The organism is Agrobacterium sp. 5Ca50 (genome assembly GCF_055381905.1).
The window spans coordinates 681,962-739,021 of the sequence record NZ_AP026438.1; the positions used below are offsets into that span (position 1 = coordinate 681,962).

Genomic DNA, 57,060 nt, shown 5'->3' on the forward strand with positions numbered 1-57,060 from the left:
CCCGCTGGATGATGACCAGGGCGGGCAGGAGAAACGCGCATGAATACGATCATCCTGCGGACCATTGCGCCGGTGATTACCAGTCTGATGGTGCTGTTTTCTATCTTCGTGCTGCTGCGCGGCCATAATGAGCCGGGCGGCGGTTTTATCGGTGGACTGATCGCCGTTTCCGCGCTGGCCATTTATGGCATTGCCTTTGGCGTCAACGCCGTTCGCCGCGCCATCCGTTTCCATCCGCTGGCCATTGCAGGCGCAGGTTTGCTGCTGGCAACCGTATCCGGTTTGGTATCTGTCATTGCCGGTGTGCCTTTCATGACTGGCCTGTGGATCTATCCCAGCCTGTTCGGTGTCGAGGTTCCGCTTGCTACCGTCATGTCCTTCGATGTCGGCGTCTACCTTGTCGTTGTTGGGGCCATAACCTCCATTGCTCTGGCGCTGGAAGAAAGGGACGTTGACTGATGGAAGCCGCTTTTTCTATTGTGGTCGGTATCTTCTTTTCCGTCGCCATATATCTCATGTTGTCGCGTTACAGCATCCGCATACTGCTGGGCGTTGCGGTGCTGGGCAATGCCGTCAACCTTCTGCTATTTACCTCCGGCCGTTTGACGCGAGAGGTGCCGCCAATCATCGGGGCGGGTATGGATACGTTGCCCGCGGACACGGCCAATCCTTTGCCACAGGCACTGATCCTGACAGCCATCGTGATCTCATTTTCGTTTTTCTGCTTCCTGCTGGTGCTGACCTGGCGTGCCTTTCAGGAACTGAAAACCGATGACACGGACGAAATGCGTAAAGCCGAACCGGTGCATGAACCCTTGCCACCGCTTGGCTACTGACGTTTCAGCATAGAAAGAAAAAATGGCCGCTCCTTCTTCTACAGTGCCAGATTACGCCGCCGCCATGGTCATGCAGCCTGTGGCTGCCTCCGAGTGGCTGATCATTCTGCCGGTCGCCGTCTGCATTGCCTTTGGCGCCATTTTGATGATGGTGCGCCACTCCACATGGCTGCATGCGCGTATTGCACTGACTGGTCTTGCGGTGCTCGTGGTTCTGGATGCAGCCCTGTTGTGGAAGGTCGCAACACAAGGGCCGTTCACCATGGTCATGGGGCGTTGGCTGCCGCCATTTGGCATTGCATTTACCGCTGATTTGACGGGTGCACTGTTGGCCTTTGTCGCGGCGCTGTCGGCGTTTGCCTGCGGCCTTTATTCCCTGTCGGATATGGATGAAAACCGTAAGCGGTACGGTTTCTATCCATTTTTGATGTTGCTGATGGCCGGTGTAAGCGGCGCATTCCTCACCGGTGATATCTTCAACCTCTATGTTTGGTTTGAAGTGCTGCTGATTTCGTCCTTTGGCCTGCTGGTGCTGGGGTCGGAAAGAGAGCAGATCGACGGTGCGTTGAAATATGCGGTTCTCAACCTGATCGGCACAACCTTGTTTCTGATTACCGTCGGTTACCTCTATGCCATTTTCGGCACGCTCAATATGGCTGACATTGTGCTGAAGGCCGGTGATCTACGGGGTACTGCTCCGATGATGACGCTGGCCTGCCTGTTTACCTTGGCCTTTGCAATGAAGGCGGCAGCGTTCCCGGTCAATTTCTGGCTGCCTGCATCCTACCACACGCCCAAGATCGTGGTTGCGGCATTGTTCGGCGGTCTGCTGACCAAGGTCGGTGTCTATTCTCTGCTGCGCGTCATGGTCATGCTGTTTCCGGTCGAGCGAGAAGAGTTGAGCTTCGTGATCGCCGTCGTCGCAGCCCTGACCATGATCCTCGGTGCACTTGGCGCTCTGGCGCAAAACGATATCAGGCGCATGCTGGGCTACGTTGTGGTGTCCGGTATTGGTTACATCATGGCAGGTGTCGCCATCGGCACTACAGCCGGTATCAGCGGCGCAATTTTTTATGCTGTCCAATCCGTGTTGCTGATGACCGCTCTCTACCTTGTGGCAGGTGTTGCCGCACGCATTGGCGGTGGCTGGTCGCTCTCTGAACTTGGCGGCCTCTACAAAACCGCACCTCTGTTCTCCGGCATGGCGCTGGCATTGTTCTTTGCCGGGGCAGGGCTACCGCCCTTCATTGGCTTCTGGCCAAAGGCTATGTTGGTCAAGGCGGCGATTGATATCGGCGCGTGGTGGCTGGCAGCTTCGCTGCTGGTGGCCGGTTTCATCATCACGCTGACCTTTGGTCGTGTCTATCTTCTGGCCTTCTGGCGCCCGCAAGTGAAGCAGGTCGGCACACAGACTGCTGTCACAATCCAGCCAGGTTTTTCGATTGCCGTTACTGCTATCGCTGGCCCGGCGTTGCTTGTGACCGTTGGCGGCGTCTTTCCAGAAACCGTCTTTAATCTCAGTCAGCGGGCATCAGAAGGTCTGGTGGATCCATCGGCCTATATACGATCTGTCTTTCCAGAGGGGAGCGTAAGATGACCCTGCTTATCGTCAATGTTCTCTTTGTTGTCGTCTGGGTTGCCATTACCGGCAGCGCGACGCTTCTCAATATCGGTTTCGGCTTTCTTCTGTCAGCATTTGCGCTTTGGTTGATCCGTGATCAGGTGGGCGGACGCAGTTACTGGATCCGTATTGGCCGTATAGCGTCGTTGATCGGACTGTTCTTCAAGGAGCTGATGCTGTCGGCATGGACTGTCGCCGTGATGGTGGTGAAACCACGCCTCGACCTGCAGCCCGGCATTTTTGCCTTTCCCCTGACTGTGACCAGTGACTTTGAGATAACCTTGCTCGCCAACCTTATTACGCTGACACCGGGCACGCTGTCGGTGGATGTGTCGGAAGACAGGCGTTTCCTTTACGTGCACGCCGTGGATTGCTCGAATATCGAGGCAACGAAGCGGGATATTGCCAATGGCTTTGAGCGCAAGATCATGGAGGCCTTTCGATGAGTGCCGTATCCCTGATCGTATCATGGGCAACTGTTGCTGCCCTCGTCATCCTCTCGCTGTCATTTCTGCTGACCGTCTACCGCGTCATAAAGGGGCCAACACTTCCGGACAGGATTGTTGCCCTTGATATGCTCGTTGGTATTGTGATCGGCTTTATCGCGGTCATCGCCATCAAGACGGGTTTCACGCTCTACATCGATATCGCGATAGCCCTCGGCCTTGTCGGGTTCCTGGCAACCGTTGCTTTTGCCCGCTTCGTGTTGTTACGCGCGCCGAGCAACAACGGCGTGACCGCCAAAGCGGCACGACCGCATGAAAAACCACAACGAAAAAAAGCATCGAAAAGGAAGAAGTAATGGAGTTGATCATCGCGCTCATAACCGCGTTTCTGATGCTCTCCGGTGCGCTGTTTGCGCTGGTGGCAGCCATTGGCGTCAACCGCTTCCCAGACCTCTATACGCGCATGCACGCCGCCTCAAAGGCCGGTACGATCGGCTCTGGTTTGCTGCTATTGGCAGTAGGAATTCATTCTATCGATATTTCAATTTTGGCGCGAACAATAGCCGGTTTCTTTTTCTTTATATTGACGGCACCGATATCTGCGCATTTGCTTGCCAGAGCTGCCCATATCGCAGGTTACAAGCTTTGTGATGTGTCTGTTATTGATGAATTGAAGATAACCGAAAGTTGAAAATCTGAATATTATCCAGATCTCCAGCTATATATTACCAAATCATAAGGTTCTCTAACGTCAAGATAGAATTTTCTTGAGGAATACGTAAATTATAAGAAATCAGTAGCTTAAATTAGTATGAAATTATAATTGGACTTTTTTTGAAACGGTGTTATTCGATTTCCCATTAAGTTTCTGATGCTGGTTTTCCTGCCGCGCAACATGCTTTGTGATCATTGAGACTACGTGATCAGTGCTCTCCTAAATGAGCATATGCTTTGTGCGGCGTCGTTGAATGGCCAGTAACAGACGATGTTTGCTTTGTCTGCTGGAAGCCATTTGGGGGTGGTTTCGTAACATGTTCATAAACATGGAAGGGCAGGATCAAACGTTGCCGTACCGGAACGAACTGATAGGAGATACTTATATGACTGAAACCGCATACGGTAGTGCACATGATCTGCTGGTTGAACTAACCGCTGACATTGTTGCCGCCTATGTCAGCAATCATGTTGTTCCGGTTGCAGAACTGCCAAGCCTCATTTCTGATGTGCATTCCGCCTTGAGTGGTACAACAGCCCCAGCCCCTTCTGTAATTGCTGCCGAGAAACAGAAACCTGCCATCTCGGTCAGAAAGTCGGTTCAGGACGATCAGATCATCTGCCTCGAATGCGGCGGTTCCTTCAAGTCGCTGAAGCGCCACCTGACAACCCATCACAACATGACGCCGGAAGACTACCGCGAAAAGTGGGAACTGCCGGTTGATTATCCGATGGTTGCCCCAGCCTATGCCGAAGCACGTTCGCGCCTCGCCAAGGAAATGGGTCTTGGCCAGCGTCGCAAGGCTTCGCGCTAATCGCTTTCAAGTTTGCAGTGCCTCGGCCAAGTTTGAGGTCGCGACTTTAAACTGGCAATAATGAGTAGTTTTGAAAACCGGCCCTTAGAGGCCGGTTTTCTTTTGCGCGGATTTTTGTATATAAAGAGGAAAAAAATCACATTTATTTCATTGTTAGATACGCAGTCCTCGCGGCAATATCTCGTTTTCGACAGACTGAAATTATGTGAAGATGCTGTTTTATAATGATTAAATAATGGTTCATTGAAGGTTTGTTTGTGGTCACTCCGCAAGGTCGCTAAGGGGATGTACAAAAGTGATATGATAATTTCCCCTTGCATGCAGCGCATGACATGAATTAATTCCTATTCATGAAGGGAGTTCGTTCATGCCAGGGGATACACAAAGGAAAGATATCCAGCCACAACAAGGCCAGAAGAACCCGGCCGCACCGATGGTGATGTGCGGCGGACTGCCATTTCCCACCCGCCGCGTGTGCCGTATCGTCAGGCAGTTGACCAGCGAATTGGTGGTACTTGCGGGGGAGCGTACCCTGGTGCGCAGTGACCGGCGCCGAGCGGCCTGCCACATCAGGCAGATTGCGATGTATGTATGCCATGTTGTGCTTGGCATATCTCTCAGTGACATCGGCATATCCTTTGGCAAGGACAGGACAACAGTCGGTTATGCCTGCAATGTTGTCGAGGACAGGCGCGACGATCCCGGTTTCGACGAGTTCGTTTCTGTCCTTGAGCGTATTACAGCCTCAGTCTTCAGCAAGGCCGACATCTGAAACAGTTCGCCATGTCGCGGTGAACGAAAACAGACGACACAAAAAAGGCGCGACCACAATCGCGCCTTTGAAGGAAGAGCGGGCGAACCATTTCCAGGATGAAACCAGTCCGAAGGACTTGACCGCCAACTGGATTATTATTGCAGGCGCAGCCGTGCCTCTTCCCTGATGCGATTGATCATCGAGCGCAGGCCATTGGCGCGCTGGGAAGACAGGTGCTCCACCAGACCGATTTTGTCGAAGACTTGGATGGCATCCAGCTGCGTGATTTCGGAGGCATGTTTGCCCGAATAGACGGCAAGCACAATAGCCACCAGCCCGCGCACGATATGGGCGTCAGAATCGCCCTCAAACGTCATCACAGGGTTTTTGTCGGCATCTGCATGTGTCACGAGCCAAACCTGGCTGGCACAGCCCTGAACCTTGTTCTGGGCGTTCTTATGCTCGTCGGCCAAGTCAGGCAGTTCCTTGCCCAACTCGATCACGTAACGATAGCGATCCTCCCAATCATCGAGAAAGGCAAAGTCGTCCATCATTTTGTCGAGAGAGGTCATCACACTATCCATTTAATTGCTTGCCGCCATATAGGTGAAAATCTTGCTGATTTGAACCGCCAAGCAAAGAAAAAGCCCTGCCGGATTTTCACCGGGCAGGGCGTGACCAAATTCTCAGTCCAGTTCAGGCAGTCCGGCGGCAGACGATGGCTATCAACTGTCCGCAAGGTGTATGTGCCGAAGGAGTGGTCATCTTCGGCAGGAATTTCAGATGGCGAGGGCAGCGCCGAATTCAGAGGATATTAAAGGGCAGGGCGCTTTTGCGGAACGGGCACGAAACCCTCAGATGTCGCCTTGTCGCCATTCTGAGGGAATTCAACGCTGATGCTTGGCGTACCGGTCGAGGCGGTGGTCAACTCAGCGGTGGCCTTGTCTTCGTTGACACCAATCTGGGTGTCGAGAAATTCATAGGCAACCTTGGCGCCGTCACGGGCACGTCCGGCCAGTGCATGGAATGTCTCTGCACCTTGTTCACAAACTTCAGGTTTCTCCGTGCAGATTGCGCTGACATAACGGTAGGCTTCACTGGCAGCCGAAACTGCACCTGCGACATTCATCGGTGTCGAGGTCTGCGATTCGTTCTGCGCGGCGCCAAAATAGGATAGCGCCACCAGCACCAGCGAAAACCAGAATGTTCCTTTAATAAGAAACCACATTGTTAACTACCCTGTTTGTTGGCTTGCCTTTCAGGCCTGCCTTGTTTTGCAACGGTGTCCCGTTTGCGAATGCCCTGTTTTTCGGGCTTGAGCAGAACCTACACACAACAGACCAACAGCCGTTTGAAATTTCCGGCGGTATTTTCATCAAATTTGATTCAATTTTTATCTTTTTTCCTTTTCCGGCATGCCGTCCTAAGCAATTGGATCTAATTTAAACGATGATGTTAAGCATAATTGCGGCAGCGCGGCCCTAATGCACCGCAAACCTTGGGTTCTCTTCGCCACAATGATTAACAGCATTTGGAAAATTGAGCAAAATCCGTCGCTTACCCGTCATTAACCATGATTGGCAAAGTCGCTGTGAAATGTTCCGAAATGAGATTTCAGGCCCTTTTGCTGCCCCATCTGACCCATGTCTTTATCCTTTCTTTAAGTGCCAAGACCTATTCTCCGGCCTCGAGAAGACCGTTTTAGGGTTTTGGTGTGCAAGTATTGAGTAACATTGCTGATAGAGCGGTTGCAGGCATTGATCATGTCGCAAGCATGTGGCTTGCGCGCATGGAAGAAGATGCCGTGCAGCGGACCGCCAGAGTGCCGGTGCTGCGCCGGTTCATGGCTTTCAGCCTATGTGCACTGTTCGTCGTGCCGACCATTATGAGCCTGTTTGTAAGTCCAGCAATTGCGCTTCCAGCAGGGGCGGCGATCGTGTTGGCAAGCTTCCTTATTGTCATTGCCGTATATCTGGGTGTGCGCCGTCCGTTATCCTCCGCTGCAACTGTGGCCAACCAGCCGGTCAAGCTGGATGCGCTTGCTGCCTATGTTCCTGGCGTGGTTATCTTTTTTGACGAGCTGGGCATGGTGCAAAATGTTGCCGGTCGCGACATCGACGCCTTTCCAAAGAGCGTCAAGGATTGCGCCGGTTATATGTTTGCCGAGCGTATTCATGTGACGGACCGTGTTGCCTTTGCACAGGCGCTGGATTGCCTGCGCCAGGGTGCGGAGCAGTCGTCTGTCGAGCTGCGTTTCGAACAATCGTCGCTTAGCCGTGGTGCCGATCAGTTCCTGCATACCCGCATGGATATGACGGCGGTTCGCGAGCCGAGTGGTGAACTTCTGCGGGTCATTGGCCAGCTGCGTGATACGACCGAAAAGGAAGTTTTGCGCGGTGAAGTGGCACGCAAGGTCGCCGAGGCCGAATCGGCCAATGACGCCAAGTCGCGTTTTCTGGCCGCCGTCAGCCATGAGCTGCGTACGCCGCTCAATGCCGTCCTTGGTTTTTCGGATATCCTTGCCGGTGAATATTTCGGCAAGTTAGAGAATGATCGCCAGCGCGAATATGTTGCGCTGATCCGCCAGTCCGGTGCGCATCTCCTGTCTGTGGTCAACACCATGCTGGACATGAGCAAGCTGGAAGCCGGTCGTTACGAGCTGCTGATGGAGCCGTTCAACATTGGCGAATCGATTTCGACCTGCGAAGCCATGCTTGGCCTGCAGGCCAAGGAAAAGGGCGTCACTCTGACCAGCCGCGTCCAGCGCGATCTCGGCGATGTGGTTGCAGACCAGCGTGCCATTCAGCAGGTTCTCATCAACCTGACTGGCAACGCACTCAAATTCACCGATGCCGGTGGCGTCGTCAGCATGGATGCGGCCCGCGAGGGCAACACGCTGAAAATCTCTGTCAGCGATACCGGCATCGGTATTGCCGCTGACAAGATCGATTTGCTGGGCCAGCCTTTCATGCAGGTTCAGAACGAATATACCCGTCGCTATGAGGGCACGGGGCTTGGTCTTTCGCTGGTCAAGGGACTGGTTGGTCTGCATGGCGGTCGTTTTGCTATTGCCAGCCGTCCGGGTGAAGGAACAATTGTAACGGTTACATTGCCAATTGACGGTTCAGGCGCAATTGGCTGTGCACAGAATGATGAAACCGAGCGCATGGTCGAATTTCCGCCACGTCTTCGGCAGATCGCTTCTGTGGAAGTTATGAAAGAGGGAAGTGTAAATGGCACCGCGAAAGCGAAAATCGCCTGAGAGGAAACCAGCCCGCCGTGAGCCGGGTGTCGTTTCTCTGGCTATTGGCGCTGTGGGGCGCCAGGTGGGGTATCAGATCGGTCAACATCCGCGCCTTGTCGCCGGTGTCGCCGCCTTTACGATTGTCTTCGGTTTCGTGTCCGCCAACGCGCTCTGGTACCAGCCAGGTGTGCATCCGTCGCCGTTTCTCAGAACCCGTGACGAAGTCAATCCCAACGGCATTGCCGGCTATCGCGTTGCACAGCCACTCGATGCCACGGGCGATGTAACGACATTCCGTATTGAGCGCGCACCGGGTGAAGCAGAAGATCAGCAGGACGGCAGCCAGTCGCCGGACGGCGCATCGCAGCAGGCCTCGACACAGGTGTCCGATGGTCAGCCATCCCAGGTGCCTTCGCAACTCGTAGCCGAGATCCAGCAGGAACTGGCCCGCCGCGGTCTCTATGATGGCAAAGCTGACGGCAAGATCGGTCCACGCACCACTGCGGCAATCTTGTTCTTTGAAGAAACCGTTGGCATGACGCAAACCGGTGAGCCGACCACGCGCGTTCTCGCCGCACTGAAAATCGATGGTTCGACCGTATCGGCGATTCCGAGAGATCGCCCGAACGAGAGCGCCGGCAATCAGGGTGTCGCGATTGACCCCGTCGCAGCGGCAATCCGCAAATCGGAAAATGCCAAGCCGTCACCGGTCAATGCGACGGCGCAGAATGCCGCCATCAAGCCTGTCAATAATGAGCTCGTCGCCAAGATCCAGCAGGGGCTGGTCAACATCGCCTATGCCAATGTGACCGTGGACGGCATGCTTGGGCAGCAGACCCGCACGGCGATCCGCCACTTTGAAAAACATTACCGCCTGCCTGAAACAGGCGAGCCAAGCGATGCGGTATTGAAGAAGCTGAAGGATATCGGCGCCCTGTAACAGGGCCGCCTCTCCATTCAAGCAGGAAACCCTAAATGCGGTTGAAATCGGATATCTTTGTCGCCGCGCTCATTCGGCGGGTATTTGCCAGTGGTGATTTCGCGGCCGTTGAAAAACGCGGTGCGGAAGAGGCGGGTGCGATCTTTATCCGCCAGCGATTTCGTGATGGCTCCGAAACGCTCTTTGGCCCGGCGCCACAGGTGTTCTCTGACAGTGAGGAAAGCGACGCAGGGCGCCGCTTCGAGGTACGTCTGCGGCGGCAGGATGCAGCGGCGGTTGCCGCTGTCATCGAGAAGGAGAGTCGCTTTGACAGCGATCTCTGGCTGGTGGAAATTGAAACGGAAAACGCCATTGACCTGTTTACAGTCGTGAACGGCGATATCTGAGAAACATGCTGGCTGGTCGTGTCAGCCAAACCGTTTCTGTTTGTCCGCATCCTTAGGCTGGAACGTATAGCTGTCGGCACGGCGCCAGCTTTCGATACGTTGTTCACAGGCAATCGCGTCAAGCTTGTACAAGATTCCTTCAGCCCGGCTGATGTCACCAGTCTTCTGGCTAAGATGCGGATAGAAGCCCTGTAGTACGAATATCGCGTCTGACGGGTTCATACCCAGCCCCTTGAGGGTTGTTGCCAACTGCACGCCGGATATATCCAGCATGATGCGCTCTGCAAGCCAGTGGCTGGCCGAAAGCGTGTTTGCAAGGGCGGCAGAAAACTGCCGGGCATCCCGCTCACGGGCAAAACGCACCAGCAAGGCTTCCTGAATGTCGCTCAGGCGGCGAAGGCCCAGCACATCGTCGGATGGACGGCTGACCTGCCGAGCCATGGTCTTGATCTGCTGGCGAAGTTCTTCCTCACGCGACGGATTGCTTGGCGGTACATCGATGATTTCGGAAGGCACAGGTGCGGCCTGAACGGCCTGCGCGTCCGCTGCCTTTGCCGTTTCCACGGGCTGCGAGGCGGACTGCGAATGGCCAATGCCGACCAGGGCATCTATGACGGTTGGCGAGAGAGATTCTCTGCGCACAATGGCGCGCGCGTGGGCACGCCCTTGCGTCCGGGCAATGGTGATCAGCGTTTCGTCATTGAGAGATTTCGAAGAAATCAGAAACGGTGCGGAAATCGAAATCGGCTGGCTGGCAATAAAAAATGCCACCGGTGCCGGAATGTCGGGATGTTGAGACAGGGCTGCAATGGCCTGGCGCCGTGCCTCATCGGTCGAAGCGGCAAACAAAGGCATGAAAAGCTCTGCAAACTGGCGTAATTCCGACTTCGATGGATGTGCAAGTGTCTCGAAGCTTGTGACCGTAGCCATCAGCACGACATCTTTCTTCCGCATGGCCGTAGGCCTTTCAAGTTCTCGAAACCGGTCGTCCAAAGCGCACCCAATACAACTTACGCAAACGCAATATTGTGTAGATTTAGAACAAATGCGTTGACGTCCTGTTAACTATGGGGGGCTGCGTGCCAAGTTTTTCAGCGAGCATGAAAGTTGCTGTGGAAAATTGCGGAAAAATCAGGGAGGGCAGGAAATGGCGAACAAAGCGCAGCATCTGAAAATGCGGAACCCGCACCATAGTTTTGCTATGAAATGCGGGCCCTAACCGTCGTCATGACGGCTGAATCCTATAGAGAACACTGAACCTTATTCCGTCAAACGCTGATACACGGATTTCGCCCCCAAATTTTGGGGTGTCAAAAAATGGCGTGAGAAAAAACTATTTCATTACAACGGCATAAATCGCCTAAATCTTAGGTTGTTGAAATTAAGGCCCGTGGTTGTAAGATTAATAAAATCTTGTTGACCTACTACGAGATTTCAGGGGCCGGCCTGTGGATATCCGCACAGTTGCGTCCAAATTAGCATTAACTATCTGTTAACCATAATGTGGCTTGATCGCATACTATGCAGTGGTTCGAATACCGAGTGTAGAAGGCGTTTCAGAATGTCAGTGTGACCACAGATAATGAGCCTGACTTGCCGCCTTCTTCATAATGTTGACTCAAGTGCCCATGAGTGTGCCAAAGGTCAATGAATGATGCAGCGAAGGAGAGGAGCATGGCAGACATTATCAAACTGGACAGTGCGAATGATCGCTCTTTCCATGGTGTGAAAGCGAAAAGCAGCCCAGCCATCAACGGCCCGGCGCAAATCCTGTTTTTCACTGGCGTGCGTTATGAACGCCGCACGACGGAACCGGAAACACCGGCACCCACAACGACCAACGGTCGCCCTGTACAGCCAGGAAAAGCCGTCAAATCCTGATGGACCGCATCAGTCAACATGCAGGTAGCGGGTCAATATCCGCTAGGTGCCATTATTGCCATTGAAATGGCTCGCATTTCGCCTGATCCAGAAATGTCTCGGCTTCCTGAACGAAGCTGCTCTGCGGTGTCATTGTCCGCAAAACCGCATATCCCTCTGTTTGAACAGATGATGTCAGAATGGCCTGTGCCAGTGCTGCAGGCTGCGCCTTGCGAATTGTTGAAAGCTGCACCGGTGTCGCCACCAGAATATCCATCACACCTTCGGCCGATGTGCGGTCATTCATGCTGAACACTTCGTTGGATGCGCTGTCGTAAATGGCTATCGACCAGAACGGCACATTACCGAAGGCGGTCAACCGCAAGGGCATCTCTTCAATGTCAAAGGTGCAGACGGCCACCTTCATGAAAGGGTCGCCACTGCCAAGTGCTGCCTTGTCACGCGTATCCTTCAACAGATGAAACGTGTTGGTGGGCCCTTCGGCCAATGAGCGCGTGTAGGCATCACGATTGCTGAAATGCGGAACAGCCAGCACGATGATGAGGTGCAGCAGGGCCGCACCGATCAGGCCGGTAAAGATTGCCAGTGCGATCCTAAGCATTGCCACACCCCGTCCGGATAATGCTTGGCATGGTCAGATCGATAAGACCGGAACTGCCCGCCACCGGTGTGTCGAGCAGTGTCAACACCAGCTTGAACTCTCCGTTTGCGGGAATGGCCAGCCAGTTGAATGTCTGGGCGGTGGAGGCGACAGCGATATCGATATCACCTTCAGGACCGCGCAAAAGTGTCCGTGAATTCAGCGCCGCTGGCCGTCCGCTGCCGTCGTCCAGGAGATTGCCCTGCATATCGGCAGCGTAAAGCGTCCAGAAGCGGGCAGGTGGTGTCACGCCCTCGATATTGTATCGGCAGCCGCCGACCAGTCTGTTGCCTTGATTGTCGACTGTCGCGGTGAAGGCCAGGCCCTCGGCGGTGCCGTACAGCAACTTGCCAGCGTCTGCGCGGTGAGATTTGGCATAGGGATCGGCATTGACTGTCTGGGCTTCCGGGAAGGCGTCCCACTGGCCGATCCGGATGGAACCGAAACCGGAGGTCGCTTCCAGCGCCGCTAATGTCGAGACAATACCGCCACCAAAAGCGATGACCAGCATGATGGCGACAAGAAAGGGAACCCTTAGCACTTGTATATTTCCTGTTCCGAACCGCGCCATGGTTTACCGCGAGTATAAAGTCAGTCTGCGGAGGCTGTGAGCCTGTCTGGTTTACCTGCCTCAGACCGGCTCCAGCCTTGTGTCGTTTGCTTCTCGGGCAAAACCGGTGCCGGTATGCCCCTGCAAATGTTAGAGCGCCGCCGTGTTTTCAAAACACATCAAGGGCATTCTAACCTATTGAATCTGCATATCGTGCTTGCCGAGCATCGTGCTCGTCCCGCTCCGATGCATTAGAGGGGTATCACTGATTCCCGATTTGGGAAATGCAGAGTTTGTGTCATGCCCCGCTTTGGTTCAATTCTGCTCTTTGGTTGAAGTGGATGGAGTGTCGATACCCGCGACCTTTTGCACCGATAGCGACAGTGCAGGTGCATCCTTGAAGCGCTTGCTCATGTCACGAATGATGCGAGTTGCTTCGGTCGAAAGCGAACGGGGACGCACGAATACCGGCATGTTTTCTGTCGCACTGGCCACATTGGCAGACCCTGCTGCCGGTTCCGGACGCGAGCCCGACGGAAGCGGGTTCTGAATGCCGGGGATCGGGCGGAGCTCCATACCCTGATGGGCATAATCCATCAGGCGCTTGAATGTCATCGCAGGCAAGGCACCGCCGGTCATGTTGTTCATCGGAGAGAAATCGTCATTACCAAACCATACGGCGGTGGTGTAGTTGCCGGTAAAGCCGACATACCAGGCGTCGCGGTAAGACTGCGATGTGCCGGTCTTGCCGCCGCTGACAATGCCGTTGTCCAGTGCGCCACGGCGGGCTGTACCATTGACCGGAATAGTCACCAGCATGCGGTTCATTTTGGAATTGGCTTCTTCGCTCAAGACACGGCGGGCAGGTGGTTCGTCGCGTTCGAAATCGTAGAGCACATTGCCTTCGTAATCGAGCACCTGTTCGATGCCATGGCGACGCGACTGCATGCCGTCTGCCGGGAAAACTGCGTAACCGGTGGCCTGATCAAGAACGGTCACTTCCGACGTGCCAAGCGGAATGGTCTTGTCTTCGCGCAGCGGGGTCATCACACCCATGGCCTTTGCGGTATCGACAATGACCTTGGTGCCGAGCACATCCTTTGCTAGGCGTACCGGTACGGTGTTGTAGGACTTGGCCAGGGCCGTTTCCAGCGTCACCTTGCCGGCGTAAGAGCGGCCATAATTCTGTGGCGACCACCCGCGCCAAGTCACAGGCGCATCGGAAATCAACGTCTCCGGCTTGTAACCCTTTTCCATGGTGGCGGCATAGGTATAGACCTTGAAGGACGAACCGGGCTGGCGAAGCGCATTGGTGGCGCGGTTGAACTGGCTTTCACCATAGTCACGACCGCCGACCATGGCACGCACGGCGCCACCGTTTTCGATCATCACCATTGCACCCTGTTTGACACGGTAGCCTTCGCCATATTCGCGAAGACTGGATTCCATCGACTGCTCGGCGACGCTTTGCAAGCCGGTATCAACCGTGGTGCGTACCACTACAGTGTGATCCTTGAATTTGCCGGAGGCCGAAAGTTTCTGCACCTCGTCGAAGGCCCAGTCGAGGAAGTAGTCGGGGGTCTTGACCTCGGCACGGTCGATTACCGTTGCCGGGTTGCGGCGCGCACCAATAACCTGACCTTCAGTCATCAGGCCGCCTTGAACAAGGTTGGACAGAACCTGGTTGGCACGCGCGCGTGCCGCAGGCAGGTTGGCATGCGGGGCGTATTTCGCCGGTGCCTTGAACAGGCCGGCCAGCATGGCGGATTCCGCCAGTGTGACGTCGCTCAGGTTCTTCCCGAAGTAAAACTGCGAGGCCGCTGCTGCACCAAAGGTGCCGCCGCCCATATAGGCGCGGTCAAGATAAAGGCTGAGGATTTCTTTTTTCGACATGTTGGCTTCAAGCCACAGGGCGAGAAAGGCTTCCTTGACCTTGCGCTCTAGCGACCTCTCATTGGTCAGGAAAAGGTTCTTGGCGAGCTGTTGTGTCAGCGTCGAACCGCCTTGGACGACGCCACCCGCGCGGGCGTTTTCGCTCATGGCACGGGCAAGACCTATAAAGTCGAGACCGAAATGTTCAAAGAAGCGACGGTCTTCCGTTGCCAGAACCGCCTTGATGAAATGGTCGGGCAGTTCATCAATTGGCACTGAGTCTTCATGGATAATTCCACGATGGCCAATTGTATTGCCGTAACGGTCCAAAAAGGTCACGGCGAAGTCGCCACGATATCGCCAGTCTTTTTTGGTTTCTTCAAACGCAGGCATGGCAAGCGTCAGCAACAGCACGGAACCGGCGGCTCCAAGCGTCAGCGCATTGCCTGTGAGGTTGATAAGATGTTTTTTCCAACCCTCGACATGGAATTTCCGCGAAAAGATCGTTACTTCTTCCCAGAGGTCAACGAGGCGGAACCCTGCGGTCCACAAGCTGGAATCGATCCATGAATCGATTCGCAAGAGAATGTGGCGCTTGCGTTTGAGCGGTTTATTTGTGTTCTTGTCTTCCTGCACGTCGCGACCATGTCCTGTTCGGGTCTGAAAGGAATGCTTGACGCATTGAGCTTGCGCGGGTCATTCCTCGGCATCGGCCCCTGTAGATAAGAAATACCGCATATCTCGATGCTTGACGAGGTGGCAAAATCCGGCGATGGCGCGCGATGATGAAATGGAATGATGAATAATGAGTGACCTTCCGTTCTGGAAAACGAAATCGCTGGAGGAAATGACGACACAGGAGTGGGAAAGCCTCTGTGACGGCTGCGGCCTGTGCTGTCTTAACAAGCTGGAAGACTGGGACACCGGCGACGTGGTATTCACCTCCGTGCGATGTCAGTTGCTGGATGGCCATTCCTGCCAGTGCAGCGATTACCCCAATCGTCGCGCAACGGTGCCAGAATGCATCCAGCTGACCCCGGAACTGGTCGATGAAATCGGTTGGCTGCCTCCGACCTGCGGTTACCGGCTGGTGCGTGACGGTGACGACCTCTACTGGTGGCATCCGCTGGTGTCTGGAGACAAGGAAACTGTTCACATTGCCGGTATTTCGGCACGTGACCGCACCGTGAGCGAACTTGACGTCGACGTGGATGATTTCGAGGACCATGTGGTCGACTGGCCGCTTCGGGTGGGAGAAAACGCGCCTGAGCGCCCGTGACACCAAAAACAACGGCAAGGAGATCAGTGAAACCGTCATTGATCTCTACCGTGCCCACGCCGCGGAGTTCGATCAGTCGCGTGGCAAAGACATGCGGGAAGCGCCGTGGTTTGATCGCTTCCTGTCTCTCATGCCTGCTTCATGGCATATTCTTGATATCGGCTGTGGTTCGGGCGAACCTATAGTGCGCTATTGCATCGAGCGCGGTTGCGCTGTGACCGGCATTGATGCGTCCGACGAAATGATTGCGTTGTGCCGCTCGCGCTTTCCAGATCACCGCTGGCATGTAGAAGATATGCGTCAGCTTGATATCGGCCAGCAATTTGATGGCCTGATTGCCTGGCACAGCTTTTTCCACCTGACACCGGATGACCAGCGCTTAATGTTTCCGCGTTTTGCCAGCCACGCAAAATCCGGCGGCGCATTGATGTTTACCTCTGGGCCGACCGCTGGCGAGGTGATTGGTGAGTGGCAGGGCAGGCCGCTTTATCACGCCAGCCTTTCTGCAGAAGAGTATCGCCAGCTACTACATGACAACGGATTTCGAGTGCTGCATCACAGGGTGGAAGATCCGCAATGCGGCGGCGCAACCGTGTGGCTGGCACAGAAAAACTGATACGCACCATCCTCTATCACCACACCCTTCGACAACTGAGCGCGGCAAGCGCATCCATTGAGCGGCTATTTTTATTGAGATTTACGCCAGAGCTGGCAGTGTTTTGCCACGCTTCAATAAAAAACAACACCGTCCCTTGACCTTACCATGATGGGAAGCCCTACATAGGGTTCAGCAAAAGACGATCGCACCGACAAGCGCCGTTTTGATTATGAAATCCATCTGACATCCGGTGGATTTCAAAAAGGGGTGTCCCATGAACGAGACCATTAAACACATCCACACCGCTGAGCCGGTTTCTGTTCCCGTTGAAGGTATGACATGCGCTTCCTGCGTGCGCCGGGTGGAAACAGCCGCCGCGAAGGTGCCGGGCGTTGCAGCCAGCTCCGTCAACTTTGCCACCAAGAAACTGACCGTTGAACCTGGCGACGGTTTTTCGGCCAAGGCACTGGCCGCTGCCGTGAAAAAAATGGGCTATGAGGTAACCCCGAACCATCTTGAGCTGAATTTCGAAGGATTGAACAATCCTCAGGAAGCCGAACGTCTTAAATCAGTGCTGGAAGCGGTTGCGACCGTGGTCAATGTTCACGTCGATGCTGAACAGGGCGCTGCCCATATCGAGACGATTGGCGGGCGTCACGAGCGCGACACTCTGTTGCAAACGGCCAATGCGGCCGGTTTCAAAACAAAGGTATCGGGTACGGCACATCATGCCCATGCGGGCCACGCACATGCTGGCCATACCAGTGATACGTCGGGTGATCACCCCTCCCATGGTGGCCATGACCACATGCACCATGTTGGCAGCGAGGCGACCTTAAAGCGTGACCTGTTGATTGGTGGCGCGCTGACGTTGCCGCTGTTTATTCTCGAAATGACTGGCCATATCTACGAGCCTTTTCATCACTGGCTGATGGGCGTCATTGAAACGCAGACGCTGTATTATATCTATTTTGCGCTGGCGACAGTGGTCATCTTTGGCCCCGGCTGGCGTTTCCTGAAGGCGGGCATTCCGGCATTGTTGCATGGCGCGCCGGAGATGAACTCGCTGGTGTCGTTGGGTGTCCTCGCTGCCTATGCCTATTCGGTGTTTGTGACCTTTGCGCCTGATCTGCTGCCCTACGAGGCGCAGTTCGTTTATTACGAGGCGGCCACCGTTATCGTGGTGCTCATTCTGACGGGGCGTTTGCTGGAGGCACGTGCCAGCGGCAAAACCGGCGATGCCATTCGTAAACTTGCCAGCCTGCAAGCCAAAACGGCACGTGTTGAACGTGAAGGTCAGGAAATCGAGATTTCTCCTGATGACGTGGTGCTGGGTGATGTCATCATCATTCGCCCCGGCGAGCGTATTGCCGTTGACGGTGAGGTCGTTGAGGGCGCGTCCTTCGTCGATGAATCGATGATCTCGGGCGAACCGGTGCCGGTTGAAAAAACAGTCGGCGCAACGGTGATCGGTGGCACGATCAACAAGACAGGCGGTTTCAAGTTCAAGGCGACCAAGGTTGGCGGCGATACCATGCTGGCGCAAATCATCCGCATGGTTGAAGAGGCCCAGGGTTCCAAACTGCCAATCCAGTTGCTGGTCGACCGGGTCACGGCCTTGTTCGTGCCAGTGATCATCGCCATTGCCATCATCACCTTCTTTGTCTGGCTGACCTTTGGTCCGTCACCGGCCTACACCTATGCTCTGGTCAATGCCGTGGCGGTGCTGATCATTGCTTGCCCATGTGCCATGGGTCTGGCAACGCCGACTTCTATCATGGTTGGAACGGGCAGGGCAGCTGAGCTTGGTGTGCTGTTCCGCAAGGGGGATGCCCTGCAAGCCCTGCGTTCTGCCGAAATCGTCGTTGTCGACAAGACCGGTACCGTTACCAAGGGAAGCCCGGAACTGACCGATCTTGTCGTCGCGGAAGGGTTTGCCGATAACGAGGTGCTGGCTTTGGTTGCCGCCGTTGAAGCGCGCTCCGAGCATCCGATTGCCGAGGCCATCGTGAAGGCTGCCAAAGACCGGAATTTGGGTGTCGTAGAAGCTGCCCAGAATTTTGAGAGTGTAACGGGTTACGGCATTGCGGCGACGGTTTCCGGCCGCAAGGTTGAGGTCGGTGCTGATCGCTTCATGAAAAAGCTTGGACTTTCCGTTGACGTCTTTACGGAGGTTGCCAACCGTCTGGGCGACGAGGGCAAGAGCCCGCTTTACGCGGCAGTCGATGGCCAATTGGCTGCGATCATTGCTGTTGCCGATCCGCTGAAGCCGACCAGTGTCACTGCCATCAGGGCGTTGCAGGATATGGGCGTTGAGGTTGTCATGGTGACCGGCGACAATGAGCGCACCGCCAAGGCGATTGCCCGCCAGGTTGGCATCACCCGCGTTGTGGCGGAAGTGTTGCCAGAGGGCAAGGTCAAGGCCATCCATGATCTGCGTCAGGGCGGCAAGACGCTTGCCTTTGTTGGTGATGGCATCAATGACGCTCCAGCCCTTGCCGAAGCCGATATCGGCCTTGCCATTGGTACCGGTACAGACGTTGCAATCGAAAGTGCCGATGTGGTGTTGGTGGGTGGCGACCTGACCGGCGTGGTCAATGCAATTGAAATGAGCCGCGCGACCATTCGCAACATCAAGGAAAACCTGTTCTGGGCCTTTGGGTACAACGTTGCGCTGGTGCCGGTGGCGGCAGGCGTGCTTTACCCGTCCTTTGGCATTCTATTGTCACCAATGCTCGGCGCGGGCGCCATGGCGCTCTCCAGTGTCTTCGTGGTGGCCAATGCGCTGCGACTGAAAACCGTCAGGGTTTCGCACCATGACATGTCTCAACAGGGAACCCATGCCGCATGAATATCGGACAAGCTTCATTAGCCTCCGGCGTCTCTGCCAAGATGATCCGTTATTATGAGCAGATCGGCCTCATCCATCCGGCGGAGCGAACTGGCAACAATTACCGGGTATATGGCGAGCAGGATATTCACAACCTGCGTTTCATCAAGCGGTCGAGAACGCTCGGCTTCTCACTGGAGGAGACCGAAACGCTGCTAAAACTCTGGCAGGACAAGAGCCGCGAAAGCAGTGCGGTGAAGGAAATTGCGCTCTCGCATATCGCCGATCTTGAACACAAGATCGCAGAAATGAAAAGCATGGTGACGACCCTGTCACACCTTGCCCATTGCTGCGGTGGCGACCACAGGCCCGATTGCCCGATCCTCGATGATCTCGCGGGGTTTGACGTGCCGCCATCCAACCCATCTCACCGTCATAAAAACTGAAACAGCATGAAAGGAAATATCATGAGCGATACGGTAACATTCCATGTGCCGGACATGACCTGCGGCCACTGTGAAAAGACCGTGCGTGGCGCGCTGGCAGATGTGCTGCCGGATGCAGTGGTCAGCGTCGATCTTTCGACACACAGCGTGTCTGTCACAGGAAATGCGCAGGCCGCAGAAGAGGCCATCCGCGAGGCTGGTTACAGCCCTGAAAAGGCAGCGTGACAGCCGCCCCTACCCTTCGCGTCGCCATCAATGACCTGTTGAAGACCAGACATTGATGGTGATGACGCCGGCCATGATGAGCGCAATACCGATAATCGCCGGCAGATCCAGCTTCTGGCCCATCAGAACCCAACCGATAATGGAGATCAGCACAATGCCGGTGCCGGACCAGATGGCATAAGCCACGCCGACAGGGATGGTTTTCAGCGTGATCGACAAGAAATAAAACGCGGCACCATAACCGACCACCACAACGAGTGACGGTACCAACTGGCTAAAGCCATGCGACGCCTTCAGGGCAGCCGTGGCGATGACTTCCGAGACAATGGCAATGCCAAGTGCGAGATATGCGTTCATGCACACGCATCAAGCAGAAAAGCGAAATCTCGTCACGTGAATTTTCGATGATTTGAGGTCCATAAACGAGCCAACGCCGGTAATGTCGACCCGATCAGCTGTCATTGCGGTATGCCGAGGAATTTGAAGGCAGGGCTTTCCTTGAATTCGCCGCTGGTTTCGCCAGAATACGTGTGGTCCTGATCCGGTCCCAGATCGAGCTTCAGGACTTTGCCAGTGTTTTCCGCAAAATCCAGCTTCTTCAAATCAACCCAGAAGGTGTTCGGCGTCAGTGCCGACTCAAAGAAATAAAGCTTGCGTTTGTGATCCGTCACCACGCGCCAGCGGGTGGACGAGATATTCGGTTCTTCCGGCGTGTTGATGCCAAACGGCACCGAGGCATTGCGGATCACACTGAACACGCTGGCAAGTGCCCGGTTGGAATCTTCTTCCTTCGGAATGGCGTTCACGTAAAACGAGGCGCGGGCAAAACGGTCCGCCGCACGGTTGGTGCCCGGCAGCATCGTGGTGCCACCAATGCTCTTCCAATAGGCGTTGAGTGCCAGCTGTTGCTCGAATTGAGGAGAATTCGTCATGACCTGGTAATCACGGTTGTGATGAATGACCTGCTTGCCCTTGATATATTCGACAATGGCGCTGTCGCCGCTGGCATCGGATATCGAAAGGTGAAGCGTGGTCAGCCGGTTTTCGCCCGGCACGTTGTCAGTCACAACGGTGAAGGGTTCTTTTTCCAGCGCTTCGACAGCTTCTGCAACGGTGGCAAAGTTATCCAGCACATATTGCGCCCAAGCGGCGATTGTCAGCCCCGGCTTGTTTTTGTCGAGCACCGGGTATTCCGATTCCACCAGCCACAGCAGGTTGGCATTCAGACCCATTTCATTGATGCCATCGGTCGTGGAGACATCGTAGCCCGTGGCGACCACGCTGCCATATTTGGCTTTCCATTTTATGGAGTTGGGGCCGGTTTCACCTGTTCGTTCTATACCCCGCGGCAATACCCAAAGATTGGTCGCAACGTCATTTTTCCAGTCCATGGAACGGGCGGTGATGATGTTGTCGTTTGGACCGAGATAGACAACGCGTGTGCAGGCTTCGGCAGTGGTCTGAAGTGTGAAAACGCTGGCGAAGGCAAGGGCGACCAATGATTTTGAAACGTTAAGGCGTCTGGCTTTCATGGGAGATTTCCTCTGCTTGGAGCCTGGTATCAGGACGTTCAAAAGCGCATGGAAAAACCGACGACAGGCCCATGCTGCGTCACGTTCCAGCGGAACTTGCTGGCACCGGTAAAGTCGTCGTTTTCATAGTCCTGATGCAGCATGCGGTATCCGGCCCGCAGGATCGTCGGTTTGCCAAACATCGTGGTGCGGTAACCGAGATAGGATTGTGCGTTGATGGTGAATTTCGATCCGACATCAAACCCGCCAACATCCACCGAGCTAAACAGGTTCCAGCGATCGGTAAGATCGGCATTGACGCGCAGACCGATGAAGGGATCAAACCAGTCGGCGCTTTTTTGGGCGCTCAGACCCAGAAAATGCACAGTACCTTCCAGCTTGGTCCAGCGAATGCCAGCGGTCGGTTCAATCGAAATGGTGCGTGGGCGGTTGAAAACAGTCTGCCCATCCAGTTCAGCCTCATAGGCCTTGAAAAAGGCACCGGCACTCAAGGAAGTGGTCTTGATACCAAGATCGAGTTCGTTGGCCAGCAACTGTTCGTCCTGGCTGGTACGCACATGTTGCGCGTCGAAATAGACGCCCCAAGAGCCATTGGTGATCTCGACATTACCCATCACGACGAAGTCGAGATGTTTCAGAACATTCGAGAAAGGCACATCGACATCGGTGTCGAAGCCAGCCAATGAGCCGTCACCTTTCAGGCTGGCGGCCCAAGCATACGGGCTGACAATCACGGCCCATTCGCGTTCAGGGGCCATGCGTTCTGCGTTGAAATCAGCGCCGAAAGCTGGAAAAGCAAGGGCTGATAGAGCCGCGACCGACATCAACGAACGAATGGAATGATACAAACTAGCGCCCCCGCCATTTACGCATCTGGCGAGGATAATAATCAGAAGTTACTGTCGCGCAATCTAATTCAATGCAGGGTGGATGAAATTTAGAAGACTACGGTTTAAGTGCCCAAACGGTTGCGTGTTGTACAGAACCAGCAGGCGCGTGTAGCAATGCGGAACTGACAGGGGCAAAGCCGTCGATCCGTTTTGTGCCGACCCAGCGTCCTCTGTCGGCGAACACTTCAATCGAGCCGAAATCGAGGAAAATACGAAAGCGGGACGGTCTCGCATCCCGCGCCAGATAATGCGGGGATGGAGCACCATTTTTATCCTCGTGACGGATCCACAGCCCGGTGTCATCGCACACAACGCCGAGGCGCAAGGTGGGGTGTTCAAGTTCCAGATCGAAGTGACTACCTGCTTCCGATGTTTCGAAAAGCAGTTCGATGGCGCCGCTGAGAAATGTAACGCGTTCACCGGCTGCCAGGCGGGTGCGGTCGAGAATATGGCTGCGCAGGCTTTCTGCCGCACCAATCGGTGGGGTCAACAAGGCATCACCGGCAAGATGCAGTCGCCTTGGCAATGTCATTGCGGTGGGGAAATCGATTTCCGGGCTTGCATCACACCAGTTGGCCAACCAGCCGATACCAACGGCGATATCGCCATCCAGAAAGGCCTGAAACGCATAGTTATCGGTGCCAAAATCCAGTTCCTGACCGAAGGACTTGATGAAGGTTTTTCCGTCGAACCAGCCGACATCGGCCATGGTCAGGTTCTTGCGACCGGTCTGCGCATCCTCGCTGTGCATCAGGCCATAAATCAGCACCCAGCGCGTGGCACGCCCGGTCACCGGCCCATCCAGTGGCAACAGGCATGGACACTCGATGGCCGTTGTCTTGTAGCGGGTCTCGATCAGCAATTTACCGACATAGGTCCAGTCGGAGGCGGCGGTCGGATCCTGTGTTTCATAAAGCAGGATAACGCCGCCCTGATCGCTCTGGCTACCAAGCAGCATTTTCCAGATGCCATCCGGTCCCCTGAACACATATGGGTCTCGAAAGTCGGGCGTCAGACCTTCATTGGCGGGGCGAGTGGCGAGAATAACGTCGGCCTGTCCGGCCATGATCAGATCATGTGAGGTGGCGGTCAGCTGAATCTGCTGTTCAGGCTCGCGCCCCAACTCCTGCTCGGTGAAAAACACACGAATGCCCGGTCCTTCGGCAAGCGGAATGGTGGTGCCGGAAAAGGCCCCGCCACGCTTGTCGGGTTTCGCGGCCAGCTCCTCGGATGGGAACAGGAAGATCGGCAGATGCCGCCAGCGGAGGTAATCGGATGAAACCGCGTGGCCCCAATGCATGGTATTCCAGTGAAGCCCGTGTGAATAATGCTGATAAAACAGGTGCGGTCGCCCTTCAAAACGACCAAAACCGTTGGGGTCGTTCATCCAGCCGAACGGTGGGCGGAAATGATAGCTGCCTGATATGTCAGGTGCAGCGTTGTCGGGCTTGGTGTGAACCACGGTAATGCCGGTTTCCAGTACGTCGGAGGCAGTAAACCAGTAGATAACCGAAACGGCCGTTAGTGCCGTGTCATAGTTCAGTTCCACATGGCCGCCGCCGAAAATCTGGTAGATACGAAATGAATATTCGTCGGTATTGGAACTGGAAACTTCCGCAAATTTCCCATTGGCATTGGAAAACGCAACGGCACCTGCCTCATCTTCTTTTTTGGCCTTCAGCCATATGTGGAATGTCGTGTTGACAGGAAGGTCGAGGTGGATGGTGCGAATGGCGCTCTCTGCTTCGATGGGCAAGGATGTGTCGTTCATTCGGCGTCCTTTCTCGTCTGTGTCTAACCTTTGACAACGAAACTAAGGCGCAAAAGTTCAGCAAGAAAAAGGCCACGTGGTTTCAGCGCGCGCATATTGCCGCAACCACGACGCTATGTTTGCGGCACATAATAGATGTTTCATTAACTTAGAAGTTGAACTTATCGTGGAGATACAAGGGTTTACATTTGTTTAGATAGTCATGGACTATAAAGGTGCCGAAATTTCACTTTTATCCGGTAGAACAAATGTCTGTCATTACTAATAAAACCTCTGAAGTGCATGCCGAGTTACGTGCGCTTAATCAGGTTTTTGCTACGGTTCGGTACTCACCGGATGGCAGGATCAAGGCTGCAAATCACAGGTTTTTGCGCATCACCGGATATGAACTACCTGACCTGATTGGTCAGCAGGAAACCATGTTCCTGTCCAAAAGTTACCAGCGCACAGAACAGAACGCGATCTGGGAAAATCTGCGCGCTGGCAAGTTCGTTGAAAAGCGTTCGCTCTGCATCACAAATGGCGGGCATGAAATCTGGCTACATTCGCGTTATGTGCCCCTGCAGAACGACGGTGGCCATATCACTGAAATCGTGCAGATCGTTGAGGATGTGACTGAGCAGCAGACCCGCGAAGCGGACGAGCGCAGCCAGATCATCGCCATTAACAAAACGCAAGCCGTTGCCCATTTCTCGCTGAACGGCGTTATTCTCAGTGCCAATGAAATCTTCCTCAATGCCATGGGTTATGAGGAACAGGAGATACTTGGCCAGCACCACTCAATTTTCATCCAAGAGGAAGAACGAGAAAGTACAGAATACAAAGCCTTCTGGAAGGAACTGTCCAGCGGCGCACACCGCGTGGGGGAATGCCGCCGGATCAACAAGGATGGCAAGGAAGTCTGGCTGCAGGCGGTTTACAGCCCGGTACTAGACCCTGCTGGACGTCCGACAAAGGTGGTTAAATACGCCACAGACATTACCCAGCAAAAGCTGCGTCAAGCCGATTACAGCTGGCAGATTACCGCCATCCACAAGTCGAACCTTGTCATAACCTTTGATATGTACGGCACCATTCTGGATGCCAACGACCTGTTTCTGGAAGCCACCGGCTATACTGAAAACGAAATTTGCGGACGTCACCACCGCATCTTCGTTGAGCCGTCTTATGCGCATAGCGGCGAATATGCCGCCTTCTGGCAGGACCTTCGCAAGGGGCACCATCGCTCCGGCCAGTACCGCCGTATCGGCAAGGACGGCAAGGAGGTCTGGTTGCAGGCGACCTACAATCCGATTTTCGACACCAATGGCCAGCCGGTTAAGGTGGTGAAATACGCCTCTGTGGTCACTGATGAACGTTTGTTGCAGGCCGATAATCAAGGCCAGATTGCTGCGATTCACAACGCGCAATGTGTGATTTCCTTTGAGCTCGACGGCACGATCATTGATGCCAACGAAAACTTCCTCGATGCCACCGGTTACCGTTATTCCGACGTACGCGGCATGCACCACAGCATGTTTGTCGAAGAAGAGTATGCCAAAACTGAGGACTACCAGTCCTTCTGGAAAAAGCTGTCAGAGGGCAATCATTGTGCGGGCGAATATCGCCGCATATGCAAGGATGGTCGCGAGATCTGGCTGCAGGCAACCTACAACCCTATTCTCGACATGAACGGTAAGCCGTTTAAAATCGTCAAATATGCGACCGATGTCACCGCTGAGAAAATGATGCATGCCGATCATGTCGGTCAGATCAATGCGATCCATAGATCTCAGGGCGTTGTCGTATTCAACCTTGATGGCACGGTTGCCGAGGCCAATGAAAACTTCCTGTCGATGTTTGGTTATGAGGCCAATGAACTGGACGGCAAACATCACGCGACGCTTGTTGAAAAAGAATTTGCTGCCAGCCAGGAATATGTTGAGTTCTGGGATCTGCTGCGCACAGGTGCTTATCATTCGGGCATGTATAAGCGTCTAGGCAAGGACGGTCGTGAAATCTGGATTCAGGCCTCCTATAACCCCGTTCTCGATCTCGACGGAAAGCCGGTCAAGGTCATCAAATACGCCACCGATGTCAGCTCGAATGTTGCTCTGGCCGAAGCCTTCGAAGATGCTCGCCGTCAGGCCAACCATGATGCGGCAACGTCGCTGCCCAACCGCGCCAAGCTTTCGAGCTTCATGAATGCCTGCCTTGGTGGCCCGGAAGCCAGCATGGTGGTGTTCTACATCGACCTCGACCGCTTCAAGCCGGTCAACGATACCTATGGCCACCATGTCGGTGACCGGGTGTTGGGTGAGGTGGCAGACCGTATGCGCCGCGCGCTGAAAGACGACCAGCTTGTTGCCCGTATCGGAGGTGACGAATTCGTTATTGCCGCGCCGGGAATGACGATGGATGAGATCGAGCCATTCTGCAAAAATCTCTACAAGTCTGTCACTCAGCCGATCCGTCACGATGGTGGTGAGGTGAGCATCGGCATGTCAATCGGTATTGCTATCGCGCCAACCGATGCGACGACACCGGATGAGTTGTTGCGGATGGCCGACACGGCGCTGTACCGCTCCAAGGAAAATGGTCGCGGGCATTACAGCTTTTTCGCATCCGACATGAATGAGAAGATCAGCACCCAGCGTCAGCTGGCCGAAGACATGCGCCACAGTCTGACGGCGGGCGACTTCTATCTCGAATACCAGCCACGATTTGATACACGCCAGAGAACGATCCGCAGCGTTGAAGCACTGGTTCGCTGGGCACACCCGGAACATGGCCGCATCAACCCGATGGACTTCATTTCGATTGCCGAACAGAACGGTCTGATCGTTCCGCTGGGTGAATGGATATTGCGCACTGCCTGCAATGCTGCTGCACAATGGGACAGCATCGGCGTTTCCGTCAACGTATCGCCCATTCAGTTCCGAGATGCCGGGCTGGTGGACAAGGTCAAATCCTGCCTGCTGGAAAGCGGTTTGCCTGGCCATCTGCTGGAACTTGAAATCACCGAAGGTGTGCTGCTGGAGGATGCCGAGCGCGCCAATGAAGTGCTGCGGGATTTGAAGGCGCTGGGCATAAAGCTCGCAATGGACGATTTCGGAACCGGATATTCCTCACTGAGCTATCTGCGCAACTTCCCATTTGATGTGATCAAGATCGACCGCAGCTTTATTTCCGACATCGATTCCAGCGATAGTGCACGTTCGATCATTCAGGCCATCCTGGGTCTCGGCAAGGCACTTGGCCTGTCCGTCACGGCTGAAGGTGTTGAAACCAACGAACAGCTTGTCATGCTGACTGCTGATCAGTGTAACGAGGTTCAGGGCTTCCTGATGGCGCGACCTTTGACGAAAAATCAGGTCAGCGAACTGCTCAACGAAATCCCGCAACTGAAAAACAAACCGTCCCTGGACGTTCTTCCAAAGGCGTCCTGATCGATCCGCTGCTGGCCGTCATCCCGGCGATGGAACAAAATTTTCCCTTTGCTGTTCTTCATGCGTGAAATCTCATCATGTGTGGAGAACAGATATGAATTGGCTGTCGATAAGTTTTGCGGCAATCACCCTCACAGCCACTTCACTTCCCGCTTTGTCTCAATCCATAAAAGCTGTCAGCCCACCGGCCCAGAAAAACCAAGCTGTGACCGCCGCTTCGGGTGAGGTCCATTACATCACCGATGTTGCAGGCAAGCGCGTTCGTCTTGTCGGCCCGCGTTTTTACACGGATCCAGCAAATGCCATGCAGTTTCCCGGCAGGGAAAACCCGACGCTGGAACGAAATGATCTGGCTGACGCAGCAGCGCAATAAACGACAGGCGGTATGCGGGGGCACATCATGAAAAAGACACAGGCGAAAGAGCCAGCAAAAGCTGGGCTTTTGAAACGTGATGATCAGGAAAGCGGCAAGGCGACATTCCCTGAATTGTTCTTTGATCTGGTGTTTGTATTTGCACTTATTCAGTTATCGCACACGCTAGCCGAAGATTTCGGCACGACCGCCCTCATTGAGGCGGCAATCCTTATCTTTGCTTTATGGTGGCTGTGGATCAACACCACCTGGCTGACCAACCTGCTGAACACTGAAAAGGAAGTGGTCAGGCTGTTGCTGTTTGCCATGATGTTTGGTGGCATACTGCTGGCCATTGCCATCCCGGAAGCCTTTGCCGAACAGGGCATGGTGTTTGCAGCCATCTACAGCGCCATTCAGATCGGTAGAACATGTTTTGCACTCTATGTGTTCAAAGGCGTTGATGACGAGAATTATCGCATCTTTGCGCGTATTGCGGTGTGGCTGGTGTTTTCAAGCCTGTTCTGGTTTGCCGGGGGACTAGCCGAACTACACCTGCGCATAGTGCTGTGGACGCTTGCCATTGTGGTAGAATATGCAGGACCGCTGGTAAAGTACTACGTACCGGGTCTGCAAACTGGTGGTGAAGAAAAGCTCGGGCTGTCGGGCGAACATCTGGCTGAACGCTGCGCCCTTTTCGTCATCATCTGCCTCGGCGAAACCATTCTGACGACCGGGCGCACCGCATCGGAGCATATGAATTCCAGCCTGACTTTCGTTGTATTCTTCTGCGCCTTTTCCAGCACGGTGCTGATGTGGTGGATCTATTTTGACTATGCGCAGGAGCGGGTGTCTGAAAAGGTGGATGGCGCTGCCGAACCGGAAAAGATCGCTCAAAGCCTGTTTAATTACGGTCATTTGCCAATTGTCGCCGGCATCATCTTAACCGCGGTGGGTGAAGATTTCAGCCTGTCGCATAGCCATGACGAAGCAACGCTGCGCCAGACACTGGCCATCATCGGTGGGCCGGTCCTGTTTCTGGCCGGAGCGATCGGTGTGAAAATAGCCTCGGCCCATATGCGGCCAGTGTCGCATTTTGTCGGTATTTCGATTTTGGTCGGGTTGCTCTTCCTGCCGGGCCTGCCGCTTTATCTGTTGCAGATTGCCAGTGCCGCCGTGCTGTTGATGGTCGCCATATGGGAGTATCTGGTTGTTCGCCGGCGTGCAGTCACCGTTTCCGCTGCGTGACGCTGTGTGGATGAAATCCTCTCGCATCTTTGCCTGACAAGCCCCATATAAGAGGCAAACGCAGGGAGTGAAACCTTGACCCAATTTGATAATTCATATGCCCGTTTGCCTGAGCGGTTCACCGCAGCGGTCATGCCAACACAGGTAAAAGCGCCGCAGCTTATTGTTTTCAACAAGCCACTCGCCGAGGAGCTGGGGCTTGATCTGGCCGATGCCGATGATGCCCGTCTGGCGCAGATTTTTTCCGGCAACACCATTCTACAAGGCTCCGAGCCTCTGGCCATGGCCTATGCTGGTCACCAGTTCGGCGGCTTCGTGCCGCAGCTTGGGGATGGTCGTGCAATCCTGTTGGGTGAGGTGGTCGACACCTCAGGCAAACGCCGCGACATCCAGCTGAAAGGGTCGGGTCGTACGCCGTTCTCTCGGCGAGGGGACGGGCGCGCGGCGCTTGGGCCGGTGTTGCGAGAGTATATCGTATCAGAGGCAATGTATGCGCTTGGCATTCCCGCCACCCGCGCGCTTGCCGCTGTGACGACAGGCGAGCGGGTGCAGCGTGAAACAGGTCTGCCGGGCGGTGTCTTCACCCGCGTTGCCGCAAGCCATATCCGCGTTGGCACATTCCAATTTTTTGCCGCCAGAGAAGACAATGAGGCCATCAAGGCCTTGGCCGATCACGTCATCGATCGCCACTATCCGGACGCCAGACAGGCCGAAAACCCCTATCTTGCCATGCTGCAGGGCATCGCCGCGCGCCAGCTTGAACTGATTTCACGCTGGCTGATGGTCGGTTTCATTCACGGCGTGATGAACACTGACAATATGGCAGTGTCAGGCGAAACCATCGACTTTGGCCCCTGTGCCTTTCTCGATGAATACCAGCCACTGAAGGTGTTTTCTTCCATCGATGCGCAGGGGCGTTACGCCTACAACAACCAGCCCGGCATCGCCCAGTGGAACATTGCCCGGCTGGCGGAGTGCCTGTTGCCGCTGTTGGATGAGAATGTCGAGAAAGCGGCCGAGATGGCCAATGGCGTGCTGGCAGATTTCGCCAAAACCTTCCCGCAGCGCTGGCTCAGCCGTTTCCGCCAGAAGCTTGGGTTGGACAGTGAAGAGGATGATGATGAAGCGCTGGTGCAGGATTTGCTGGAGCAGATGAAGCTGGGTGAGGTCGATTTCACGCTCGCCTTCCGCCGGCTGTGCGATGCCGCCGAGGGTAACGTCGAGCCTTTCCGCAGCATGTTTATTGATCTGCATTCGATTGATACGTGGCTTGCGCGGTGGAAAGGACGGGCAGGGCGCGAAGTCACGTCATCGCAAGAACGGGTGGTCAATATGCGCGCCACCAACCCGGCAATCATTCCGCGCAACCATCGCATTGAGGAGCTGATTGCGGCGGCGGTTGAAGATGGTGACTTTGAACCCTTCCACGACATGTTGAAGGCAATTGCCAAGCCGTTTGAAGAACTGCCGGAATTTTCCGTCTACATGCAGCCGCCAATGGGCCATGAGCGGGTGTTCAGGACATTCTGCGGGACTTAAGCCCAGCGCAAGCAGGTTTGGGGGCGAGACGTGATTGCCCCCGAGTGTGGAGCTTTAGCCGACCTTCGCCAAACCGTCATGCGGCGCATAATAATGGCCGAAGCGATTGTTGAGGAATTTGGGCAGAGCAACTTCTTCCTGCTTCACGAAACCCTTTTGTGGCAGGGTGCCATCGGCCAGAAGGTCGAGCACCGTGCAGATGCCGGCGGCGGTGGTGACCTGGATTGCGCTCATCATGCGGCCTGATACGGCGCCGGCATAGACCTTGTTGGCATAGGTTTCCTGAAGGAAACGGCCACCGCGTGTGCCACACACAGTCACAAACACAATCACCACGTCCTGCATGGTGGCGGGCAGGGCATTTTCAAACAGGTCCTTCAGCACTTCGCGGCGGTTGCGCAGGTTTAGGTCGTTTAGCAGCGCCTTCATGATCGACACATGGCCGGGATAACGGATGGTGCGGTAGTTCATGGTGCGCACCTTGCCTTCCAGCGTCGCCGCCAGTGTGCCAAGGCCACCCGAGGTATTGAACGCCTCATAGGTCACGCCATCCAGTGAAAACTCTTCGCGCTCTTCCAAAGCAGGAACGGCGGTGAGACGTCCTTCGACAATCGCTTCACACTGTTCGATATATTCGTTGATCAGGCCGTCGGTGCTCCAGGTCAGGTTATAGTTGAGCGCATTGGACGGATATTGCGGAAGGGCACCAACCCGCATGCGCACGCTGTCCAGCTTGTCGAAGCGCGACGCTAGATCGGCAGCCACGATGGAGATGAAACCGGGTGCCAGTCCGCACTGCGGGATGAGCGCGGTGTTGGCGGTTTCCGCCAGTGCCTTGACCCGGCGGGTGGATTCAACGTCTTCGGTCAGATCGAGATAATGTGTGCCGACTGCAACCGCTGCTTCGGCGATGCCTGAGGTCAGGTGAAACGGTGCGGCAGACAGCACCGCGAACTGGCCTTTGAGCAAGGCCTCAAGTTCCGGACGGTTGGTAATATCGACAACTTTGGTTTCAACCAGCTCATGAGCCGGCACATTGGTCAACTGTTCTGTAGAACGATCCGCAACGATAATCCGGTAATCACCTGTGGCTGCCAGCATCCATGAAATGGCAGAGCCAATATTTCCAGCGCCAACGACGACAATGTTTTTCATTTTTATTTCCCCACAGGATGATGCAATTTTTTAACAGAATGACGATTTTTCTTGTCGATTCGTAGCTGCATATGTTTCATATAGACGAAATAAATAACGCATAATGCCCATAGGATTGCGCAATATGACGGTGAGCGACAAGGATCGCGCTTTGCTGGCGCTGTTGAGTGAAAATGCCCGCATGCCGGTGACGGAACTGGCGCGCAAACTTGGTCTGTCACGCACCACGGTGCAGGCCCGGATCGAGCGTCTGGAAGCGGATGGGGTGATTGCCGGTTACGGCCTTCGGCTGTCGGATGCCTATCGCAGCGGGCTGGTGCGGGCGCATGTGCTGATCACCATCGCGCCCAAATCCCTGCCGGCAGTGACGGCGGCACTCGCCGCGATCAGCGAAGTCACGACACTACACTCTGTCAGCGGCACCTTTGATCTGATTGCTATTCTGGCAGCGCCATCCATTGCCGACCTCGACAGCCTGATTGATCGCATCGGCGCAATCGACGGGGTCGAGCGAACCCTGTCGTCGATTATTCTGTCGACTCGTATTTCGCGCTGAACCGCTCAGTTTTTCTCGGCAGCATTGTCATCATAGGCTTTTTGCGCCGCAAGCACCGCTTCTATATTGCCTTCTGCCCAATGAGTCAGCGCCGCAACGGTTTCATTTAATGTCAGCCCAAGCGGTGTCAGTGAATATTCCACGGTCACCGGGACGGTGGGGAAGACCTTGCGGTTGATGAGGCCGTCACGCTCCAGCTTTTTCAATGTCTGTGACAGAACCTTCTGCGAAATGCCTTTGATGTCGCGTCGCAGATGGTTGAAGCGCACGGTCTTGGAGCGCAGCCGGTCCAGGATCAACAGCGCCCATTTGTCGGCCAGCCTGTCCAGCACCATACGGGTGGGGCAGCGATCCTCGTAGACATCATAGACATGTTCCATCTCAACCCCGCTTTGGCATGGTCACCGGTTTCCTGACGGAAACCATGTGACTTTAAAGTGCTCTCTTTCGCTACCTTCGTGATGAAAGTATGTATCTCGAGCATACATAGTTTCTAACAGATACTAAGGGGTTTTGAAATGGCAGGCAAGGTTCTCGTATTGGGGGCAAATGGAAACGTCGGCAAACCGCTGGTCAAGCTGTTGCTCGAAAAGGGCGAAAGCGTGAAGGCCGCGTCCCGCTCCGGTAACGCTATTGATGGTGCGGAAGGCTTGCGGTTTGATTACGATGACGCGGCGACCTTCGGCCCGGCTTTCGAGGGCGTCGATCGCGCCTACATCATGCTGGCTGGCGGTTACGTCGATGCCAAGGGCAAGTTGCTGCCGGTGATTGAGGCTGCTATCAGCCGCAATGTCAAAATCGTCTTCCAGAGCGTGCTGGGTGTCGATGCCGATGACAGCATCCCTTACCGCCAAGTGGAACTGGTAATCATCAATTCAGGCGTGCCTTATGTCATCCTGCGGCCCAATTGGTTCTCGGATAATTTCCACACTTACTGGAAGGCAGGCATCGATCACGGTCAGGTCTCGGTTCCCGCTGATGATGGCAAGTCCAGTTTCATCGATGTGCGGGACATTGCCGCCAGTGCAGCCGCAGCACTCACAACAAGCAATTTTGATGGCAAGGCATTTAGCCTGACAGGGCCTAAAGCATTGGGTTACGCGGAGGCGATCGCGTTGATCTCCACGGCAACCGGCAAGCCTGTGACCTATTCGACCTTGAGTGACGAGGCCTTTATCAGCCTTTTGACCGGTGTTGGTGTACCGGAGGATTACGCAACATTCCTCACCTCGATCTTCTACCCGGTCCGTCAGGGTTGGACGTCAGGTGTGACCGGTGATGTTGAAACGCTGACCGGTAAACCCGCACGTTCGCTGGAAACCTACATCGCCGACAATCTTGCGACACTCAAGGCGTAAGTGAAGACCCTAGATAGGGCAGAGCTGTTTCTGCCCTATTCTGTCAGACTGCGCCGCTGGATGAAAAACGCCTTCAGCCGCTCCGTTTCTTCCGCGCTCCAGCCTTGTGGCTGCGTCACCTGGATCCACGCGTCAATATAATGCTCCGGCGCATAGACGTGGCCATAACCCATCGGTGCCGTTGTTGCAGAGGCGACATCAAGTCCCAATTGCAGAAGTGTCACGACAGGGAACCAGCGCAGCGACAGCGACACATCCGGCCCTCGCGGCGTGTCCATCCATGCCGGACGGCGATAAAGCGCCGATGGCTCGAAGAAGGTAATCGGGTCGCTGGCATATTGCAGGTAGACAATGCGCATGGGTCCCCACGGCTTGTCTGGCATTTCCGCCGTGGTGGTCTGGTTGGCAAAGCGGATGACCGACGAATCCCGAAAGCGTGGCAACCATGCCGGCGAACCTGGTTCGCGGCCATTGGTCGCCATGCGCCATGTTGTGCTGGAAAAGGGTGGTCCGCTCCACAGGGCGCCGTCAAACGGATCGGCCAAAACATCATAAAGATCCGAAGACTTCTGGGAGTTCAGCGAACCAAGGCTCAACCCATGCAGGTAGAGTTTGGGGCGCTGGTCTTTTGGCAGCGTGGTCCAGTAACCATAGACCTCCTGAAACAGTGCCCGGCCGGTTTCGATGCCGTAATCCGGCTCTGTCAGCAGCGCCAGCCAGCTGGAGAGATAAGAGTATTGCACGGCGATGCTGGCCGTATCGCCATGGTGCAGATATTCCAGCGTGTCGACTGCCTCAGGGTCGATCCAGCCGGTGCCGGTCGGCACGATGATAGCGAGCATCGAGCGTTCAAAGCCGCCTTGGCGCTTCAATTCCTCCAGCGCCAGTTTTGCTCGCTCCTGCGGTGTCTCGGCTGAGTTCAGGCCGGTATAGACCCGGATGGGTTCCATCGCCGGTTTGGTGGTGAACGCTTCGATTTCTGCCTTCGAAGGGCCGGTTGCCACATATTCACGCCCGCGTCGGCCAAGCCCCTCCCAACTGACCAGCGATGCGCTGCTGCCGGTTTTGCTGGCATCGGTCGGCCGTGCAACATCCGGTTCCATCATCGAGTCGAACTGTTTGAGGGACGAGTCCATTGCTCGCAGGCCAATGTCGAAAATGATGCCGTTGACCACCATCCATGAAAGCGACACGGCAACTGCGATGCCGACAACATTCGCCACCCGGCGCGGTAGGAAACGGCCACTGCGTTGTGACGTAAACCGCAGGATGAACTGGAAAAGGCGACCGGCTGCAATCAGCACAATGCTGATCGCCGCAGCGATCAGGCCGGTTTTGGTTGGATGTGCGCTGTCAACGGGGTGAAGCTGCATCAATATACGAATGGAGTTCTGCCATTCGGCTGCCTGCCACAGGAAAAAGACCGCGGTGACTAGGCTTGCAAAAGAAATGAGGAACCGTATGCCGCGCGCCTGATGGCGGTTCGGTTCCGGCAATTGCAGATAGGCCCACACCCAGTGCAGGAAGACACCGATTATGTAACCGGTGCTGAAGGCAAATCCACACAGTGCCCCCTGCATGACATAGGTCCGGGGCAGCAGGCTTGGCGTCAGCGACACGCAGAAAAACAGCGTGCCAATCAGAATGCCGGTGATTGAAAGAGAACGGAGACTATTCCTAAGGAATTGAAAATTCATGAGGGTTTCAAAATCCTGTTGGTCATTCCCGCAAGTCTATTACGGGTGTTTGGCTAAAGCCAACAGATAACTGTAATAATCAATGGGGGGCAGGAATGTGGTCCCGTGATTAAAGTCCCACGATAAGACACGCTTATGGTAAGACGGCTTTTCTGTTGAATTAGAGGAAACCGGCAATGGCCAAACGAACGTCACCTTGGGGTGGAAGTTATTCACACAAGATAAAGACCAACAAGCCGAAGAACGTGGCCGAGGCCGCTAACAATCGTCTGATGGCTATTGAGGCTATCGACCGCGGCATGTGTTTGTCGCTGACATATGAAGGCCTTCCGAGGGTTGTCGAAGTTCACACTGTCGGAACGACAACGGCATTTCGGCCAGCCATGAGCGCTTGGCAAATAGATGGTGAAAGCAATACGCCACCCATTCCTGCTTGGCGTTTATTCAGCTTCGATGAATGCTTTAACGTCGCGCTGACGAGCACTCCATCAGAGGGCCCGCGCACCGGTTTTAGAAGCGGTGCCAAACAATTCCGGAAAATCGACAGAGAGATTTGAAGTGTCGGTCCAACGCAACATGTTGCGTCATATGGGACAGGCACCCCAATAAAGTAAGGGGCACTATGTGCCCCCTACGAAAACTAAGAAAATATTACTTTTTGCTCGACGTAGCTGGCTTTTGCTTCGATCCCAGATCGCGCATCTGACGCCATTCATCTTCTAGACGCTGTGCAACATCATGGGGAATTGTCGATGTCATTGGCATTCCTCCTATTGGTCATGGCGGGGTGATGAACGTGAGGATTACTGTGATTGTTCCCGGCTTCAAGCAAAAAAATACTCCCGACCAGGCTTTGAGGCATTAAAATCGATTAAGATTTTTTCAAATCGATTAGCATTTGATGAACGGCAATAATTGGCGTGCCGCTGAAAGGTGACGCCCTGTGTCATTGCGGGTCTTTCGAGGTAGGCCGTCCTTTTTCAGGACAGAAAATGCATTAAATCCTGAACTAAGAATCTGCCCCTAAATCTGCTGCGAGATTATTTCAGCCGAACCACGCGGATTGAACATACAACGCGCAGGTGATATCGCCGGGGCAGTTCAGACGAATATAAAGCAGGTGCAGCCGTGATCCGTCACATCGTTTTTTTCACAGCCACAAAAGCAAATCGCGAAGCGGTCCGGGCAGGTCTGTCGATCCTCACGGCGATCCCGCACGCGTCCAAGCTAGAGATCGGCGAGAATGTGAAAAACGATCAGTGGGACAATGAGGTTGATTTTGTCGTCTACGGTGAGTTCGAAGACGAGGCAGCCCTTGCCGCCTACAAGGCCCACCCCGAATACAATCGCTCGACCTCCACGGTAAAACCGCTGCGTGAAATCCGCATCGCTGCCGACTATGATAATGCCAAGGCTGTGACCATCCCGATCGTCGATTGAGCTTTTCGCCCTATAAAAATGACAGGATTTGCAAACCGCCCGATAGAGATTTCAGGGCGGTTTTTTGTACTCGCTGGCCATCATTCTAGGTGGCGGGATCGAAACCATCCATCAGGATGAAGGTACCTTCCTGCCGCTGGTGCTGATTGATCAGCGGCACCAGACGGGTGAAATATTCGGTTGCACAATGTGCATCGAGTGCTGCCAGGTCTGGCCATTCCTCAACAAAAATGAAGTGGCCGGGATCTTTCCGATCAACAAAAAGGTCATAGGCGATGCAGAGTTTTTCCTGTTTGGTTTTCTCAACCAGGTCACGGTACAGCGGCATAACGATATCGACCGCCTCTGGCCTGATGAAATCCTGCGCAATGACTTTGAGCATAACCAATACCTCACGAAAACAAACCGCTAAGACCTTTTGCGGAATCAAATTCCGCCAAAGTTGAATCAGTGTGTGAAGTACCGGACTCATTGTGTGAAGGACAGCGCGCAAGAGATTCAAATGAATCATCAAATCAGATTTGATAAAGCGCAAAACACGGTCTTTCAGGCCAAGACTGGTGGTCCTGCCAGTAATGCCAATCTTAATTCGAAGAAATGAAATATGTCTGAACTTCCCGATCGAACCCGGCAACTGCAAGGGCGGCATCGATTGGTGGGATAGTAACAGTTTTCATCCGCAAAGGGGCTCGCCAACTCGCTCTTGTAGAATCACACTGTGGATATCCGCAGACAGCGTCTCCATGTACTTGGTAGTACGACTTCGTTTTACGGCAAAGTTTTTGCCATCAAGTCTTTGAAATGACAAAGCAGGGAAGGGCACTGTAAATCTTGTTTTCTTGAATTATGGCGTCATTCATTTGCCATTCAGACGTATTGCGCTACATATTCTCTACCGTGTTTTGTATTTGGAAGTTTGTGGAATGGCATCACCTCTGATCATAGCGACGCTTGCAGCCGGACTATCCGGCTTCATAGCGCCGGAGGCTGATATGCAGGACCGGGTGATATTGGCCGCTGTAGATTGCAGTGCTGCCGTCTCCCGTGTCATCCGCGAAACCGGCGGCCAGCTTCTTTCCGCCCAGCCGTCGGGGGACGGCCAGAGTTGCGTTGTGACTGTGCTGGTGCAGGGCGGCGGCGAGCGACCAAGAAAAGTCACGATGAGAGTTCCCATGTAACTGGAGTTGCTGGCGGCGGGGGTATATCCTCTCCAGCAAACGGCAGTGGGTGAATTAGAGGGTTAAGGGCGGACATGCGCATTCTTGTGGTCGAGGACGACACAAATCTCAACCGACAGCTGACAGACGCGTTGAAGGAAGCAGGATACGTGGTCGACCAAGCCTTTGATGGCGAGGAAGGACACTACCTCGGCGATACCGAGCCCTATGATGCTGTCGTGCTGGATATCGGCCTGCCGCAGATGGATGGCATTACCGTTGTTGAAAAATGGCGTGGCAGTGGCAAGGGCATGCCGGTGCTGATGCTGACGGCGCGTGATCGCTGGAGCGACAAGGTGGCCGGTATTGATGCCGGTGCCGACGACTATGTCACCAAACCATTCCATGTCGAGGAAGTTCTTGCTCGTGTGCGCGCACTTATTCGCCGCGCCGCTGGCCATGCCTCTTCTGAAATCATCTGTGGTCCGGTTCGCCTCGATACCAAGACCTCCAAGGCGACGGTTAACGGCATCACGCTCAAGCTGACCTCACACGAATTCCGCTTGCTGTCATACCTCATGCATCACATGGGTGAGGTCGTGTCCCGCACCGAACTGGTCGAACATATGTATGATCAGGATTTCGACCGTGACTCCAACACGATCGAAGTGTTTGTCGGTCGCTTGCGAAAGAAGATCGGCATCGATCTTATCGAGACCATTCGCGGTCTGGGTTACCGCATGCAAGCGCCTGAAAATGCAAAATAGCTCGCTAACTGCCCGCGTTCTGCTGCTAGCCTCTTTATGGTCAGCACTGGCGCTGGTGGTGATTGCTGTGACAATTTCCACATTGTACCGGCAGGGTGCTGAGCGCAGCTTCAGCGACCTTCTGCGCGCCCAGCTTTACAACGTCATCAACTCGGTCTCGATCAGCAATGAAAATACGCTGACCGGCAGCCCGCAGTTGGGCGACCTGCGCTTTGCCCAGCCTGATACCGGTTGGTACTGGGTGGTGGAACCGCTTGGAAACTTTACCGCCGCTCCCTTGGTGTCGTCATCGCTCGGCGTGGCAAGCCTGCCTGTTCCCGGCATTCTCGACGCTCCGTTCGACAGCCGTTATGAGCGGTTTTATCCCGTGGTCGATGAGGCCGGAAACCGTGTACTGGTTGCGGAAACGGAAGTGGTGTTGGATGGCGAGGGACGTGCTGCGCGGTTTCGCGTGACCGGCAATCTTGATGTCGTCGAAGATGATATCGCCAGCTTCTCCAACAGTCTTTACATCGCATTGGCCATTTTTGGTGTCGGTAGTCTTGCAGTGAATGGCTTTGCCATTCTGTTCGGTCTTCGTCCGCTCGACCGGGCGAAGGTCGCGCTTGGAAAAGTGCGCAGTGGTGATGCCGAACGTCTGGAAGGAACCTTCCCGCGTGAAATTCAACCGCTCGCCACGGAAATCAATGCGCTGATCGATAGCAACCGCAGACTTGTCGAGCGTGCGCGTATGCAGGTGGGCAATCTGGCCCATTCGCTGAAAACCCCGATTGCCGTTCTGTTGAATGAAGCGCGGCTGCTCGATCATCAGCAGGGCGAACTTGTTCGCACGCAGGCCGAGGCCATGCAGGCGCAGGTTCAATCTTATCTCAGCCGGGCGCGTATCGCTGCGCAGCGGGGGTCCATTCTGGCGCGTGTCGAGGCAGAGCCTGCACTGGAGCGGCTGGTGCGTGTCATGCGCCGCCTTAACAGCGACAAGAATTTTACACTGCAAGTCGCGCCATCCGGTCTGGTTCTGGCCATGGAGCAGCAGGATCTCGAAGAGGTGGTTGGCAACCTGCTGGAAAATGCGGCACGGTTTGCCGCCTCTAACGTCAATCTGACGCTGGAAGTTTCCACGCAGGCCCCGTCAGATCCCGAAGATGCCCGCCGAACGTGGGTGAACCTTGTTGTTGAGGATGATGGCCCGGGTCTGGAGCCTGAGCAGATCAGTGAAGCGCTGAAACGTGGCAAACGTCTGGATGAAAGCAAGCCCGGAACGGGGCTTGGCCTGTCCATCGTCAGCGAGGTTGCCTCGGAATATCATGGCACATTCAAGCTGTCGCGCAGCGCACTCGGCGGCCTCAAGGCTGAGCTGTTGTTGCCGGGCCTTTCGAAAGAACATGGATGACAGTGCAGGCTATTCAAAAAACGACATCGGAAAACCGTGCAGCTTTCGTGGAGCGTGATGGAACGGCTGACGGCAAAGAGTCACTAAAACGCACCATGTCTTTGTTTTTACGTGTATCCCGAAGTAAAACTGCTTCACTCTTTTTCTGGAAGTGTTCTAGAATAGCGACAAGCGTATTCGTGGCCGGTGAAAACAGAAAAACAAGATTTGGTAAGATGATCAATCTCGCAATGCGTTCGGCAGTCGTATCGGCTGTATCCCTGTCTGTTTTGAGTGCCTGCACAACGACCAACCGTGCAGCGGGCACCGGTGGTTTGCTGTCGCGCAGCTCGGCCACCTCGACCCCCTATATCGCCAGTCTGCAGGGCGGCATCATCGCGCGCAGCGGTTTGAAGTTTGAACGCAATGACCTCCAGCGCGCATTGGAAGCCGAATACAAGGCACTTGAGGCAGCCCCCGGCGGCCAGCCCGTGGCCTGGAGCGGCGACGACGGCAAGGGTCAGGTTGTGGCTGCAGCTCCTTATCAGGTCGGCGGACAGAATTGCCGCCAGTATACCCACACCATCACCGCCGAAAGCCGCGAGACGAAAGTGCGCGGAACAGCGTGCCGAAATGCGGACGGATCCTGGACGCCTTTGACATAAGTCATGGCAAGAGGGTGTTATTAGCCCCATGAAAGATGCGCAAGGTTGCGGCACATTGCCTCAAATTTGCGTTATCGCGGGCCTGCTTGTTTCAAAAGGGACCGCCTTCGAGTAATGGGCATTATGTTCTGGATTATCGTCGCCATACTGACGGCAGCCGTGGCTGTTGTCCTCATGTACCCCCTGATGCGCAAGGCCGAAGTGCTGGAGGCAACAGAGAGCGGTGAAGTTGCCGTTTACAAAGACCAGATCGCGGAACTTGAACGCGAACGTAAAGGCGGCCTGATAAGCGATTCCGAAGCGGAATATGCGCGTGCGGAAATCGGCCGGCGGCTTCTGGCTGCTGATGCAAAAAGTTCCACGGAAGCGAACAAGCCTGCCCGCGTGCAAAGCAGCCACAAGTTTGCGTCTGCATTTGTCACTGTGCTGCTGCCTGCCTTTGGTCTCTGTCTTTACTTGCTGACCGGCAGTCCGGAAAAACCGGACATGCCGCTAGAGGCACGTCTTGCCAACCCAGGCAATAACATGTCGCTGCTGATCGCCAAGGCCGAACGTCATCTGGCGGAAAACCCTGAGGATGGCGCAGGTTGGGACATTCTGGCACCGATCTACTTCCGCACCATGCGTTTGGGTGATGCCGAGCTTGCCTACCGCAACGCCATCCGTATCCAGGGGCCAAGCTCAGACCGCCTGATTGGTCTTGGAGAAACGCTGGTGGCGGCAAATGACGGTATCGTCACCGAAGATGCACGCTCGGCCTTTGTAGAAGGCCTTCGCCTTGAGGCCACCAATCCGCGCGCCCGTTTTTATGTTGGCCTTGCCTATGAGCAGGCGGGCAGAAAACAGGAGGCACTCTCTGCCTTTGAGGGACTGGTGAAGGATTCCAAATCGGATTCGCCGTGGCTACCACTGGTCAATGAGCATATCGCAGCATTGAAACAGGACAACGGACCGACTGTCGACAGGGCGCAAACCCAGACACAAGGTCAGGCACAACCACAGGGCAGTGAGCAGCTTGGCAATCCGAGCGCTGAAGATATCGCCAATGCGCAAAGCATGAATACCGAAGACCGTCAGGCGATGATCCTCGGCATGGTCGAAAGCCTTGATGCACGACTGCACGAAAATCCTGACAACTTTGAGGGCTGGATGCGTCTGGTCCGTTCCTATGCCATGCTCAAGAACGAGACCAAGGCACAGGAAGCTCTGAAAACCGGCCTGAAATCATTCCCCGCACAGGGCGAACAGGGAAAACAGCTGGTTGCTTTGGCAAAAGAGCTGGGACTGTCGCTTGAAGGAGTTTCGCAATGACACGCAAGCAGAAACGCCTGACGATCATTGGCGGTGGCGTCAGTTTTATCATTGCCGCAGTTCTGCTGGTCATGTTCGCCTTCGGGCAGGCCGTTGCCTATTTTTACATGCCGTCTGATCTGGCCAAGACCACCGTTGAACCTGGCACCCGCATTCGCCTCGGTGGGCTGGTGGGTGAAAACTCCGTCAAGCGCGGCGAGGGCACGACGATCAGCTTCAATGTCACCGATGGCTCGGCAACCGTTCCGGTAACCTACACCGGTATTCTGCCGGATCTTTTCCGTGAGGGACAAGGCGTCGTCACCGAAGGCTCATTTGACGCGGCAAGCCACATGTTCGTGGCCGATAGTGTTTTGGCCAAACATGATGAAAATTACATGCCCAAGGAAGTTGCCGACGGTCTGAAAAAACAGGGTCTGTGGCAGCATGGCGAGGAAGAAGCCGCAAGTGGAGCAAAGCAATGATTACCGAGGTCGGCCACTATTCGCTGGTGCTAGCATTGGCTGTTGCCTTGATCGTGTCGATCCTGCCGGTGATTGGCGCGCGTCGTAACGACGTGGCACTGATGGATATCGGAAGCCTCGGCTCCATCATGTTGTTCCTGCTGGTCAGCCTTTCCTTTGCAGCGCTCACCAGAGCCTATGCGGTGTCCGACTTCTCGGTCGCCAATGTCTACCAGAATTCGCATTCAATGATGCCAATGCTCTACAAGATCACTGGCGTTTGGGGCAACCATGAAGGCTCCATGATGCTGTGGTTGCTGATTATCTCCTTCTTCAGTGCGCTGGTTGCCATTTACGGCCGTAATCTGCCGGATACGCTCAAGGCCAACGTGCTGGCAGTTCAGGCGTGGATTACTGTCGCTTTCTTGCTGTTCATTCTGCTGACTTCGAACCCGTTCGAACGGCTTGATCCGGCGCCAGCCGAGGGACAGGACCTCAATCCGATCCTGCAGGATTTCGGTCTGGCGATCCATCCGCCGCTTCTCTATCTCGGTTATGTCGGCTTTTCCGTCTGTTTCTCCTTTGCTGTAGCTGCCTTGTTGGACGGTCGCATCGACGCCGCCTGGGCGCGCTGGGTGCGTCCATGGACGCTGGCCGCATGGACCTTTCTGACGGCAGGTATTTCCATGGGCTCTTACTGGGCCTATTACGAGCTCGGATGGGGCGGCTGGTGGTTCTGGGACCCGGTTGAAAACGCGTCCTTCATGCCATGGCTTGCGGGTACGGCACTGCTGCATTCTGCAATCGTCATGGAGAAACGCGAAGCGTTGAAAATCTGGACGGTGCTCCTTGCCATCATGACCTTCTCGCTGTCGCTGCTGGGGACCTTCCTGGTGCGTTCCGGCGTGTTGACCTCGGTCCACGCCTTCGCGACCGATCCAAGCCGCGGTATCTTCATCTTGGGCATTCTGACCGTGTTTATCGGTGGTGCGTTTGCGCTGTTTGCCTGGCGGGCACCGATGTTGAAGGCGGGTGGCATGTTCGCGCCGATTTCGCGCGAAGGTGCGCTTGTCCTCAACAACCTTGTCCTGACGGTTGCCACCGCAACGGTTTTGACCGGCACGCTTTATCCGCTGGTTCTGGAAACCTTGACCGGCGAAAAGATTTCGGTCGGTGCTCCATTCTTCAATCTGACCTTCGGCCTTCTGATGGTGCCGATCCTCATCATCACACCATTCGGGCCGTTGCTGGCCTGGAAACGTGGTGATGCGCTGGGTGCCCTGCAGCGGCTCTATGTTGCGGCCTCACTTGCTTTCTTGGCCGGTCTTGTTCTGTGGTACGTGGAAAATGGCGGCCCGGTCATGGCGGCGCTGGGCATTGCCGCCGGTTTCTTCCTGATCATCGGTGCCTTTACCGACCTCTGGTACCGCGCCAACTTTGGCAAGCTGGCCTTCGGCATTGCTTTCCGCCGTCTGAAAGGTTTGCCACGCTCCGCATTCGGTACGGCTCTTGCCCATATGGGCCTTGGCATCACGGTTCTCGGCATCGTCATCGTGACCACCTACGAAACTGAACATGTTCTGGAAATGAAACCGGGCATGGTCACCGAAGCGGGTGGGTACACGCTGGTATTTGATGGCATGCGCAGTGCTGCGGGCCCGAACTTTACCGAAGATCGTGGCCACTTCAACATTTTGAAGGGCGGTGTGATGGTTGCTGACGTTTGGTCGTCCAAGCGGCTTTACACCGCACGACGTATGCCAACCACTGAAGCGGGCATTCTGACCTTCGGCCTCAGCCAGCTTTACGTCTCGCTTGGTGATCTCACCGAAAATGGTGGCATTGTCGTGCGTGTCTGGTGGAAACCATTCATTCTGTGCATCTGGGGCGGCACGCTGTTCATGATGGCCGGCGGCTTCATGTCTCTGAGTGACCGCAGGCTGCGGGTGGGGGCGCCTACGCGCAAGGTCAAACCGGTCAAGACACCAGCACTGGAGGCGGCTGAATGATCCGCAGTCTTGTCGTCGCCGTGCTTCTGCTGTTTTCGACAGTCCCTGCCATGGCGGTTCTGCCGGATGAGATCTTGAGCGATCCTGTTCTGGAAGAGCGCGCAAGAAATCTCTCGGCGCAACTGCGCTGTATGGTGTGCCAGAATCAGTCCATCGATGATTCCAACGCAGAACTGGCCCGCGATCTGCGCGTGCTGGTGCGGGAACGTCTGGTCAGCGGCGACACCGATCAGGACGTGATCGCTTATGTTGTGTCCCGTTACGGCGAATTCGTGCTTCTCAAGCCGCGTTTCAGCGCTCGTACCGTGTTGTTGTGGGGCGCACCTATCCTGTTGACGCTGGCTGGCGTCACATCGCTGCTGGTTTTTGCCAGACGGCGTAACACATTGCCCACACAGCATAAATTGTCCTCTGACGAGGAAGCGAAAATACGCTCACTTTTGGAAAAGCAAGACTGACCCTTTTCCCGAAAGACTGGCCAGCACCAACATTACCGATTTTTCATGCAGCAGACACCTGATTGTAAGGTGAGAGCTCCTATATCTTCATCATCCACCGCTTCCCGCTAACGGGCTCCAGTTTGAATGATGAAAGAAGGTACCTCCATGCTGAAGAATTTAACCGGACGCATTTCCGTAAACACCGCGCTCAAGACATCAACTGTTGCGGGTCTGGCTGCCGTCATGCTGGCCACCGGTCTCCCACTCCATGTTGGTCAGTCCTTGGCTGCCCCTGTCGAGGTTAACGCGCCGCAGGTTGCAAGCTTTGCAAACGTAGTTGATGCCGTTTCCCCGGCCGTTGTTTCGGTGCGTGTACAGACCAATGTCCAGCCAGCCTCTGACGACAACAGCAACTTTTCCTTCAATTTTGGCGGTCGTGGTCTCGACCAGCTTCCTGACGACCATCCGTTGAAGCGTTTCTTCCGTGAATTCGGCGGCCCTACACCCGGTGACCGCGATCATGCAGACCGCGCACCGAACCGCCGTGGACCTGGCAAGGGCGCACTTCGCCCAACCTCGCAAGGTTCCGGCTTCTTCATCTCTGAGGATGGTTACATCGTCACCAATAACCACGTTGTCGATGATGGCGCTGCCTTCACCGTCGTAATGAATGATGGCACCGAATATGATGCCAAGCTGGTCGGTAAGGACAGCCGGACCGATCTGGCCGTGCTGAAGGTCGATGTGAACCGCAAGTTCACCTACGTTCAGTTTGCCGATGACAGCAAGGTGCGCGTTGGTGACTGGGTTGTCGCCGTTGGTAACCCGTTCGGCCTCGGCGGTACGGTTACCTCGGGCATCATCTCCGCCCGCGGCCGTGACATCGGTTCTGGCCCATACGACGACTACCTGCAAATCGACGCTGCGGTTAACCGCGGTAACTCCGGTGGTCCTGCCTTCAACCTCAATGGTCAAGTTGTCGGTATCAACACCGCGATCTTTTCGCCATCCGGCGGTAACGTCGGTATTGCCTTCGCTATTCCGGCAGCCGTCGCCAAAGACGTCGTTGCTGACCTGATGAAGGACGGCAAGGTAGAGCGCGGTTGGCTCGGCGTTCAGATCCAGCCGGTCAGCAAAGACATTGCGGAATCGCTTGGTCTGTCCGAAGCAAGTGGTGCTCTCGTCGTTGCACCACAGGCCGGCTCGCCTGGCGACAAGGCTGGCATCAAGCAGGGTGACATCATCACTGCCGTCAATGGTGACACCATCAAGGACGCCCGCGATCTGTCTCGCAAGATTGGTGCATTGGCGCCAAACACCAAGGTTGAAATCTCCCTGTGGCGCGACGGCAAGTCTCAGCCCGTCACCGTAACACTGGGTGACCTTTCCAGCGATGAGGCTTCCCCGACAACGCCAAGCACCTCGCAGGGCAATGAACAGCAGCCATCCAGCGAAAAGGCGCTTGCAAGCCTTGGTGTAACGGTCGCTCCGGCTGAAGATGGCAAGGGACTGAGCATCACGGACGTTGATCCGGATTCCGATGCCGCAACCCGTGGCCTCAAGACCGGTGAAACGATCACCTCCGTCAACAACCAGCAGGTCAGCTCTGCGGCTGATGTGGAAAAAATCCTTGAACAGGCCAAAAAAGACGGCCGCTCCAAGGCTCTGTTCCAGATCCAGACCGAAAACGGCAGTCGCTTCGTCGCTCTCGATATCGATGCTGGCTAAGCCCGTTTGAACGTGTGCCGGGGCGTTCGTGCCCCGGCATTTCCTTTTCAGGAGGTTTCTTATGGATATCAAGCTTCGGGATGCCACTGCCTCAACTGTTTCCAGTTGTGCGGAAAAGGCGGACGGCGCTAATGTGCCGCACATGAAGATTCTTGTTATTGAAGACGACCTTGAAGCTGCGGCCTACATGACTAAGGCATTCCGCGAAGCCGGGATCGTGGCCGACCATGCCAGTGATGGCGAAAGCGGCCTGTTCATGGGCTGCGAGAATACCTATGACGTTATGGTCATTGACCGTATGTTGCCGCGCCGTGATGGCCTGTCGGTCATCAGCGAGCTGCGCCGTCGGGGCATTGAAACACCGGTTCTTATTCTTTCGGCTCTCGGCCAGGTCGATGACCGTGTCACGGGCCTGCGTGCCGGCGGTGACGACTACCTGCCGAAGCCTTATGCATTCAGCGAATTATTGGCTCGTATCGAAGTGCTTGGGCGCCGCAAGGGCAAGCCTGAACAGGATATGGTCTATCGTGTCGGTGATCTGGAACTGGATCGCCTGTCCCATGACGTACGCCGCAACGGCAAGGAAATCCTGTTGCAGCCCCGTGAATTCCGGCTGCTTGAATATCTGATGAAGAATGCCGGTCAGGTCGTCACCAGAACCATGCTTCTGGAAAACGTCTGGGACTATCATTTCGACCCGCAGACCAATGTGATCGATGTGCACGTATCCCGCCTGCGCTCCAAGATCGAAAAGGACTTCGAGAAGCCTTTGCTGAAAACCATCCGCGGCGCGGGTTACATGATTAAAGACGAAGGGTAAGCCCGCATTATGGCTGGTTTCTGGCTTCTTCAGAGATCGACGGCGGTTCGTCTTTCTGCGCTTTACATTCTTCTTGTTGCCCTGTGCGCGGCATTTCTTGTTTTCTACGTTACGGCCCTATCCGAACGTCTGCTGAACCAGCAGACGCGCGATTCACTGGTGCAGGAAGTGCTTGAGGTCCAGCGCGCCTATGAGCGCGGTGGCATCAACCCCATGCTGCGCATGCTGGAGCGGCGTGCACGCCAGCCGGGCGCCAACCTCTACGTGATCGCTGGTCCCAATGGCGAAATCCTCGCAGGCAATGTTGCCTCGGTGCAGCCTGGTATCTTCGACAAGGAAGGCTGGACCGGATTTCCGTTCCGCTACCAGCGTTATTCGGAAACTGGCGACAGCGTAAAACATCTGGCCGCTGGCCACGTATTTTTCCTTGATAACAGCATGCGGATCCTGATCGGCCGCGATCTGGGTGAACCCACCAAGCTGCGTCTGCTGGTCCGCAACGCACTGATGGTGGCACTTGCCATCATGGGTATTGGCGCACTGGTCATCTGGTTTGCCATCGGGCGCAATGCGTTGAAGCGCATCGACCGTATGTCCGCCGCCAGCAAGAAGATCATGGCGGGTGATCTGTCACAGCGCCTGCCGGAAGGGCGCTCCGGTGATGAATTTGACCGGCTGTCCAGTTCGCTCAACGCCATGCTTGGACGTATTGAAAAGCTCAATGAAGGCCTGCGCCAGGTCTCTGACAACATCGCCCATGACCTGAAGACACCGCTGACGCGCCTGCGCAACAAGGCTGCTGACGCACTCGGTAGCCCGGATGACGATAGTCGTAAGATCGCGCTTGAAGGCATTATCGGTGAGTCCGATCAGCTGATCCGTACCTTCAATGCACTGCTGATGATCTCTCGTGTTGAAGCTGGCTCAATCGCCGCCGAAATGACGGAAGTGGATATTTCCGCCATCGCCGCTGATAGCGCCGAACTCTATGAGCCGGTTGCCGAAGAGGTCGAGCTGACGTTAATTGCGGAAGTAGAGCAGGGCATCTCGCTGAATGGCAATCGCGAACTCATCGGGCAGGCTTTGACCAACCTGATCGACAACGCCATCAAATATTCCTCGGAAAGCGATGGCGAAAAACGCATTCGTGTCAGCTTAGCCAGAAAAGACCAGAAGATTGTCCTCTCCGTCAGCGACGACGGGCCCGGTGTTCCCGCCGACAAGCGTGGTGAGGTGAAAAAGCGCTTCGTCCGTCTGGATGAAAGCCGTTCCAAGCCCGGCACTGGCCTTGGCCTGTCACTGGTGGAAGCGGTGATGGAACTGCATGGCGGCACATTGGAACTGTCTGATACCAATCCTCTCGGTGCGGCATGTCCAGGGCTTACTGTTTCGATGGTCTTTCCCGTTTCAAATCCCTAAACTCCCGCCATTGAACGATACGAAGCCGATTCCATTTGCGTGGATTCCGCGGCAGAAAAGTATCGACAAGGGAGAGAGTCATTGCTGCAGGACAAGACAACGCAGAACCGGCTGGATGCTGTCGCGGCGGATATCATCCGTCCCTACACGCAGACGGAGCTGAAATCCGTTTTTTCCATTTTAAAGGACATCGCCAAAAACGAACCGGCCGTTGCCAGCCTTCTGGCGACTGAGATGCCTTTAAAAGACTTTATTGCCAATGCCTTCACGCTCTCGCCCTACCTGCGCGATATGGCGACCATGGATGACGGATTGCTGACTTTGGCAATCAGTGAGCCGGTGGACGCCACGCTACAAAAGCTTGTCGATGATGCACGCAATTGCTGGCGTGCCGATGCAGAAGGTGCTTTCCCGAGTGAAAGCGATGTGATGACACGGCTGCGCATTGCCAAACGTCGATTGTCCTTTATCGTTGCCCTTGCCGATCTCGCCCGTATTTATACCGCCCGTGACACGGTGCGCTGGTTAAGCGACATGGCAGATGCGGCCCTATCTGCCGCGATCGACTTTCTGCTGCTGTCGGCCCATCAGGCGGGCAAGTTGCAACTCAGCAATCCCGATGCGCCGTCGGAAAAATCCGGCCTTGTCGTGCTTGGCATGGGTAAACTCGGTGCGCGAGAGCTTAACTACTCCTCCGATATCGATGCGGTGATCTTCTTTGAACCATCGGCCGGTATCGTGGCGGATCCGCTTGAGGCAACCGAGACCTTCGGGCGTCTGATGCGCCGCCTTATCCGCATCATGCAGGAACGTACCGGTGACGGTTATGTCTTCCGCACAGACCTGCGTCTGCGTCCTGATCCAGGCTCAACGCCGCTTGCCATTCCGGTTGAGGCAGCGCTTCTTTATTACGAGGGCAGGGGACAGAACTGGGAACGTGCCGCCTATATCAAGGCACGGCCGGTGGCCGGCGACATCAAGGCAGGAGAGAATTTCCTGCGTGAACTGACACCCTTCGTGTTCCGTAAATATCTCGATTACGCAGCGATCGCCGACATTCACTCCATCAAGCGGCAGATCCATGCTCATAAGGGTCACGGTGCCATCGCCGTCAAAGGCCATAATGTCAAACTTGGTCGCGGTGGTATTCGCGAGATCGAGTTTTTTGCCCAGACCCAGCAATTGATCGCCGGCGGCCGCATGCCGGCCCTTCGCGTTCGTGCCACCGAACCGGCGTTGAATGAGCTGACCACGGCGAAATGGATCGATGCTGATACCCGCGACGAGCTGATCGATGCCTACTGGTTTCTGAGAGAAATCGAACACCGCATCCAGATGGTCCGCGATGAGCAGCTTCATACACTGCCGGACAGCGAGGCTGAACTGAAGCGCATTGCCTTCATGTTTGGTTTTGCCGACACCAAGACATTTTCCAGCCGATTGGAAGAGGTACTGCGTCGGGTCGAAAAACAGTATTCCGAACTGTTCGAGCAGGAGACTCGTCTTTCCATCGGTTCGGGCAATCTTGTGTTCACCGGCCAAAAGGACGACCCAGACACATTGCAGACCCTCAGCAAACTGGGCTTTGAACGGCCACAGGACATTTCGCGTGTCATCCGCACATGGCACAATGGCCGCTATCGCTCCACGCAGTCGGTTGAGGCACGCGAGCGATTGACAGAACTGACACCGCAATTGCTGAAAGCCTTTGGCGAAAGCAAACGCGCCGATGAGGCTTTGCTGCGGTTTGACAACTTCCTGTCCGGCCTGCCAGCCGGCATCCAGCTGTTTTCGCTGCTCGGTAACAATCCCGCCCTGTTGTCACTGTTGGTCACTATCATGTCGTCCGCGCCGCGACTGGCAGATATCATTGCCTCGCGTCCGCATGTGTTTGATGGCATGCTCGATCCCGGCCTGATGAACGATATTCCGACACGTGAATATCTGGCAGGCCGTATGGCTGGCTTCCTGGCGCCTGCCCAGCATTATGAGGACATTCTTGACCGGTTGCGTATCTTTGCCGCCGAGCAGCGTTTCCTGATCGGTGTGCGGCTTCTGACAGGTGCGATCCGTGGAGAGATGGCGGCACGCGCCTTTACTCACCTTGCGGACCTCGTGATTGAATCAGCCCTCAATGCTGTTCTGGAGCAAATAGAGCAGGCGTATGGCCGTTTCCCCGGTGGTCGCGTGGCTGTGCTCGGTATGGGTAAACTCGGTAGCTTCGAGCTGACTGCGGGCTCCGATGTCGACCTGATCTTGCTCTACGACTACGATGACAGTGCAACCGCATCCGACGGCGAAAAACCGCTGGATTCTGTGCGTTATTTCACCCGCATCACCCAGCGGCTTATCGCTGCGCTGTCTGCCCCGACGGCAGAGGGTGTTCTCTATGAAGTCGACATGCGCCTGCGCCCGTCCGGCAACAAGGGGCCGGTGGCAACGCGTCTTTCTGCTTTCGAAAAGTACCAGCGCGAGGAAGCCTGGACCTGGGAACACATGGCACTGTCACGCGCCCGTCCTCTCTGTGGTGACCCCAGCCTGAGACTGGATGCAGCCACCATCATCCGTTCGATTCTGTCGCAGAAGCGCGAAGTCAGCAAAATTGCCGCCGATGTAAAGGAAATGCGCACACTGATCGAACAGGAGAAGCCACCGGCTGACATCTGGGACCTCAAGCTTATCCCCGGTGGTCAGATCGATCTGGAGTTCATGGCGCAATTCCTTCTGCTCGTCACCGTCACCAAGGGGCAGGAACTGCCGCTGCTTGGCCAAAGCACCTATGACGTGCTGGACGCGCAGGCAGTTGGGGCGATGGAGCCGTCAGCCTTTGACGACTGCCTGAAAGCCATGCGGCTTTGGACGGCATTGTCGCAGATCATCCGCCTGTGCATCGATAGCCGTTTTGAACCGAAGGAGGCCCCGGCGGGGCTGATTGATCTGGTCTGCCGTGCAGGCGAATGCCCAGACATTGCAACGCTCGAAGGTGAAGTAAAACGCCTATCTAAAGCCGTTCGGAAAACCTTCAATGCGCTGGTCAAGAACGGCGGATGACAGGCTGCATCGGGATCAATGCAGCCTGCATCCACGTGGCTGAACGTGAGGGATAATCAGGGTAACGACAGTGCCCTTGCCCTCACAGGAGCGGATCTTCATCGTGCCGCCATGCAGGTGGACAAGCGAGCGCGAGATTGCCAGACCGAGACCTGAGCCACCCTTGCTTTTGGCGTATTGGCTTTGCACTTGTTCAAACGGCTGGCCGATCTTGTGCAACGACTTGGTGGGGATGCCAATGCCCGTATCGGCAATCGTCAGCATCAGGGCGCCTTGATGGATGTGGGTGCGTAGGGCAATCCGGCCACCTTCTTCCGTAAACTTCACCGCATTCGAGAGAAGATTGAGGAAAATCTGCTTCATGGCGCGGCGATCACCCGTCATTGTCAGGCCGGTGCAGATGCGCTGTTCAATTGAGATGCTCTTCTGTTCGGCCTGAATGGAGGTCAGGCGCAGGGCTTCATCAATCAGTGGCGCAAGATCGATATTTTCCGGGTTGATACGCATATGCCCGGCTTCGATCTTCGACATGTCGAGAATGTCGTTGATGACATTCAGTAGATGTTTGCCGCTGTCGTAAATGTCATGAGAGTATTCCTGGTATTTCGGCGATCCGACCGGACCGAACATCTCGTTCACCAGAATTTCCGAGAAGCCGAGAATAGCATTCAATGGCGTGCGCAACTCATGGCTCATATTGGCAAGGAATTCCGACTTGGCCTTGTTGGCAGCTTCGGCGCGGTCTTTTTCCGCCTGGTAGTTGGCGTTTGCCAGAGACAATTCCGACTTCTGTCGTTCAAGCGTGTGGCGTGAGGCTGAGAGGTCGCCAATCGTCGCCATCAACCGCTTTTCAGAATCACGCAACCGTTCCTGATGGCGCTTGAGAAGGGTAATATCGGTACCAACCGAAACGAGGCCACCGTCACGTGTCCGGCGCTCATTGATCTGCAGCCAGCGCTCATCGGCAAGCTGTACTTCTGTTGTACGGGAAAGACCGGACTGGTCGCCATCGGCGATACGTCGTTCGACAACAGGGCGCGCCGCCGCAGCGTTTACAGCGGAACGTTCGGTGCCGGGAATAAGGACGCTGTCCGGCAGACCATAGGCCTGCTGGAAGTGGGCGTTACACATCACCAGGCGGTCATTTTTATCCCAGAGAACAAAGGCTTCAGAGGTACATTCAATTGCATCTGCAAGGCGCTGGTCAGCTTCCGCATAACGTTGCGCCAGACGATGCTGCTCAGTTACATCCATCACAATGCCGATGACATGGGTACGGCCAGTCACGGTGCGAATGACCTGCGCGCGGGCGCGCATCCAAACATAGTGACCTTTTGCGTGTTTGATCCGGAAAATCTGGTCGATCTGGTTCAGTTCGTGTCCGGCAACAGCACGGGCAAGTGCGTAGAGATTGCCATCCTGAGGGTGCATCATGCGGGCAACGTCGCTGAACGACAGCGGTTTGTTGCGCGGCGGCAGTCCGAGCATCTCATAAAGCGAACTGGACCAGAACATACGACGGTTGGCAAGATCGAAATCCCACAGGCCACAGCGGCCGCGCGACAGCGCCGTATCAACGCGCAGATTGGATTCCAGGAAGATCTCGTCGGCTTCACGCGCCCGTTTGACCTGCATGTAATAGGCATACAGGATCACAATGAGGATCGAGGAAATGCCGGCGAACAACGTGACGTTCATGGCAATTTCCTGCCGCCAGAACGAGCGGATGGACTCCAGTGACTGCGCTGCAATCACCATGCCGCCCTCGGTGCCGATTGGCATCATCGTGGCGTAATGTGGCGTGCCGTCAATATTGGTCTCGATCGTGCCAGGTGCGCCGGCAAAACGGCGCACAATTGCAATTTCCGGCAGGAGATTTGTCAGGCTGGTGCCGATATAGATCGAAGAGGCCACGCTGGAAGTTGCAAAGACTTTGCCTGAGGCATCAGACAGCAAAACGAAGGTATCGCCACCCATGCTGCCTTCGGGAAATGCGGCAGAGAGTTTCTGTTCAGCTTGCAGGCGGTTCTGAAATGAAAGCGGGGCGGCATTTTCAGACAATACGGAGCGGGAGGTTATGGCGATTAGAGCCGTGGACTGCCGGGCGGCATCGTCCATTCGGTTATACTCTGCCATGATGCCAAGCGTGCGTGACGCAGCGACCACAACGAGGAAGGCTGTGATGAGTATGGGAATGAGACGCTTAAGCGTCGTCTCCACCTGCGGCAGCTGACGCGGAGATCCGTGAACCAGCCCTATCAAATTGCTTGATAGCTGCTCGCTCCAGACTGAAAAATCAGAAAATTTGGCATACGGTCGCTCATCGCCCGCAGTCGCCCGCCGCACGTTCGTCATTGTCCCGCCTTGATGTCCCTCGATTACAGCGCCGCGCCATTCATGTCGCAAATCAGGACGCTGTCACAATTTGAAAAGCCGCATAGCCCACTCTCAAGATCTGTTCAGATCCCCAAGACCAATGCGCTGATCCAAAGCACCGCCGCTCGAATCTACCCTAATGAATCAAAGGCTTTGTGTGTTGTCCAGAGGCTTTGGTTAAAAGATTATTAACCCCTTGAACCGACTCAAGGTTTTTTACTCTCGTCTGCGGTCGGTTGCGAAATGCTGTTTTAAAACAAAAAAGGCTGGAGAAGCTCCAGCCTTTTTTGCAAAAGCAACTCTCAATCAGCCTTTGAGAGTCCTCTCAACGATGTCACGCACATCAGTGGAAAGCGCTGGTGCGTGCTCAATTTTCATTAGGGCAGAACGTGCCTTGTCAGCCCGGCCGGCCTCGAGAGACCGCCATGAGCGCATGCATGTCAGAATACGCGCAGCAAGCTGCGGGTTTTTCTTATCGATTTCAATGATCTGCTCGGCAATGAAAGCGTAGGCTTCACCATCCGGGCGATTGAAACCGGTGGCGTTTGCAAAGGCAAAGTTGCCGACAAGCGAGCGAACGCGGTTCGGGTTGCCTGCAATGAAGTGCTTCGACTGCATCAACTTCTTTACGCGGTCCAGCGCGTCGTGGCCGGGAATGGTGGCCTGAATGGCAAACCACTTGTCGATAACAAGTGCGTTGTTGGCAAAGCGTGTTTCAAACGATGCCAGCGCTTCTGCAGTCTCGGTCGCCGCAGGAAAGCGGTGCGCAAGGACGGTCAGGGCATGGGCAAGGTCAGTCATGTTGCTGGCAGTGCGGAAGGCTTCTGCTGCCCGTGCCGGATCTTTTTCGGCGTAAGACAGGTAGAGCAAAGCACTGTTGCGCAGGGCACGGCGTCCGGCACTGGCTGCATCTGGCGTAAATTCGCCTTCGGTGCGCATGTCTTCCGCCAGGCGGACAAAGGTCTCCTGGCCACCCTGCGCGAGGATCGCCAAAACTTCGCCACGTGCTTTGTGAATGGCGTCGGGATCATTGTCCCGGCCAAGTTCACGGGCAATGTCGGATTCACTTGGCAGCGCCAGCGCCTGCGCTCTGAAGGCAGGTTCCAGACTGTCGTCGGATGCAATTTCCAACAGCGCGGTAATCAGGTCCGGTGCAAAGCTGACAGCCTTGCCCTGTTTGACCGATGCCACGGCTTCAATCAGGTTTGGCAGTGCAAGGTCGGTAATCGCCTGCCAGCGCGAGAACAGGTCTGCGTCATTGCGAGCAATATGCACGAGGTCGGCAGGTGTCTGGTCGAAATGCAGGTTGATCGGTGCTGAGAAGCTGCGGTTAAGCGAAACAACCGGGCGAGACGAAATGCCGGAGAATACGAACGTCTGCGAGCGCTCGGTCAGGTGGATCACGCCGTTGGAAAACTCGCCACCCTCGACCTGTGTCGGCTCGGCAATCTGGCCATTGTCCAGCAGCAGCGCGGTGCTGAGCGGAATATGCATCGGCTCTTTGTTCTGCTGACCGGGTGTTGGCGGAGTTGTCTGCTCAAGAGACAGGGTAAAGGTATTCGCTGCCGCGTCGTAAGCAGTGGATACGCTGACAAGCGGCGTGCCGGCCTGACGGTACCACAGCGAAAACTGTGTCAGGTCACGACCGCTGGCATCTTCGAAACATTTCACGAAGTCTTCGACGGTGGCGGCATCGCCGTCATGACGTTCGAAATACAGGTCCATACCCTTCTTGAAACCATCCTGACCAAGCAGGGTGGCAATCATCCGGGTAACTTCGGAGCCCTTTTCATACACCGTCGTCGTGTAGAAATTGTTGATTTCGCGGTATTTCTCTGGACGAACGGCGTGTGCGAGCGGTCCGCCATCTTCCGGAAACTGCTCCGCTTTCAGGTGACGCACTTCTGCAATACGCTTGACGGCGCGCGAGCGCATGTCGGCCGAGAACTCATGATCGCGATAAACGGTCAGGCCTTCTTTCAGGCACAGCTGGAACCAGTCGCGGCAGGTAATACGGTTGCCCGTCCAGTTGTGAAAATATTCGTGGGCGATGATCGCTTCGATATTGGCGTAGTCCGCATCGGTGGCGGTCTCAGGATCGGCCAGAACGTATTTGTCGTTGAATACGTTGAGACCCTTGTTCTCCATCGCGCCCATGTTGAAGTCAGACACGGCGACGATCATAAAAATATCGAGATCGTATTCGCGGCCGAAACGGTCTTCATCCCACTTCATCGAGCGCTTCAGCGCATCCATGGCGTAGGTGGCGCGCGGCTCCTTGCCGTGCTCGACGTAGATCTTCAGGGCAACTTCACGGCCAGACATGGTTGTGAATGTATCTTCCACAACGCCGAGATCGCCTGCGACAAGCGCAAACAGATAGCTTGGCTTCGGGTGGGGGTCGAACCAGGCTGCGAAATGACGGCCTTCGTCGTAATTGCCACCACCGAGAAAGTTGCCGT

General features: G+C 55.3%; 54 protein-coding genes (2 of these 54 only partly in view). 38 read left to right on the top strand and 16 right to left on the bottom strand.

Annotated elements, in window-relative coordinates; translation table 11 throughout:
- The 9 genes from ACZ5FM_RS03265 to ACZ5FM_RS03305 form a co-directional block, all read left to right on the top strand.
- A protein-coding gene (locus tag ACZ5FM_RS03265; RefSeq protein WP_464039705.1) for a putative monovalent cation/H+ antiporter subunit A crosses the window boundary here: on the top strand, positions 1-43 show its 3' end. 2,327 nt of this gene lie to the left of the window's left edge; 43 of the gene's 2,370 nt are visible here — the last part of the coding sequence; its start codon lies beyond the left edge, outside the window; it ends in the stop codon at positions 41-43.
- A complete protein-coding gene (locus ACZ5FM_RS03270) occupies positions 40-459 on the top strand; it encodes a Na+/H+ antiporter subunit B (RefSeq protein WP_250983066.1) in 420 nt (139 codons plus the stop codon). The genes ACZ5FM_RS03265 and ACZ5FM_RS03270 overlap by 4 nt, the downstream gene beginning before the upstream one ends.
- Positions 459-836: a Na+/H+ antiporter subunit C gene (locus ACZ5FM_RS03275; protein ID WP_464039706.1), complete on the top strand. Its 378-nt coding sequence runs from the start codon at positions 459-461 to the stop codon at positions 834-836. The genes ACZ5FM_RS03270 and ACZ5FM_RS03275 overlap by 1 nt, the downstream gene beginning before the upstream one ends.
- A gap of 22 nt (positions 837-858) precedes the next feature.
- Positions 859-2,433: a Na+/H+ antiporter subunit D gene (locus tag ACZ5FM_RS03280; RefSeq protein ID WP_464039707.1), complete on the top strand. Its 1,575-nt coding sequence runs from the start codon at positions 859-861 to the stop codon at positions 2,431-2,433.
- Complete coding sequence (locus ACZ5FM_RS03285) at positions 2,430-2,903, top strand: Na+/H+ antiporter subunit E (protein WP_250983063.1); 474 nt, start codon at positions 2,430-2,432, stop codon at positions 2,901-2,903. The genes ACZ5FM_RS03280 and ACZ5FM_RS03285 overlap by 4 nt, the downstream gene beginning before the upstream one ends.
- Positions 2,900-3,259 (top strand): cation:proton antiporter, encoded by a 360-nt coding sequence (locus ACZ5FM_RS03290; protein ID WP_464039708.1) that lies wholly within the window; start codon positions 2,900-2,902, stop codon positions 3,257-3,259. Before ACZ5FM_RS03285 ends, ACZ5FM_RS03290 begins: the two co-directional genes overlap by 4 nt.
- A complete protein-coding gene (gene mnhG / locus ACZ5FM_RS03295) occupies positions 3,259-3,594 on the top strand; it encodes a monovalent cation/H(+) antiporter subunit G (RefSeq protein WP_464039709.1) in 336 nt (111 codons plus the stop codon). Before ACZ5FM_RS03290 ends, mnhG begins: the two co-directional genes overlap by 1 nt.
- Positions 3,595-4,003: 409 nt before the next feature.
- Entirely contained in the window at positions 4,004-4,432 is a 429-nt protein-coding gene (locus ACZ5FM_RS03300; protein ID WP_192487303.1) for a Ros/MucR family transcriptional regulator, read from the top strand.
- A gap of 433 nt (positions 4,433-4,865) precedes the next feature.
- On the top strand, positions 4,866-5,204 hold the full coding sequence (locus ACZ5FM_RS03305; RefSeq protein WP_405049395.1) for a helix-turn-helix domain-containing protein: 339 nt from the start codon (positions 4,866-4,868) through the stop codon (positions 5,202-5,204).
- 137 nt (positions 5,205-5,341) lie between these two features.
- Here ACZ5FM_RS03305 and ACZ5FM_RS03310 read toward each other — a convergent pair whose 3' ends face one another.
- Together ACZ5FM_RS03310 and ACZ5FM_RS03315 are read right to left on the bottom strand one after the other, a co-directional pair.
- The gene (locus ACZ5FM_RS03310) at positions 5,342-5,758 is read right to left on the bottom strand and encodes a SufE family protein (protein WP_312943487.1); all 417 of its coding nucleotides are present in this window, start codon (positions 5,756-5,758) and stop codon (positions 5,342-5,344) included.
- A 242-nt stretch (positions 5,759-6,000) separates the two neighbouring features.
- Positions 6,001-6,414, bottom strand: a complete 414-nt coding sequence (locus ACZ5FM_RS03315) for a DUF5330 domain-containing protein (protein WP_192487305.1) — start codon at positions 6,412-6,414, stop codon at positions 6,001-6,003.
- A gap of 504 nt (positions 6,415-6,918) precedes the next feature.
- Between ACZ5FM_RS03315 and ACZ5FM_RS03320 the strand changes: the two genes are divergently transcribed.
- Genes ACZ5FM_RS03320 through ACZ5FM_RS03330 form a run of 3 tightly spaced genes read left to right on the top strand, consistent with a single transcriptional unit; the run spans position 6,919 to position 9,756 of the window.
- Positions 6,919-8,448, top strand: coding sequence for a sensor histidine kinase (locus ACZ5FM_RS03320; RefSeq protein WP_464040414.1), 1,530 nt, complete (start codon positions 6,919-6,921; stop codon positions 8,446-8,448).
- Complete coding sequence (locus ACZ5FM_RS03325; protein ID WP_464039710.1) at positions 8,420-9,370, top strand: peptidoglycan-binding domain-containing protein; 951 nt, start codon at positions 8,420-8,422, stop codon at positions 9,368-9,370. Before ACZ5FM_RS03320 ends, ACZ5FM_RS03325 begins: the two co-directional genes overlap by 29 nt.
- A gap of 35 nt (positions 9,371-9,405) precedes the next feature.
- A complete protein-coding gene (locus ACZ5FM_RS03330) occupies positions 9,406-9,756 on the top strand; it encodes a DUF1491 family protein (protein ID WP_464039711.1) in 351 nt (116 codons plus the stop codon).
- 21 nt (positions 9,757-9,777) lie between these two features.
- Here the strand turns inward: ACZ5FM_RS03330 and ACZ5FM_RS03335 are convergent, their stop codons facing one another.
- Entirely contained in the window at positions 9,778-10,710 is a 933-nt protein-coding gene (locus tag ACZ5FM_RS03335; RefSeq protein WP_464039712.1) for a DUF2336 domain-containing protein, read from the bottom strand.
- Between the two features lie 720 nt (positions 10,711-11,430).
- Between ACZ5FM_RS03335 and ACZ5FM_RS03340 the strand changes: the two genes are divergently transcribed.
- Positions 11,431-11,637: a hypothetical protein gene (locus tag ACZ5FM_RS03340; protein ID WP_312943493.1), complete on the top strand. Its 207-nt coding sequence runs from the start codon at positions 11,431-11,433 to the stop codon at positions 11,635-11,637.
- Between the two features lie 52 nt (positions 11,638-11,689).
- On the opposite strand, the gene ACZ5FM_RS03345 is transcribed toward ACZ5FM_RS03340, so the two are convergent.
- The 3 genes from ACZ5FM_RS03345 to ACZ5FM_RS03355 form a co-directional block, all read right to left on the bottom strand.
- Positions 11,690-12,238 (bottom strand): DUF1254 domain-containing protein, encoded by a 549-nt coding sequence (locus ACZ5FM_RS03345; RefSeq protein WP_312943494.1) that lies wholly within the window; start codon positions 12,236-12,238, stop codon positions 11,690-11,692.
- Complete coding sequence (locus tag ACZ5FM_RS03350; protein WP_312943495.1) at positions 12,231-12,818, bottom strand: DUF1214 domain-containing protein; 588 nt, start codon at positions 12,816-12,818, stop codon at positions 12,231-12,233. The genes ACZ5FM_RS03345 and ACZ5FM_RS03350 overlap by 8 nt, the downstream gene beginning before the upstream one ends.
- A 324-nt stretch (positions 12,819-13,142) precedes the next feature.
- Positions 13,143-15,335, bottom strand: a complete 2,193-nt coding sequence (locus tag ACZ5FM_RS03355) for a transglycosylase domain-containing protein (RefSeq protein ID WP_312943496.1) — start codon at positions 15,333-15,335, stop codon at positions 13,143-13,145.
- A gap of 169 nt (positions 15,336-15,504) precedes the next feature.
- On the opposite strand from ACZ5FM_RS03355, the gene ACZ5FM_RS03360 reads away from it, so the two are divergent.
- From ACZ5FM_RS03360 to ACZ5FM_RS03380, 5 genes are all read left to right on the top strand, one after another.
- On the top strand, positions 15,505-15,978 hold the full coding sequence (locus tag ACZ5FM_RS03360) for a YcgN family cysteine cluster protein (RefSeq protein WP_192487311.1): 474 nt from the start codon (positions 15,505-15,507) through the stop codon (positions 15,976-15,978).
- A complete protein-coding gene (locus ACZ5FM_RS03365) occupies positions 15,926-16,594 on the top strand; it encodes a methyltransferase domain-containing protein (protein ID WP_464039713.1) in 669 nt (222 codons plus the stop codon). Before ACZ5FM_RS03360 ends, ACZ5FM_RS03365 begins: the two co-directional genes overlap by 53 nt.
- A 256-nt stretch (positions 16,595-16,850) precedes the next feature.
- The gene (locus tag ACZ5FM_RS03370) at positions 16,851-19,427 is read left to right on the top strand and encodes a heavy metal translocating P-type ATPase (RefSeq protein WP_464039714.1); all 2,577 of its coding nucleotides are present in this window, start codon (positions 16,851-16,853) and stop codon (positions 19,425-19,427) included.
- Complete coding sequence (gene cueR, locus ACZ5FM_RS03375; protein WP_192487314.1) at positions 19,424-19,852, top strand: Cu(I)-responsive transcriptional regulator; 429 nt, start codon at positions 19,424-19,426, stop codon at positions 19,850-19,852. The genes ACZ5FM_RS03370 and cueR overlap by 4 nt, the downstream gene beginning before the upstream one ends.
- Positions 19,853-19,873: 21 nt before the next feature.
- A complete protein-coding gene (locus ACZ5FM_RS03380; protein WP_250983047.1) occupies positions 19,874-20,077 on the top strand; it encodes a heavy-metal-associated domain-containing protein in 204 nt (67 codons plus the stop codon).
- Positions 20,078-20,104: 27 nt separating this feature from the next.
- On the opposite strand, the gene ACZ5FM_RS03385 is transcribed toward ACZ5FM_RS03380, so the two are convergent.
- The 4 genes from ACZ5FM_RS03385 to ACZ5FM_RS03400 all read right to left on the bottom strand — a co-directional run bounded on the left by ACZ5FM_RS03385 (position 20,105) and on the right by ACZ5FM_RS03400 (position 24,270).
- A complete protein-coding gene (locus ACZ5FM_RS03385) occupies positions 20,105-20,434 on the bottom strand; it encodes an SMR family transporter (RefSeq protein ID WP_464039716.1) in 330 nt (109 codons plus the stop codon).
- Between the two features lie 101 nt (positions 20,435-20,535).
- Positions 20,536-21,609, bottom strand: a complete 1,074-nt coding sequence (locus ACZ5FM_RS03390; RefSeq protein ID WP_464039717.1) for a linear amide C-N hydrolase — start codon at positions 21,607-21,609, stop codon at positions 20,536-20,538.
- A 38-nt stretch (positions 21,610-21,647) separates the two neighbouring features.
- Complete coding sequence (locus ACZ5FM_RS03395; RefSeq protein WP_464039718.1) at positions 21,648-22,457, bottom strand: porin family protein; 810 nt, start codon at positions 22,455-22,457, stop codon at positions 21,648-21,650.
- A 97-nt stretch (positions 22,458-22,554) separates the two neighbouring features.
- A complete protein-coding gene (locus ACZ5FM_RS03400) occupies positions 22,555-24,270 on the bottom strand; it encodes a glycoside hydrolase family protein (RefSeq protein ID WP_259145543.1) in 1,716 nt (571 codons plus the stop codon).
- 248 nt (positions 24,271-24,518) lie between these two features.
- Between ACZ5FM_RS03400 and ACZ5FM_RS03405 the strand changes: the two genes are divergently transcribed.
- From ACZ5FM_RS03405 to ACZ5FM_RS03420, 4 genes are all read left to right on the top strand, one after another.
- Positions 24,519-27,698: a PAS domain S-box protein gene (locus ACZ5FM_RS03405; protein ID WP_464039719.1), complete on the top strand. Its 3,180-nt coding sequence runs from the start codon at positions 24,519-24,521 to the stop codon at positions 27,696-27,698.
- A 94-nt stretch (positions 27,699-27,792) separates the two neighbouring features.
- Positions 27,793-28,071, top strand: a complete 279-nt coding sequence (locus ACZ5FM_RS03410; protein ID WP_464039720.1) for a hypothetical protein — start codon at positions 27,793-27,795, stop codon at positions 28,069-28,071.
- Between the two features lie 27 nt (positions 28,072-28,098).
- Positions 28,099-29,298, top strand: coding sequence for a low temperature requirement protein A (locus tag ACZ5FM_RS03415; protein ID WP_464039721.1), 1,200 nt, complete (start codon positions 28,099-28,101; stop codon positions 29,296-29,298).
- A 75-nt stretch (positions 29,299-29,373) separates the two neighbouring features.
- Positions 29,374-30,837 (top strand): protein adenylyltransferase SelO, encoded by a 1,464-nt coding sequence (locus ACZ5FM_RS03420; RefSeq protein WP_464039722.1) that lies wholly within the window; start codon positions 29,374-29,376, stop codon positions 30,835-30,837.
- A 54-nt stretch (positions 30,838-30,891) separates the two neighbouring features.
- Here the strand turns inward: ACZ5FM_RS03420 and ACZ5FM_RS03425 are convergent, their stop codons facing one another.
- Positions 30,892-31,992, bottom strand: coding sequence for a saccharopine dehydrogenase family protein (locus ACZ5FM_RS03425; protein ID WP_464039723.1), 1,101 nt, complete (start codon positions 31,990-31,992; stop codon positions 30,892-30,894).
- A 124-nt stretch (positions 31,993-32,116) separates the two neighbouring features.
- On the opposite strand from ACZ5FM_RS03425, the gene ACZ5FM_RS03430 reads away from it, so the two are divergent.
- Positions 32,117-32,548: an Lrp/AsnC family transcriptional regulator gene (locus tag ACZ5FM_RS03430; RefSeq protein WP_192487324.1), complete on the top strand. Its 432-nt coding sequence runs from the start codon at positions 32,117-32,119 to the stop codon at positions 32,546-32,548.
- A gap of 5 nt (positions 32,549-32,553) precedes the next feature.
- Here the strand turns inward: ACZ5FM_RS03430 and ACZ5FM_RS03435 are convergent, their stop codons facing one another.
- A complete protein-coding gene (locus ACZ5FM_RS03435; protein ID WP_464039724.1) occupies positions 32,554-32,928 on the bottom strand; it encodes a winged helix-turn-helix transcriptional regulator in 375 nt (124 codons plus the stop codon).
- A 138-nt stretch (positions 32,929-33,066) separates the two neighbouring features.
- On the opposite strand from ACZ5FM_RS03435, the gene ACZ5FM_RS03440 reads away from it, so the two are divergent.
- Entirely contained in the window at positions 33,067-33,906 is an 840-nt protein-coding gene (locus ACZ5FM_RS03440) for an SDR family oxidoreductase (protein WP_250983038.1), read from the top strand.
- Between the two features lie 35 nt (positions 33,907-33,941).
- Here the strand turns inward: ACZ5FM_RS03440 and ACZ5FM_RS03445 are convergent, their stop codons facing one another.
- Complete coding sequence (locus tag ACZ5FM_RS03445; protein WP_464039725.1) at positions 33,942-35,603, bottom strand: alpha/beta hydrolase; 1,662 nt, start codon at positions 35,601-35,603, stop codon at positions 33,942-33,944.
- 176 nt (positions 35,604-35,779) lie between these two features.
- On the opposite strand from ACZ5FM_RS03445, the gene ACZ5FM_RS03450 reads away from it, so the two are divergent.
- On the top strand, positions 35,780-36,160 hold the full coding sequence (locus ACZ5FM_RS03450) for a hypothetical protein (protein WP_259145530.1): 381 nt from the start codon (positions 35,780-35,782) through the stop codon (positions 36,158-36,160).
- 571 nt (positions 36,161-36,731) lie between these two features.
- A complete protein-coding gene (locus ACZ5FM_RS03455; RefSeq protein WP_464039726.1) occupies positions 36,732-37,043 on the top strand; it encodes a Dabb family protein in 312 nt (103 codons plus the stop codon).
- A gap of 85 nt (positions 37,044-37,128) precedes the next feature.
- Here ACZ5FM_RS03455 and ACZ5FM_RS03460 read toward each other — a convergent pair whose 3' ends face one another.
- Positions 37,129-37,425 carry a putative quinol monooxygenase gene (locus tag ACZ5FM_RS03460; protein WP_464039727.1) on the bottom strand — a complete coding sequence of 99 codons (297 nt, stop codon included), beginning with the start codon at positions 37,423-37,425 and terminating at the stop codon, positions 37,129-37,131.
- A gap of 541 nt (positions 37,426-37,966) precedes the next feature.
- Between ACZ5FM_RS03460 and ACZ5FM_RS03465 the strand changes: the two genes are divergently transcribed.
- The 12 genes from ACZ5FM_RS03465 (at position 37,967) to ACZ5FM_RS03520 (ending at position 52,222) form a co-directional block, all read left to right on the top strand.
- Positions 37,967-38,221, top strand: coding sequence for a hypothetical protein (locus tag ACZ5FM_RS03465; protein ID WP_192487330.1), 255 nt, complete (start codon positions 37,967-37,969; stop codon positions 38,219-38,221).
- Positions 38,222-38,295: 74 nt separating this feature from the next.
- Entirely contained in the window at positions 38,296-38,967 is a 672-nt protein-coding gene (locus ACZ5FM_RS03470) for a response regulator transcription factor (RefSeq protein WP_192487331.1), read from the top strand.
- Entirely contained in the window at positions 38,957-40,357 is a 1,401-nt protein-coding gene (locus tag ACZ5FM_RS03475) for an ATP-binding protein (RefSeq protein ID WP_250983033.1), read from the top strand. The genes ACZ5FM_RS03470 and ACZ5FM_RS03475 overlap by 11 nt, the downstream gene beginning before the upstream one ends.
- A 215-nt stretch (positions 40,358-40,572) precedes the next feature.
- Positions 40,573-41,001, top strand: coding sequence for a hypothetical protein (locus ACZ5FM_RS03480; protein ID WP_464039728.1), 429 nt, complete (start codon positions 40,573-40,575; stop codon positions 40,999-41,001).
- Between the two features lie 123 nt (positions 41,002-41,124).
- Positions 41,125-42,312: a c-type cytochrome biogenesis protein CcmI gene (ccmI, locus tag ACZ5FM_RS03485; protein ID WP_464039729.1), complete on the top strand. Its 1,188-nt coding sequence runs from the start codon at positions 41,125-41,127 to the stop codon at positions 42,310-42,312.
- Entirely contained in the window at positions 42,309-42,776 is a 468-nt protein-coding gene (ccmE, locus tag ACZ5FM_RS03490; RefSeq protein ID WP_192487334.1) for a cytochrome c maturation protein CcmE, read from the top strand. The genes ccmI and ccmE overlap by 4 nt, the downstream gene beginning before the upstream one ends.
- The gene (locus ACZ5FM_RS03495; protein WP_464039730.1) at positions 42,773-44,764 is read left to right on the top strand and encodes a heme lyase CcmF/NrfE family subunit; all 1,992 of its coding nucleotides are present in this window, start codon (positions 42,773-42,775) and stop codon (positions 44,762-44,764) included. The genes ccmE and ACZ5FM_RS03495 overlap by 4 nt, the downstream gene beginning before the upstream one ends.
- Entirely contained in the window at positions 44,761-45,222 is a 462-nt protein-coding gene (locus ACZ5FM_RS03500) for a cytochrome c-type biogenesis protein (protein ID WP_464039731.1), read from the top strand. Before ACZ5FM_RS03495 ends, ACZ5FM_RS03500 begins: the two co-directional genes overlap by 4 nt.
- A gap of 147 nt (positions 45,223-45,369) precedes the next feature.
- Complete coding sequence (locus tag ACZ5FM_RS03505; protein WP_192487337.1) at positions 45,370-46,932, top strand: Do family serine endopeptidase; 1,563 nt, start codon at positions 45,370-45,372, stop codon at positions 46,930-46,932.
- A 61-nt stretch (positions 46,933-46,993) separates the two neighbouring features.
- Complete coding sequence (locus tag ACZ5FM_RS03510) at positions 46,994-47,752, top strand: response regulator transcription factor (RefSeq protein ID WP_464039732.1); 759 nt, start codon at positions 46,994-46,996, stop codon at positions 47,750-47,752.
- Between the two features lie 9 nt (positions 47,753-47,761).
- A complete protein-coding gene (locus tag ACZ5FM_RS03515) occupies positions 47,762-49,171 on the top strand; it encodes a sensor histidine kinase (RefSeq protein ID WP_464039733.1) in 1,410 nt (469 codons plus the stop codon).
- 81 nt (positions 49,172-49,252) lie between these two features.
- Positions 49,253-52,222, top strand: coding sequence for a bifunctional [glutamine synthetase] adenylyltransferase/[glutamine synthetase]-adenylyl-L-tyrosine phosphorylase (locus ACZ5FM_RS03520; RefSeq protein ID WP_464039734.1), 2,970 nt, complete (start codon positions 49,253-49,255; stop codon positions 52,220-52,222).
- Between the two features lie 15 nt (positions 52,223-52,237).
- Here the strand turns inward: ACZ5FM_RS03520 and ACZ5FM_RS03525 are convergent, their stop codons facing one another.
- Both ACZ5FM_RS03525 and pepN read right to left on the bottom strand, forming a co-directional pair.
- The gene (locus ACZ5FM_RS03525) at positions 52,238-54,577 is read right to left on the bottom strand and encodes a PAS domain-containing sensor histidine kinase (protein ID WP_464039735.1); all 2,340 of its coding nucleotides are present in this window, start codon (positions 54,575-54,577) and stop codon (positions 52,238-52,240) included.
- Between the two features lie 327 nt (positions 54,578-54,904).
- Positions 54,905-57,060, bottom strand: the 3' portion of a protein-coding gene (pepN, locus tag ACZ5FM_RS03530; RefSeq protein ID WP_464039736.1) for an aminopeptidase N. The gene runs 493 nt beyond the window's last position; only the last 2,156 of its 2,649 coding nucleotides appear in the window; its start codon lies off the right edge, out of view; it ends in the stop codon at positions 54,905-54,907.

Bases quoted from the DNA above. Each gene is read 5' to 3' on its own strand.
- ACZ5FM_RS03270 (WP_250983066.1), top strand. From the start codon at position 40: ATGAATACGATCATCCTGCGGACCATTGCGCCGGTGATTACCAGTCTG.
- ACZ5FM_RS03370 (WP_464039714.1), top strand. From the start codon at position 16,851: ATGAACGAGACCATTAAACACATCCACACCGCTGAGCCGGTTTCTGTT.
- ACZ5FM_RS03410 (WP_464039720.1), top strand. From the start codon at position 27,793: ATGAATTGGCTGTCGATAAGTTTTGCGGCAATCACCCTCACAGCCACT.
- ACZ5FM_RS03275 (WP_464039706.1), top strand. From the start codon at position 459: ATGGAAGCCGCTTTTTCTATTGTGGTCGGTATCTTCTTTTCCGTCGCC.
- ccmI (WP_464039729.1), top strand. From the start codon at position 41,125: ATGTTCTGGATTATCGTCGCCATACTGACGGCAGCCGTGGCTGTTGTC.
- ACZ5FM_RS03300 (WP_192487303.1), top strand. From the start codon at position 4,004: ATGACTGAAACCGCATACGGTAGTGCACATGATCTGCTGGTTGAACTA.
- ACZ5FM_RS03505 (WP_192487337.1), top strand. From the start codon at position 45,370: ATGCTGAAGAATTTAACCGGACGCATTTCCGTAAACACCGCGCTCAAG.
- ACZ5FM_RS03430 (WP_192487324.1), top strand. From the start codon at position 32,117: ATGACGGTGAGCGACAAGGATCGCGCTTTGCTGGCGCTGTTGAGTGAA.
- ACZ5FM_RS03445 (WP_464039725.1), bottom strand. From the start codon at position 35,603: ATGAATTTTCAATTCCTTAGGAATAGTCTCCGTTCTCTTTCAATCACC.
- ACZ5FM_RS03415 (WP_464039721.1), top strand. From the start codon at position 28,099: ATGAAAAAGACACAGGCGAAAGAGCCAGCAAAAGCTGGGCTTTTGAAA.
- ACZ5FM_RS03405 (WP_464039719.1), top strand. From the start codon at position 24,519: ATGTCTGTCATTACTAATAAAACCTCTGAAGTGCATGCCGAGTTACGT.
- ACZ5FM_RS03525 (WP_464039735.1), bottom strand. From the start codon at position 54,577: ATGACGAACGTGCGGCGGGCGACTGCGGGCGATGAGCGACCGTATGCC.
- ACZ5FM_RS03475 (WP_250983033.1), top strand. From the start codon at position 38,957: ATGCAAAATAGCTCGCTAACTGCCCGCGTTCTGCTGCTAGCCTCTTTA.
- ACZ5FM_RS03400 (WP_259145543.1), bottom strand. From the start codon at position 24,270: ATGAACGACACATCCTTGCCCATCGAAGCAGAGAGCGCCATTCGCACC.
- ACZ5FM_RS03390 (WP_464039717.1), bottom strand. From the start codon at position 21,609: ATGAAAGCCAGACGCCTTAACGTTTCAAAATCATTGGTCGCCCTTGCC.
- ACZ5FM_RS03330 (WP_464039711.1), top strand. From the start codon at position 9,406: ATGCGGTTGAAATCGGATATCTTTGTCGCCGCGCTCATTCGGCGGGTA.
- cueR (WP_192487314.1), top strand. From the start codon at position 19,424: ATGAATATCGGACAAGCTTCATTAGCCTCCGGCGTCTCTGCCAAGATG.
- ACZ5FM_RS03335 (WP_464039712.1), bottom strand. From the start codon at position 10,710: ATGCGGAAGAAAGATGTCGTGCTGATGGCTACGGTCACAAGCTTCGAG.
- ACZ5FM_RS03310 (WP_312943487.1), bottom strand. From the start codon at position 5,758: ATGACCTCTCTCGACAAAATGATGGACGACTTTGCCTTTCTCGATGAT.
- mnhG (WP_464039709.1), top strand. From the start codon at position 3,259: ATGGAGTTGATCATCGCGCTCATAACCGCGTTTCTGATGCTCTCCGGT.
- ACZ5FM_RS03470 (WP_192487331.1), top strand. From the start codon at position 38,296: ATGCGCATTCTTGTGGTCGAGGACGACACAAATCTCAACCGACAGCTG.
- ACZ5FM_RS03305 (WP_405049395.1), top strand. From the start codon at position 4,866: ATGGTGATGTGCGGCGGACTGCCATTTCCCACCCGCCGCGTGTGCCGT.
- ACZ5FM_RS03280 (WP_464039707.1), top strand. From the start codon at position 859: ATGGCCGCTCCTTCTTCTACAGTGCCAGATTACGCCGCCGCCATGGTC.
- ACZ5FM_RS03360 (WP_192487311.1), top strand. From the start codon at position 15,505: ATGAGTGACCTTCCGTTCTGGAAAACGAAATCGCTGGAGGAAATGACG.
- ACZ5FM_RS03345 (WP_312943494.1), bottom strand. From the start codon at position 12,238: ATGCTTAGGATCGCACTGGCAATCTTTACCGGCCTGATCGGTGCGGCC.
- ACZ5FM_RS03510 (WP_464039732.1), top strand. From the start codon at position 46,994: ATGGATATCAAGCTTCGGGATGCCACTGCCTCAACTGTTTCCAGTTGT.
- ACZ5FM_RS03285 (WP_250983063.1), top strand. From the start codon at position 2,430: ATGACCCTGCTTATCGTCAATGTTCTCTTTGTTGTCGTCTGGGTTGCC.
- ACZ5FM_RS03380 (WP_250983047.1), top strand. From the start codon at position 19,874: ATGAGCGATACGGTAACATTCCATGTGCCGGACATGACCTGCGGCCAC.
- ACZ5FM_RS03340 (WP_312943493.1), top strand. From the start codon at position 11,431: ATGGCAGACATTATCAAACTGGACAGTGCGAATGATCGCTCTTTCCAT.
- ACZ5FM_RS03365 (WP_464039713.1), top strand. From the start codon at position 15,926: ATGTGGTCGACTGGCCGCTTCGGGTGGGAGAAAACGCGCCTGAGCGCC.
- ACZ5FM_RS03515 (WP_464039733.1), top strand. From the start codon at position 47,762: ATGGCTGGTTTCTGGCTTCTTCAGAGATCGACGGCGGTTCGTCTTTCT.
- ACZ5FM_RS03435 (WP_464039724.1), bottom strand. From the start codon at position 32,928: ATGGAACATGTCTATGATGTCTACGAGGATCGCTGCCCCACCCGTATG.
- ACZ5FM_RS03325 (WP_464039710.1), top strand. From the start codon at position 8,420: ATGGCACCGCGAAAGCGAAAATCGCCTGAGAGGAAACCAGCCCGCCGT.
- ACZ5FM_RS03460 (WP_464039727.1), bottom strand. From the start codon at position 37,425: ATGCTCAAAGTCATTGCGCAGGATTTCATCAGGCCAGAGGCGGTCGAT.
- ACZ5FM_RS03440 (WP_250983038.1), top strand. From the start codon at position 33,067: ATGGCAGGCAAGGTTCTCGTATTGGGGGCAAATGGAAACGTCGGCAAA.
- ACZ5FM_RS03465 (WP_192487330.1), top strand. From the start codon at position 37,967: ATGGCATCACCTCTGATCATAGCGACGCTTGCAGCCGGACTATCCGGC.
- ACZ5FM_RS03500 (WP_464039731.1), top strand. From the start codon at position 44,761: ATGATCCGCAGTCTTGTCGTCGCCGTGCTTCTGCTGTTTTCGACAGTC.
- ACZ5FM_RS03315 (WP_192487305.1), bottom strand. From the start codon at position 6,414: ATGTGGTTTCTTATTAAAGGAACATTCTGGTTTTCGCTGGTGCTGGTG.
- ACZ5FM_RS03450 (WP_259145530.1), top strand. From the start codon at position 35,780: ATGGCCAAACGAACGTCACCTTGGGGTGGAAGTTATTCACACAAGATA.
- ACZ5FM_RS03290 (WP_464039708.1), top strand. From the start codon at position 2,900: ATGAGTGCCGTATCCCTGATCGTATCATGGGCAACTGTTGCTGCCCTC.
- ACZ5FM_RS03425 (WP_464039723.1), bottom strand. From the start codon at position 31,992: ATGAAAAACATTGTCGTCGTTGGCGCTGGAAATATTGGCTCTGCCATT.
- ACZ5FM_RS03385 (WP_464039716.1), bottom strand. From the start codon at position 20,434: ATGAACGCATATCTCGCACTTGGCATTGCCATTGTCTCGGAAGTCATC.
- ACZ5FM_RS03495 (WP_464039730.1), top strand. From the start codon at position 42,773: ATGATTACCGAGGTCGGCCACTATTCGCTGGTGCTAGCATTGGCTGTT.
- ccmE (WP_192487334.1), top strand. From the start codon at position 42,309: ATGACACGCAAGCAGAAACGCCTGACGATCATTGGCGGTGGCGTCAGT.
- ACZ5FM_RS03480 (WP_464039728.1), top strand. From the start codon at position 40,573: ATGATCAATCTCGCAATGCGTTCGGCAGTCGTATCGGCTGTATCCCTG.